This is a genomic window from Alishewanella agri BL06 (assembly GCF_000272005.1).
Classification (GTDB): domain Bacteria; phylum Pseudomonadota; class Gammaproteobacteria; order Enterobacterales; family Alteromonadaceae; genus Alishewanella; species Alishewanella agri.
This window is the reverse complement of sequence record NZ_AKKU01000011.1, coordinates 57,672-114,190: the sequence shown is the minus strand read 5'-3', so window position 1 is coordinate 114,190 and position 56,519 is coordinate 57,672. Positions and strand designations below refer to the sequence as shown.

Sequence of the window (56,519 nt, the reverse complement as noted above, 5' to 3'; positions counted from 1 at the left end):
CTACGTACATCGAGCGATCACTGGCGCTGATAATGTCATCAAGATCGTCTGGCAGCGATTCGAAAATGGCACAACCGACACTGGCTGAAACTGTCCGCTCGGTATTACCGAGGTTAAAGGTAACACAGCTCATTGCCTGTTTTAGCTCAGTATGTTTTTTGTAAACCTCGGCAATATGTTTAAAACTGGCGATTGCGATAAATTCATCACCGCCCAGTCGGCCGTAGACATCATGTTGTCGCATATTTTTAGTCAAACAGGCCGCAATTTGTTGTAGAGCCATATCACCAACATTATGGCCGTAGTTATCATTAATCGATTTGAAATCATCTGCATCTATATAAAAAGCGGCATACAGCATCTGGTCGTCCGGGTCAGACGCAGCAAGCGTTGCCAGTTTCGAGTTCAAACCTCTTCTATTGGCAATACCACATAAAGGGTCCAGATTAGCCGCTTGTTCAGCAATGTCTTTTTCCTGAGTAATCCGACTCACCCGTTGTGCCAACGCCAGCGCCAGAATAATAGATTCAATTGCCAGAGCGAGCACAAAGCCATAGCGCTGTATAAAGGGGCTATAGTTGAGCAACACCACACGAAACAACAGACTGAACAGCACTATCGATAACGCAATACAAATTAAACCTGCCTCACGGGTTCCCCGATAAGCTTGCACCAAGGATACGATAAACACCATCGTTACAATCAGCAAAGTACCGTAGCCCATAATGGCGCCAAGCCAAAACAGCGGCAGACTTTCCGCAAAGAGTGCCCGCAGAATTGCGCAGCCACACACCACCAACGAAAAGCCAATAACAGCGTAATTTAAGTAGGGGAAATCTTGTTTGATATATAAAAAATTGGAAAAAAACCAGCTGGCACTCAGCACAGTGAAGCCAATACTCAAGATATAAGCGAATTTGTGCAGCTCGGCGATATCTTCACTGAAGAAGATGAACAGCTGGCCTTCCTGCAGTACTAAAAAAGCGGTCAGACAGGCAATATAAAAACCATATAACTTTAAGGCCGGCGCTTTAATTCTCCAGCCGACTACAAAAGACAGTAACATCAACGTAAAGCCTAAGCCATAAAAGCCGCCCATAATCAGACTATGCTGTTGGCTAGCCGTGAGAAAGTCTTGCTGATACTGCCATTTAAAGCGGGGAGTGTATGCGTGTTCAGCTTCGAGTTTTAGGGTCGCCTTGAAAAGCCCCTGTGGCAAAGCATAGGCGATTTGTCCTGCGGTAATAGTCAAACCGACTTCACTGCCAAGGTCCAGCTCATGGCTGATTAAACCGGGTCTTTGAAAAGTCAGCACGCCATCTTTTGCTAAATCACATTGCAATAAGAAAGCGTTTTGTCCTTTATAAAGCGGCACCAGAGTATTTTTGCCTGATTGCAGTTGCCAGTGCTCAATGCCGGTTGCCAGATTTCGGGTCAACTGACAACCGGCATCGGCAAATACCTTCGCAGAAAAGGTACCGGCGAGGAGTAACAATAACGTAATCTGCAGTATCCTTTGCAACAACTGTTTATCCTTACAATACGCGCTAAAAGATTCTGGCTTTAGCTTAACAGATTTTGTTTCTTATTTAGCCACTAAACAGTAAAATCTTAATTAATTTATTAGCATTGATACCCGGTAACATCTTTTAAAAGCCCAATATGACTGAACTGCCTTACTTGCAAGGTTATCCGGATAACATTCGCCAACAGGTGCAACACTTGCTGGCGACAGGCAAACTGGCGGCAATGCTGGCCGCTCGCTACCCGCAAAATAGCCATAATATTCAAACCGATAAAGCACTTTACGATTACACCCAACAATTAAAGCGGCAATATATGAAAAGCAGCGAGCCGATTAGCAAGGCGGTGTTTGATCCGAAAATTCATATTATTAATAATGCGTTAGGCACCCACACCCAAATCAGCCGGGTGCAGGGTGGTAAATTAAAAAGTAAGAACGAAATCCGTATTGCCAGTCAGTTAAAGCAACTGCCGTTACCATTGCTGCGAATGGTGGTGGTGCATGAATTGGCGCATTTGCGGGAAAAGGACCATAACAAAGCCTTTTATCAGCTTTGTCAGTATATGGAGCCGGCTTATCATCAGCTGGAATTTGATTTACGACTCTATCTGACCTGGCAGGACAGCCAGCTCGTTTGCAAATAAAAAAGGGCGCCGGGGAAAACCACCCCCGAGCACCCCTACCAGGGAAAGGTTAGAAGCTCACGGTATAACGTAGCGTCCATAAACGGCCGATCCAGTCATGCACGGAACTGGCGTAACCATTAGTGGGTGAGGACGCATAAGGTGGCGCTTTGTCAGTCAGGTTACGCACCGCCAGGCTAATGCTTTGGTTCTCGGTAAGGTCATAACCCAGGCTAGCGCTTAATGTGGTCCAGGATTTCACTGTTTCGTTACCACCAAAGCGGAAATCACCGTCGCCCAGCGAGCTGACATAGTGTGCCGACAGGCTGGCTTTCCAGTCACCTGAGCGCCAATCGGTACCGAGATCTGCGACTAAATCCGGACGGGCGATTTCGTTAGCACCGGATAAGCGGCCCAGCAAATCTTCTTTTGGCGAGTCAGGCGTTAACTGCCGCTCATAACTGAAGGTTTTGGTACCAGTGGCGTAAAACTTAAAGCTGCCGTAGTCAGTATCCAGGCGGTAATTCAGGTTAACGTCAATACCGTCTGTCTCCTGACTGCCGATGTTGTAGAAACCGGTGCGCAGGAAGACCAGCTCGTTATTCACCACCACACAGCCGAAGCTGTCGCCAAGCGCGGCTTCAGTATTGGTGACTGGGACATCACCATTTAAACAGCCACGTAAAGTAGTGATTGAGTCATAGTCAACAATGTCAGTATGCCGGTAACGCCAGTAATCGGCAGTCAGTTGAAGGTCATCGGTCAGGTTCCACGACATCCCCAGGTTTAGCGCGCGTGACTTCTCGGCATCCAGCGCTTTGTTGCCAACCCGCTCTTCGTCATAGCCAATCTCAACGGGTTGGTTACCACAGAAACTCTGGAACGGTTGACCTGGTAAGCAACTAATATAGTTAAAGCCCAGTGATTTACCGGCACCAATTTGCGATAACGATGGGGCACGGAAGCCGGTACTGGCTGAGGCGCGGAAAATCAGGTTATCTGTGGCACGATAGCGTAGCGACAATTTGGGGTTAACATCACCACCAAAGTCGCTGTAGCGGTCATAACGCAGGGCAACGACGGCATCCAGTTGCTCAAGTAGCGGCAGGTGCAGTTCCGAATACAAGGCAAACTGATTTCTGCTGGCAGCTGCATCGCTGGCACCCAGGGCATAAATTTCATCGGCGACAGCCAGGGCATCGGGGCGATCGCTGATTTCTTCCCGCCGATATTCGCCACCGAGCACAGATTGTACCGCACCAGCGGGCAAACTAAACAGCTCACCGTTCAGGCTGAAATCCAGCGCCGCTACCGTTGACTCGCCACGCCGTGGTGCCACAGCACGCATTCCTTCAATGACGCTTTGTGCTGTATCGGCACCGAGGTTAAAGGGGTTAAAGCTGCCATTATCCAACGCCTGACGTACTGCCGCGCGAGAGAAGTAACCGCTGACATGGCGAATTTCACTATCAGATTTGCCATAACTAAGCGCAGTTTCATAACCCCAGTCAGCCAACTCGCCGCGAAGACCCGCTAATACCCGATAGGCCTGGCTGTCGAATTCCTGACTGCGTCGCTCTGGGAAGCGCGTTCTTAGGCGGATAGAGTTATCCGGGTTGCCGTCCAGGGCATTAATGGTCCTGGCCCACTGCGGAACAAAGCTGGCATTACCGGCGACAGTAACATCGACGCCGGCAGGCGCATCATAGGTAAAGCCGGTATTGCGTTGGTACATGGCTTCAGCAAAGAATTCGCGGTTATCTCCCAAATCATAATAATGATTTACAGAGGTGCCGAAATTACGGGTTTCCGGCTGGATAGCCCGTTGAATGACATAATCATAAACACAGCGGGTGCCAGCGTTACTTTTGTCATCACCACACCATGGCTCGGCATAGTCAAGGCCATCAATGGTTACCCGGGTATTGGATTTAAAAGTCACTTCGACATCGCGATCTTTATTAAATAATGCATTGCGGTCAAAGTAATCAATAACTACTGTTGTATTACTGTTTTCAGTACGAAAGCCACCAACATAGGTCAGATTTTTGCGGTTAAAATCGTGGCTGGAAGTATCATCGCCGTACATCGCAGATAACTCATGACCTTCAAAGTCTTTACGCAGAATAAAGTTAATTACCCCGGCAATTGCATCGGAGCCATAAACCGATGAGGCACCGTCAGTCAGGATCTCAACCCGTTCAATGGCTGACATTGGAATGGCATTCACATTGACGAAGGTATCGGCGCCATTGGCAAACGAATCGACGGCGACCCGGCGGCCATTAACCAGCACCAGAGTGGAGCTGCTGCCCAGACCGCGTAAACTGACACCGGCAGAGCCGGCCGGAGTGCCATCATTGCCTGAGACACTGCCAATTTCATTAAAGGTGCCGGCACTGGCTTGCGGCAAATCGCGCAAGAAGGTGCTGATACTGTCATAACCGCGGCTTAGCAACTCATCGCGGTTAAAGACTTGTAGCGGATTGGCACCTTCCATATCCACGCCTTTTAAGCGCGAACCGGTCACTTCGATTTTTTCGATCTGACTGCTGTCGTCAGTAGGCTCCTGTTGCGCCAGCGCAAGGCCACTTAACGCCAGACTACAACTTAAACTGATTTTGGTTAAACGACTGATGATTTCTCGTTTCATACACATTCCTCTGGATCATAAAAATGTTGCCTGTAATGGCAATCTGATTAAAAAAGAGAAGCGGCGTCGAAACAGAAAATCCAATTGCTTAGGGTGTTACCGCGCAGCACCTGACGCGCAAAACAATGCGACAGGCGACCGTGTGGCAGTCACTGCTAAGTTTGATGTGAGGAGTCTCTGCCTGACGCAGAGCTGGGGCTAATTATTAAACCACTCAGACAGGTAATAAGGGGCGACATAATAGCCATGGCGATTGCATGCGCACTTTTGCATAGTCGGCCTCCTTATCTGATTTGAACACTGGGGGTGAGAAACATCTGCCGCTATAATTTGCTGATTGGTCGCAAGCTGTCAAGTAAATTTTGCAGCTCCAGTGTTGAAACTTTATCTTTGGTGAACAATTGCTGTGCAATCCGGCTATTGCTAAAATTCGCGCCAATACCGCGTTGTTGCGGTGCTGCCATAACCGGCAAGAGTTTAATCGGGGTTCAGATGCGTCGATTTATGTTGTTCTGTGGTGTCATTCTGGCACTGCCTGTCTTAGCCAGACCTGCCGGCACCGTTTTTAACAGTGACTTTGAACAAAGCGGCCTTAGCCAGTGGCGCACCCTGGGTGATTGCCAGCTTACCAGCGAGCAACCACGCAGTGGGCAGGGCGCCTTACGTTGCACCAGTGGTAGTCATACACTATTTAGCCGTGATGCCTTGGGCGAGCAAGGTTTGCTGGAGCTTTGGGTGTTGCCGGAGTCAGAACTTACCAGTTACCGTATCCAGGTGCTGGTGTCAGATCGCAGCACACTGGATAGTGCCTGGCAGCCGGTCGCGGTGATTGAACATCAAAGTGGCAGCAGTGGCTACAAAGCGCACCGGGTATCGGTTGACGATCCGGGGCGTAAGTTTTTACGCCTCGATATTGAAGCGCAGCATGGCTTCGTGCAGCTGGACGATCTGCAAATAGAACGTATTTTGCTGGCCACCGCGCTGACGAAAAATGAACAGCGCATTATTAGCGGCATTCTGGATAAACTGCGTCGCGATCAAAATATCGAATTACAGGCAGAGTCTTTTCGCAGCTTAGGCAGCAACTACGCGGCACAGCTTGAAGTACAGCGTCAATATCTGGAATATGCTAATGCGCTGCATTCCGGCATTTCACTGGTGTTGGCCAGCTCTGAACGCAATAAGATGTCGAACCCTATGGCTTATGCCAGCTTTCGCAACATTATTAGTGATACCAAAAGGGTGACATCAAAAATCCAGCAAGCCCGCTTAAACTCGATGATTAAACCTTTCGGTGATCTGGTAACTGCCAGCTTAAATGTGGTCAGTGCCGGCACTTATTCGGCTTTTGCTGAACCGTTCAAATCTTTTCTGGCTGCCAGCTTTGATCGCTCCAATTATCAGAATGCCGGTTTAAGCCGTGCCGACCGCAAATTCGCCGAAGAGCAGGGCCTAAAAATTTATCAGGACGCAGAGCGTTTTTTAACCGAGCTGGAGCGCGAACTGCAGCAAGTCAGTCAACTGGACAATGAACTGAGCAATATTCAGCGTACTATTGAAAGCTTTAGGCGTGATTTGGAAAAACACCTGCGGGATACCTTACTGCATGCCAATATCGCCAGCTCGAAGGAGAATATCAGCCGGGTACTCAGTAAAGATGAAAAAGTCCGGCAAAGTATGAGTGCGGCGGTTTCAGGCAATATCAGCCTGAAAGCCGGTTCTTATCTGAATGATGGCAATAATACCGAGCTGATCCGCTTTGTACTGAAAACCTCAGAATTGCTTGATTCAATGCAGAGTTATAAAGACGGTTTTAACCAGATCACCTCGCAAATGCTCACTTATTACGAGCGATTTGACCGTTCAGTGGCACCAGAACAAAACCCCTTTACCGACAAAGCTGACCGCGAAGCATGGGAAAATCATGCCAAAAAAGCCCGTGAATATCTTAAGCAATCACGCGAGTCGTTTAACAAAGCTTACCTGTAAGCGATAGTCAGGCAAAGCTGCAGCCAACGACTATACTAAAACTGGCGCCAGTCTTGGCGTCAGGTCATTTTCTCTGCTGCGAGGAAAATGCGATGAGCTCATACTTTGCCGAAAGTGAATGGGGCAGGGTCCGCGCTCAGGCCAAGTTACAGTGGGACAGGATCAGCTATGCTGAGCTCGAGCAAGTCCGGGGCAATCCCGATTATCTCGCTGAATTAGTGCAAGAGCGTTATCAACTGGATGAAGACGATGCCCGCGAATGGGTTCAGGAGTTTTTTGACAGTATCTGAAGCCAAAACAAGCCCGGTAGCCATATTGACTACCGGGCATTCCCGTTTTTAAGGTGGCCCTCTGCGCTGCTTCCGTTATAATAAGCGCACTTTTTTGTCAGTTCGAGGGCCTTATGTTTAAAGCATCTGTTGCGATGTTGCTGTTAGCGGGCGGTTTGGTGTGCAGTCAGGTAGTGCAGGCTGCCGAGCCCCTGACGTTGGAACGTACTATGAAAACCATGGGGTTTGCGTTTAAACAGGCCTCAGAAGCTGCCAATCCGGCAGCAGCTTTACCACATTTAGAAAAACTGCACCGTTTAACGCATGACGCGAAGCGTGCACCTATGCCAACGGATAAAGCTGACGTGTTTCAGGAAGGTCTGGATAAAGTGCTGGCAGAGCTAACCCTGGCGAAACAAGCCGCCGTAGCAGACGATGCGGTAAAACTGCAGCAGCATTTAGCGGCTGTCGAGCAACTGAAAAAACGTTACCATAAAGAGCGGCGCTTTAGTTTCTGGCAGTTGATTTTCGGTAAAGTGTAAACGCATAGTTGTTGTTCAGCGCACGCTCAGCCGCCGCCTCCTAAGCTTAGCTCACTATGCAGCGAAGGAGCTTTAGTGATGAAAGCGAAACAAACTAAGCAACCCCATGCCGAGCGTTACTATTATCAGCCGCATACGGTGGATTTAAGCAAGCAGGAGCGGCGGGCGTTAAGTCTGGTATGGTCTGAGCCGGATGAGCCGGAAGTCACAGCCGTTGATGGCGATACCGAGCATTGCGCGGTGTTGGGGTATAACTAGGTTATAACCGGGTTATAACAAAGATGGCTGCCCGGCGCAGAAGCCGCCGGGCAAGGCTGGTTTAGATATTACGCCAAGCCGACATAGACGTTCTGCACGTCGTCATCATTGTCGATAGCGTCCAAAAAGGCTTCGACTTCGGCGCGGGCTGCGTCATCAAGACTGACCGGGTTGTTGGCGCGGTAAACCAGTTTCGCCGAATGTACTTCATAGCCAAAATCTGGCAGCGCCTTGGCAACAGCGTCTAAATCGGTACTTTCGGTTAAGAAAATCACTTCACCGTCTTCGCCTTGCTCAAAATCCTGAGCACCCGCTTCAATCGCTGCCAGCTCCAGATCGGCGTCGGCGGAAGTGGGTACAGCTTCAATCTGTCCCAGATGTTTAAAATCCCAGGATACCGAACCTGAACTACCTAACTGGCCTTTACGGAACAGGATCCGCATACTTTGGGCACTGCGGTTTTTGTTATCCGTTAAGCACTCGACAATCACCGGTACCTGATGTGGCGCGAAGCCCTCATAAACCACGGTTTCGTAGTTAACCGGGCCATCCAGCAAGCCGGCACCCTTTTTAATCGCCCGCTCCAGGGTATCTTTCGGCATCGAGGCTTTTTTCGCAGCCTCAACTGCGGCCCGTAATTTGGCGTTCATGCTGGGATCTGCACCATTGCGCGCGGCAACCATAATTTCTTTGGCAAGTTTGGTAAAGATCCGGCCTCTGGCATTGGCCGCATCCATTTTATGCTTGGTTTTCCACTGGGCACCCATAATGCATTCCTGTTAAGCTAAAGAGAAAATTTCGGTCGGCTAGTCTAGCGAATTGCAGCTACCGGCCGCAACCGCTGCCCGGATTTTTTTAATCCGTTAGCGCGCGCTTTGCGTAACTTCGGCCTGTACTGGTGCTTAAGACGTGGAACCTGCAATGAATTTACAACATATCCGGGCAGTGGCTTTTGATTTAGATGGCACCCTGGTCGACTCCAGGCTGGATTTTCGGGCGATCTGTCGTGATATTGGCTGGCCTGAGGGCACGCCCTTACTGGAGCGGCTTTCTCAGCTTGGCGACTGTGCCGAAGCGCAGCGGGCGGCAGACATTATTTATCAGCATGAGATGCGCGGTGCTGAGCAGGCGAGTTGGATGCCCGGCGCCGCCGACTGCTTGCAGCAGTTGCAGGCTCAGCAGATACCGCTGGCCATTTTAACCCGCAATATGCGCGCTGCCACCCGCCTGACGCTGCAGCGACTGCAAATACCGATTTCGCTGGTGTTAACCCGCGAGGATTGCGCCGCCAAACCCGATCCTGCCGGTTTATATAGTATCTCGTCCAGCCTGAATATTAGTTGCCAGCAGCTATTATATGTCGGGGACTATGTGTTTGATTTGCAGACTGCAGCGAATGCTGGTGCCTGGTCCTGCTTGTATCTTAATGAAACAAATCAGCATTTTAAGCCGCTGGCAAACTACCATATCGGGCATTTTGCGGAGTTAGCCCGGGCCTTTGCCTGAGCGATATTTGTGCAACGGTTGTCAGGTACCCCCTTTTGGCACTATAGTGGTTGTATAAGAACAACCTATAATAAAGGTGCAAGGTGCTGACGCGTTTAAGGAACAATTTTTATCTGGCAATGATTAGCCTGGTCGGCCTGATTATCACGCTATTTGTTACGCCTTATGGCATTTATCGCTTATTAAGTGGCAATTTGGTGGTGGGCATTGCCGATCTGCTGATTGTGCTGTCTTCTGTTATTGCCGTGATCTATGCCTGGCGTACCGGTGACACGGTGCGGCCCGGACAGTTTATGGCGGTTACTTTCTGTGTTGGCGTATTGATCGTCTGTTTTAGTCTTAAAACCAATGGCGTATTCTGGATTTATCCCATTCTGGTTTTTATCTTCTTTCTGGTATCGCCGCTGACGGCAGTGGTCTTGTCGATGCTGATGTTGGGCATCTTAATTGTTACCGACCTAGTGGTACCGGGCATGATTTTCCAAAGCCACTATCAATTACTGGCATTTGCGGTTACGGCCTTTATTTCCAGCTTTTTCGCCTATGTATTTGCTTATCGGACACAACTGCAACGCAGCGAGCTAAAACAACTGGCCAGCATCGACAGCCTGACCGGTGCTGGCAATCGCCATACGTTAAATGCGGAGTTAGAGTTGGCGATGCAGCTCAAACAGCGGTTGCAGACTAATTTTGGCGTTATTTTGTTTGATTTAGACCATTTTAAGCAGATTAATGACAACTATGGTCACCGTACCGGCGATGAAATTCTGGTGCAACTGGTGCCGCTGATCAGCAGTGTGTTGCGACAAAGTGACCGGGTATTTCGCTATGGTGGTGAAGAGTTTCTCGTGCTGCTACGTGATATCAATGCGGCCGATTTGCCGCAATTAGCGGAGAAAATCCGGCTGAATGTTGAACGCCGTTTACTCTTACCTGATGCTAAGCCCGTTACCTTGTCAGCCGGAGTTGCCATGCTGCAGCCTGATGAAGACTGGGAGCAGTGGCTACACCGCGCCGATATGGCCTTGTATCAGGCTAAAAACAATGGTCGCAACCAGGTGGTTGCCGCCTGAAAGGAAACCAACAGGCCCACCATGCAATAGCAGGCCTTATCGCTAAATGCCTACAGCGGGCAACCCGCTTGTGGTTTTAATATCGGCATCAGCAAGGGGGCCATACCGTTCAGTACCTGTAATGGCAGTGCTGAGGTAAAGAAATAATCCTCCGCCGCATTACCCGGCAAATAAACCGAAATCACCCCAAAATGCCGATCACCAAGATAAAATGCGAAGGTCGCAGTACGGTTTAACGCCCTGGACGTCACTGTTTGCCCGCGGCTATTTACCGTACTGATCCTGTTGTCTCCGGTACCGGTCTTACCACCTATCAGTGCAATATCCGGCGCCAGCGGTTGGCTAAAATTCGCCTGCAAGCGCCGGCCGGTGCCCTGTTGTACCACTCCTGCCAGACTTTCCCGTAATACTTGAGCAACTTCCGGTAGCATGACCCGCTCTTGCTGCAGTTCGGTGCGGGCAACTTGCACCTCGTACGGCGTATCAGCGGCAAAATGTAAGCCTTCAATCCGGAACATCGGCAGGCGGCGGCCGTCGTTTTGAATAATACCCATCAATTCCGCCAGTGCCGCAGGGCGGTCGCCAGAACTACCCAGTGCAGTTGCCAAGGATGGCACTAAATATTCAAACGGATAACCCAGCCGCTGCCAGCGCTGGTGAATGTCCCAAAAGGCTTCAATTTCCAGCATAGTGCGAATACGGTTATCCCTGGCACTGCGCGACTGAGTGCGGAACAGCCATTGGTAGGCTTGCTGGCGTACGTCAGCGGTTAAATTGATTGCTTCAGCCAGGGTTGGGTTGGGTTGTTGCTGTAAATAGCCGAGCAACCACAGTTCCAGAGGATGGCTGCGTGCCAAATAGGCTTGATCCGGCAAACTGAATTCACTTGGAGCATATTTGCGGTACAGTTGCCGCCACTGCGCCGGCGTTTGCGGGTTATCAGCAAAGCGCTGCTGCATAAAGCGGATAAATTCGGCTTCGCCAACCTCAGGGTAAATAAACCGATACCCGGCACTTAACCGATCGGGCGTCTGGCGCAAGCCATTTAAAAACACCTCCAGCCGCTGTTCAGCCGTTAAACGATGATATTTGCGCCAGAACCGCTGCAGGAAACTTACGCCTTCTTTATCAGCAAAGCGGCGCAAATACTGGTCGCGGCGTGGGTCATTGTCGTTTTTTAACAGCTGATAGCTACTGCTCTCACCATGATAAATATTGTAGTTAACAATTTCCTGGGTCAGACGGACAAACGGCAGGTTAATAGACTCATACAGCGCCTGGCGCATAGTCGGTACCATCCGATCTTCTTCACGGCGGAAGTTACTAAAAGTATGCAGGCCGCCGCCGGTAAAAAAGCTGTGGCGGGGATCGGCTGAGAATTCACGGTCCATAGCCGCGTTTAACATCGTCAGTAAACTGACCCCGGGGTTCGCAATCAGATAGTTAATAGCCCACTGTGACAAATTATCCTGTGGTGCAATTTCCAGCAATGCCAAGGCTGAAGCCGGTTGCTCCGCATAAGTTTGGTGCAGTTCAGCGACTAACTCCAGATAGGTTCCCAGCATCCGTAGTTTTGCCGTCGAGCCCAACTCCAGCTTACTGCCTTCATTTAAATCAAAAGGTTGCTCGGCATGGTTGTCGGTTTGTACGCGCAGCTTATTACCGGTAGGCGCACTTTCATACAGTGTAAAGCTGTACTTTACACCGCGAATTTGGTCTTCGCGCAGCAAACGCGGGCCAATAATACCGGCTTTTTCGGCCGCAGAAAGTTGCTCCAGTTGTTGCAAATAGTTTTTGATTTGTTGCTGTAGCGGCAGATCCAAGGTAGTTTGCACTGTTAAATCCAGCCGATCAGTCTGATACAGCGTCCGCTCCAGTAAGGCTGCGACCCGGTTGCGAACCAGCAAGGCGGTTTTATCCAGCTGCGGCCGGCTAACGCTGGCTGGCGTTTGAAAGGCTAATCTGACTGCGCTGGCCTGTTCCAGCCAGGCCTGACTGATAATATTAGCCTGACGTAGCAAGCGTAAATGGCTATCAACCAACTGCTCCAGCTCGTCACGTCCCTGCAGTAGATAATAACTGGGGCGGCGCTGAGCAATAATCAGCGCCATCACCTGGCGCAAAGCTGTACCATGGGCGGCGGTGTTAGGGTTAATGTCTTGCAGCAGCCGGTTGACCCGCTGTGGATCTGCACCGAACCAGGCATGCAGGCCGTCAGCCATGCCATGGACTTCGCCAGCTTGGGGGGTGGCCGCCAGTGGTACGGTATTAATATAGTCCAGCGCGATTTGTTTGCGCCTTTCCATCGTTTCCCGTGCCGGTTGATAAGCGCGCACACTGGCAGAGACCATCTGTTGTAGCTTATCCAACACATCGGCGGTAAAGCCTTGCTCAGAGTGCCGGTACTTTTCAATTTGGGTAGCCAGGGTGCTACCACCGGCGGCGGCCGCCTCACGCCCAACCGCTTTTTGGGTTTGGGCTAAAACAGCGGCGCCAAGGCGCGACCAGTCCACTGCGGGGTTAGCATAGGCAGTTGGTTGAAACAAATCGCGGTTTTCGACATAGAGCAAAGCCCGCAGCAGTAAGGGCGCAACCTGCTCAAATTGCGAAAACTGAAACTCAGGTTTTTGAAAACTAAATAACGGTTGCTGCCGGCAATCAAAAACCTGGAGTCCCCATTGGTTTTTTTCGGCATAGGGCGGATAAAAGCCCAGCTCGGCATAACGTTGTAAGGCGGGTGAGAACCGGCTTTGCCGGGTAATCGAAAACCCCTGTTCATTTAACGTTGTCAGCCAGGTAGGCAACTGACTATAACCTGCCCGCAAATCAAAAGGCCCACCTTGCGGATAAACCGGCGCCGCCTCTTGCGGTGCCGGCCCGGCCTCAGTGCTGAATGTCAGTTGCTGCGCCAGATAGTGCCATACCCTGGCTTGCAACACACTGCTGCGCATTTCCTGATAGATTAAACCTGCCAGCAGTACCAGCAGCAGTAACCACAACAGCCATTTTAACGGCCGCCAGTTAACAGGTTGTCTCGGCCCCCGGCCTGGCGCTTGCGCTGCGCCGTTTTGTGGTTCACGAGTGTTCTCGAAACGCCGCCGGCTTAATACCGGTGGGGCATCCAGTGGTGCGTCGCCAAGGCGTGGTTCAACCCTTTGTTGATCTGACATAGTAAAACTTACTGCACTTCCTGTGAATTTAGCTGTTTAGCGCGGGCTAGGCGCTGCGGATCGGCTGTCACTTGCCAGCCTTGTAAATTATCAATAATCAGTTGACTGAGTGCTTTGATATGCTCGGGGCGATCATTTAGCGCGCTGATATATTCATAGCGCTTACCACCGGCATGTTCAAAGTATTCCTTATTTTCTTCGCCAATTTCTTCGATGGTCTCCAGACAATCGGCGGAGAACCCCGGGCAAAATACCTGTACCGAACTGACACCCTGGCCCGGAAGTGCTTTTAGCGTTTCGTCGGTGTAGGGTTTAAGCCACTCTTCACGGCCAAAACGCGATTGAAAGGTGGTAAGGTACTGCTCGGGTGCTAAACCCAGGCCTTCAGCAATCAGCCGCGAGGTTTTATAGCATTCGCAGTGATAGGGATCGCCATTCAGTAAATAGCGCTTCGGGATGCCATGATAAGAAAATAGCAACTTATCGGCCTGACCATGCTGCTGCCAGTGTGCCTTAATCCGCTCAACACAAGCCGCGATATAACCCGGATTATCATGATAATGACTGACAAAACGTAAGTCAGGCAGCCAGCGGCGCTGCATAAAATCCCGCGCCAGTTCATCAAAGGTTGAACCAGAAGTCGAGGCAGAATACTGCGGATACAGTGGCAGCACAATCAGCTTGCGTACCCCTTGTTGCATCATACGTTCCAGCACTGACTGAAAACTGGGGTTACCGTAGCGCATAGCAAAGTCGACCACCACATCGGTGTAGCCCTGAGCCGCCAGTTCGGCAGCCACCGCTTTAGTTTGACTTACCGTATGAAACAGTAGTGGCGAGCCTTGCTCGGTAAATACCGTTTGATAGGCTTTAGCCGAGCGGCGTGGCCGGATATTCAGAATAACGCCATTTAAAATAAACCACCACAGCAGCCGTGGCACTTCGACAACCCGGGGATCGGATAGAAACTGCTTTAAATAGCGTTTTAATGCTTTTGGGCTAGCCTCATCCGGCGTTCCCAGGTTAGTTAACAGTACGCCAATCTTATCGGCGCGACCATGACTGAAATCTTTGCTATTAATATATCCCATACAGCGCTGTGCTCCTGATTATACTAAAGCCGGCATTACGGCGAAGGAGCCCCGTTAGATCGCCCGGCTTTATAGTGATCTTAGCAGTTTCAGCTGCGTAAACCTATGACTGGAACAGAATATTTAGCATCACTGGTCAGACCGCACTCCGGTACCGGTACGAGGTCTAACCTTTTAAGGTGTAACTGACATCAGGGAGAACTAAATGCGTAGAATCCTCGTTTTTCTGTTGGCGGTGCTACTGGCTGCCAGCGCCGGCTCTATGATCCAAAGCCTGGTGAATCTGCAGGCGATTGTTGCTCTAACCGGCCCTATTGCTACTGCCGAGCAGTTGAGCACCCTCTGGTTTGATTTACGCCATTTTATGCCGGTACTAGCGGCGATTTTCCTGCCGATTATGCTACTAAGCTTAGTGCTAAGCCGTATTGTTTTGAAACGCGCAACGCTGGGTAAGGTGCCGGCCGTATTTGTTATTACGGCACTGAGTACCTGGGCAGCGTTACTGATAATTAATCAGCTGGCGCCAATGCCAACCTTAATCGCGTTAAATCGTACTCTGGCCGGTACTTTGTTATTGCTTAGTTGCTGTGCGCTGGGTGCCGTCTTTTATCATTATTTTAGTCGTAGCAGGAGCGTCGCATGAGCCTGAGCCGAACCCTATTATTTACGCTAGCGTTAAGTTTGCCGCTGGTTGCGCTGGCTGCGTCATCGCTGCCTTCCTCATTGCCGCCTTCCGGGCCTAAAGTTCAGATCCTGACTGAGGGTTTAGAATATCCCTGGTCACTCAGTTTTTTGCCTTCCGGCGGCTTTTTACTGACCGAGCGCAGCGGGCAGTTGGTGACATTAGGCAGTGATGGTCAGGTGTTGCAAAAACTCGATGTCAATTTACCGGAATTTTATGCCGCTGCGCAGGGTGGTTTGCTGGAAGTGTTACTGGCCGATAATTTCGCACAAAGTGGTCGTTTATTTTTAAGCTATGTCTGCGGCACGGCTAATGCCAACAGTGTTTGTCTGGCCAGTGCCAGCTGGCAGGATAATCAGCTGACTGATGTCAAAAAAATTTTTCGGGCAACTCCGGATCGGCGCGGTGCCGCGCACTATGGCGGTCGGATGGTGCAGCTACCGGATCAAAGCCTGGTGCTAACCTTAGGCGATGGCTTTGATTATCGTGAGCAAGCCCAGAATAAAGCCAATCACTTGGGGAAAATCGTACGTTTACAGCAAGACGGCAGCGTGCCAGCCGATAACCCCCTTGTTGGGCAAGCTGCAGTAGCCGCCGAGATTTTTACGCTCGGGCATCGAAATGTGCAGGGGATTGTCTATGATGTAGCAACCGGCAGCTTGTGGAGCCACGAACATGGCCCCAAAGGTGGCGATGAACTGAACCTGCTACAAGCCGGTGTTAATTACGGCTGGCCGGTGGCGACCACAGGTATTGATTATACCGGTGCCCGGATTTCTCCCTTTACCCGCTTTACTGGCATGGCTGAGCCAGTGTACCAGTGGTCACCTTCGATTGCCCCTGCCGGGATGACGCTGTATCGCGGTGAGGCTTTCCCGCAGTATCAGGGCAATATCTTTATTACGGCTTTAGCCGGCAAAGCCTTGCACCGGTTGGTACTGGACGGCGATAAGGTGGTAGAAGAGGAAAAGCTGCTCACTGAACTCGACAGCCGTTTGCGTGATGTGCGTACCGGCCCGGACGGCCTGATCTATATCCTGACCGACGGCCCGGCCGGCAAGTTACTGCGCCTAACCCCGCAGTAACTTATCCACAGCACTCCGGTACCGGTCTGACCAGTTTATCCACAGGTCTCCCTTTTTTCTGGGAAAATCAGGGTATGACCAGTTAGTGCTGATGGCCGCCTTCACCATGGGCGTGGCCGTGAGCGATTTCTTCTGCAGTCGCCTCACGTACGTTCAGCACTTCGAGTGCGAAGGTTAGGGTTTTGCCGGCCAGTGGGTGATTGGTATCAACATCCGCCTTAAACATGCCTACTTTTACGATAGTCACTTGACGCTCGCCCTGATCAGTGTTCACCCAGGCCACCATGCCTGGCTTCCATTTTTTAGCTCCCTGCAAATGTTTGACCTGCACGCTCTGAATTGCATCGTCACGACGCTCACCATAGGCATCAACTGGTGCCAGCGTAATTTCGAACGTATCGCCGGCAGTTTTACCTTCCAGCGCCGCTTCTAATTTTGGCAACATCTGATTATGACCATGCAGATAGAGCAGGGGCGCGGCTTTCCGCGAGCTTTCCAGCTCGCCAGAGGCATCGCTTAGGGTGTAGTGGAATTGCACAACGGCATTGTTGGTAATTTGCATAATGATAAGTCTGTTAGCTGATAAAAGTGGCGCCATTATATGATATCTACCCGCAGATAACAGCTATAGCAGTGATTCAGGCAGCAAAGTAAACTGGTATGACCGGTACCGGAGACCTGTGGATAAGGTGGTCAGACCGGTACCGGAGACGTGTGGATAAATTAGGTGGCGGCTTTCATGGTGCTGACAAAGTTGCGCAGCTTAGTGAGCAGTAACTCAGGCTCGTGCTGATGCTGCTCAATCAGCTTGACGATAGCCGAACCGCTAATGGCGCCGGCCGCACCATTTTTAATCGCATCTTTTACCTGCTCGGGCGCGGAGATCCCAAAACCCAGCAGCGGTGGCGCCGGATTATAAGCACGAATGCGCGCGATCAGCTCCGAGGTTGGCATTGCGGCCTTGGTTTCGGCACCGGTCACGCCGGCGCGACTTAAAAGATAAGTATAGCCGCGGCCATAAGAGGCGATAGCGCGTAAGTCATCATCATCGACATTTGGTGGCACGATATAAATCGGCGCGATGTTTTGTGCCATCGCGGCCTGGCGGAACAGCTTACTCTCATGCAGCGGCACGTCGGCAATCAGTACCGAGTCGACGCCGGCAGCCGCCGCTTGCTCGTAAAACTTAGTAATGCCTTTAGCCATTACCAGGTTTGAATACAGTAATAAACCAATAGGTACTGCCGGGGCATAGGCGCGGATTTTTTCAATCAGCTCAAAGCTGACTGCCGGCGTGACGCCAGCGGCCAGCGCCCGGATATTGGCATTTTGAATTGTTGGGCCGTCAGCAATAGGATCAGAAAACGGAATACCCAGCTCCAGCGCATCGGCGCCGCCATCGACCAGGGCTTTTAAAATTTCAAACGACAGCTCAGGGTTCGGATCACCAAGGGTCACGAAGGGCACAAAGGCACCGCGGCCTTCGTTATTAAGCCGCTGAAACATCTGTTGATAACGCTGCATCTTATACTCCTCCCTGCTGCGCCGCTAACACGCTATGCACGTGGGCCAAATCTTTATCACCACGGCCGGATAAATTCACCAGTAACACCATTGGCTCTGTGGCTTCAGCAGCAATTTTTAACGCCTGGGCTACCGCGTGCGAGCTTTCCAGCGCCGGAATAATGCCTTCGGCTTTGGCCAGATGTTGGAACGCCGCCAAAGCTTCATCATCATTAATCGCCACGTACTGCGCTCGACCACTTTGCTGCAGATAGGTATGTTGTGGCCCGACCGCCGGGTAGTCTAAACCGGCCGAAATCGAGTACGACTCTTCAATCTGACCATCACTGGTTTGCATAATGGCAGTATAGGCACCGTGCAAAATACCATAGCTGCCGGTACTTAACGCCGCGCCATGCTGATGGGTATTAATACCCAGTCCACCGGGTTCGACGCCAATCAGTTTCACACCAGCTTCAGCAATAAAGTCAGCGAAAATGCCAATCGCATTAGAGCCACCACCGACACAGGCAATCACCGCATCCGGTAATTTGCCCTCGGCTTTTAAGATCTGTTGCTTGGCTTCTTCACCAATCATCCGTTGAAAGTCACGCACAATAGTGGGGAACGGGTGCGGGCCAGCTGCGGTACCCAGCATATAGTGCGTGGTTTCATAGGTAGCTGACCAGTCGCGCATCGCTTCGTTAACGGCATCCTTTAGCGTACCAGAGCCAGCCGTCACCGGAATCACGGTCGCGCCCATCAGTTTCATCCGAAACACGTTCGGCTGCTGGCGTTCAATATCTTTAGCGCCCATATAGATGCGGCATTTTAAGCCCAACAGCGCACAGGCCAGCGCCGTGGCCACGCCGTGCTGGCCGGCACCGGTTTCAGCGATCACTTCTTTTTTACCCATGCGTTTGGTGAGCAGCGCCTGACCTAATACCTGATTGGTCTTGTGCGCACCGCCGTGTAGCAGGTCTTCGCGCTTTAAGTAAATTTTAACCAGCGGGTTAGGGGATAAGTTACGGGTTAGCGTCAGCGGCGTTGGCCGGCCGGCATATTCGGTTAGTAATTGCTGAAACTCGGCTAAAAAGGCCGGATCCTGCTGTGCTTCGACAAAGGCCGCTTCCAGTTGCTTTAACGCCGGTACCAGCAATTGTGGCACGAACATGCCGCCATATTCGCCGAAATAGGGGTTTAGTTTTAACTCACTCATCAGTTTTGCTCACCCTTAGTATTGGTTTTGCTCTGAAAATCGAAATGACGGATGGCGCTAAAGGCCGCCGCCAGCTTAGTGTGATCTTTAATACCCGGCGCACTCTCTAATCCAGAGTTTAAATCCAGCCCCGCCACCGGTAAGGCCAGCGCCTGCGCCACGTTATCCGGCTTAAGGCCGCCGGCTAACATAATAGGTTGTGCGCTGTTAAGCGCTGACAGTAGCGACCAGTCAAAACGCAAGCCACTGCCGCCATGCTGGCTGGCATGAAAACTATCCAGCAAGATCCGATCGGCCTGTGGGCTAAACGCCGGTAGCTGCTGTTGCACGCGATAGGCTTGCCAAATCTGACAATCTGCCGGTAATAGCGGCCGCAGGGCAGCAAGGTAAGCCTCATCTTCCTCGCCATGTAGCTGCACGGCCGCCAGCTTCAGTGCCTTAGCCAGCTCAGCCACTTCAGCTAGTGGGCTATTGACAAAAACGCCAACAAAGCGAAGTTTAGCGGCCTGTACCAGCTGTTGCGCCTGCTCCGGTGTCACATAGCGCGGTGACGCCTTGGCAAAAATTAAGCCGCCATAGTAAGCGCCGGCGTTGGCCACCGCCTTAACATCTTCAATCCGGGTTAAACCACAGACTTTATGCTCGCCGATAATCAGCCGCTGACAGGCAGCTGCCAGATCGGCTTCAGCCATCAGTGAGCTGCCGACTAAAAAGGCATCAGCGATCTGCAGCAGCTCTCGTACCTGCTGATTACGATAAATGCCGGACTCCGATACCACAGTGCGATCAGCTGGGATCAGCTGCCGCAGCCGGAAGCTGGTGTTTAAGTCCGTACTCAGATCGCGCAGGTTGCGGTTATTGATCCCAATTAATTTGGCGCCAAGCTCCACCGCCTGTAAGGTTTCTTCTTCGTTACTGACTTCGGTTAATACCGTCATATTCAGCTCGGCGGCAATGGCCGCTAACAACTGGTACTGCTGGGGTGATAAAATCGACAGCATTAACAGTACCGCATCGGCACCGGCAGCCCGCCCGGCATAGATCTGGTAGGGATCAATGATAAAGTCTTTATGCAGCAGCGGCTTGTCAGATAAGGCGCGCATCTGCTCCAGATACTGATAGCTGCCCTGAAAAAACTCGCTGTCGGTCAGCACCGAGATACAGTCGGCATATTGGTTGTACACCTGACTAATAGCGCTAAGATCAAAATCCGGCCGAATTAAGCCTTTCGACGGTGAGGCCTTTTTACACTCCAGAATAAAACGGGCGCCAGGCTGCTGCAAAGCGGCCAGAAAATCGCGGCTGGTCGGGCTGACACTGGCGATAAAGTGCTCCAACGGCCTCTCGTTAGCCATAGCCGAGACTTCAGTTAACTTATGGCTGACGATTTTCGCCAGTACCCCGGTAATGGTTTTATTGTGTAATACCAGTTCAGCCACGGCTTAACTCCTGCATTTTTTCCAAGGTCGCCATCGCCTTACCACTGGCCAGTTGTTCCAGTACCGCTCGGGTATTCACTTTTAAATCCTGGCCTAAACCGGCAATTTTTAGCATCGCCGCCACATTTACGGCTACTGCCTGATTATGCGCCTCTTCGCCACGGCCTTGCAAAATGGCCAGCGTCGCTGCCGCATTTTGCTCCGGCTCGCCACCTGCTAAGGCACTAAGAGGAGTAATATTGAGGCCAAAATCTTCCGGCGTAAGCGTAAATTCGCGCAGTGCACCGTCTTTTAGCTCACAGACATAAGTATTGCCATGCAGCGCGACTTCGTCACAGCCGCTACCGTGCACCACCCAGGCGCGCTCAGTACCCAGTTGCTGTAAGGCCTCGGCCATCACCCGGCACAGTGCCGGATCGTAGACGCCAAGTAGCTGAAAAGCAGGTCGCGCCGGGTTAATTAAAGGCCCGAGCAAATTAAAAATAGTTCTGCTTTTCAACGCATTGCGTACCGGCATCGCATGCTTAATGCCGCTGTGATACAAGGGCGCAAATAAGAAGGTACATTGCGACTCGGCCAGCATGCTGGCTGCCTGTTGTGGGCTTTGCTGAATATTCAGCCCCAGCCGTTCCAGCAAGTCAGCAGAGCCCGAACGTGATGACACACTGCGGTTGCCATGTTTTACCACCGGCAATCCCATACTGGCCGCAACGATGGCGGCAGTGCTGGAGATATTAATGGTATTGCTGCCATCACCGCCGGTACCACAGCAGTCGATGCTCGGTTTGGTCGTAGCCGGGAATGGCGCGGCGGCTTGCAGTAGTGCACTGGCTGCACCGGTTATTTCGGCGCTGCTTTCACCGCGTACTTTCAAGGCTGCTAACATAGCGGTTAAATGCAGTGGATCGACCTGACCGGTTACCACAGCACTAAAGAATTGCTCGGCTTGCTCGCGGCTAAGTGCTTTACCCGTCAGCGCTTGTTGCACCAGCGGTAAAACCCCTGCCTCTGTGTTGTTAAGATCTGTCATGCTCTTAACTCCTTAATAAATATTCGATACTTTGCTTAAGCAGCGGCTTGCCAAGCGTAGTTAAAATCGACTCGGGGTGAAATTGAAAACCCAGCATCCGCTCAGTCTCGTTAATCACCGCCATCGGAATATGTCGCTCATTGGCAATTTGTGTAAGCTGCTCTGGCAGTGTCGTCGCCATTAGCGAGTGATAACGCGCCACCGGGAAAGGCCGTGGTAAACCGTTAAACACCGGATGTTCGGCCAGACTAATCGCCGAGGTTTTACCGTGTACGGTTTCACCGGCACGGCCGACCACACCGCCATAATGTTCAACGATAGCCTGATGCCCGAGGCAAATCCCCAGCACCGGATACACCCCGGCGCAGCGCTTTAATAACGCCGGCATTGAGCCAGCATCGGCTGGCGCGCCCGGGCCGGGTGATAACACCAGCAGTACCGGGCCGCTTTCCTGCTGCATTTTTTCAAAAATATAATCGGCCGGGACAGTATTGCGATACAGCTTTAAGCTTACGCCCAGCTGCGCAAATTCATCCACCAGGTTGTAGGTAAAAGAATCGATATTATCCAGCAGATACACTGTGCAATTAAGGTTCTGGCTCATTTTAATACCCCGCCGCCTGAATAGCGTTAATTACTGCTTGCGCTTTGTTGCGTGTCTCTTCTGCTTCGAGCTTCGCTACTGAGTCAAACACCACCCCGGCACCGGCCTGAATATAAGCCATACCATCTGCGACATAAGCTGAGCGGATCACGATGCAGCTGTCAAAATCGCCATTACCGGCCAGATAACCGACGGCACCGCCGTAAGAGCCGCGTTTTTTCCCCTCAACACCGCGAATAAGCTCAGCCGCCTTCACCTTAGGCGCACCTACCAGGGTGCCCATATTCATACAGGCCTGATACGCATGCAGCGCATCGAGCTCTGGTTTTAGCTGGCCGACCACCCGGGATACCAGGTGCATCACATAGGAATAACGGTCGACTTTTAGTAACTCTTTGACGTAACGGCTGCCGGGCGTGCTGATGCGTGCTACATCATTGCGGGCTAAATCCACCAGCATTAAATGCTCGGCTTTTTCTTTCTCATCTTGCCTAAGCTCAAGCTCAATGCGGCTATCCAGATCGCGGTCAATACTGCCATCGGCGGCAAAACCGCGGCGGCGGGTGCCGGCGATGGGGTAAATCTCCACTTCGCGGCTGGCGGCATTAAACTTCAGCGCCGACTCCGGTGAGGCGCCAAACAGGCAAAACTTAGGGTCTTGCAGATAAAACATATAGGGGCTGGGGTTCAGCTGTTTTAACTTGGCGTAAGCCTGCAGCGGCTTAGGGCAGGGCAGCGAGAAACAGCGCGACGGTACCACCTGAAAGATATCGCCGGCGACAATATGTTGCTTTAGCGTTTCGACCTGGGCTTCAAAATCGGCATCGCTAATATCAACCGCAATCTCTTTGCTGCTGGCGGCTTGCCCCACAGCCAATGGCTGGCTATGTAGTAGCTGTTGTTTTAACTGCTCCAGCCGTTTACCAATGGCAAAGCAGTTGGCAGGAGCCGCTTCGCCGCAAAATACATTGCCCACTAAGCGGCTTTGCTGCGCTTTATGGTCAATGACCAGTGCAGTTTCGGCCAGATAAAACAGATAATCCGGGCACTGATTTTCTTTTACCGGCACCTCGGGCAACTGCTCGATATTGGCCACCATATCATAGCCAATCACGCCGCCTAAAAAGATAGCAAAGGGTTCATCACCCTGGCTGCGCAATTGCTGCTGTATTAAACGTAGCGCACTAAATGGATTAGGTTGGGTTAAACGGCTGACTTCATCTAACAGCGGATCGGGTAGTGCAAACTCGGCGACTAACACTGCTTCAGTGGTCTGACCGGTACCGGAGTGCTGTGGATAACTGCTGGTCAGACCGGTACCGGAGACGTGTGGATAAGTGAGGGTGGCGATGGGGCTAAGCAGGTCGGCTAAAAAGGGCAGCAGGGTAAGGCCGTTGCTGCTTAGCGCCGTAATACTCACCTGTTGACCGTTACACTCAATACGCAGTGCGGCGTCGATCAGCATCAGGCTGTTGACACTGTTTTTGCTGTCAATCTCGGCTGATTCCAGCAGCAGTGAGCAGCGGTCGGCCTGACACAGGCTGGCATAAGCCGCTAAGGCATCGCTTTGATAGGGCACAGGTAGCGCAATACTGGCTACTTCGCCCGCGGTGTCTGTGATATGGCTGAAAATCATCTTAATAATTTTCCTTAATTTTTAGTTGGTTAACCTGTTGCTATTAGTTTATTGCCGGTTAACCCCAAAACTACGCCCAAAAAAAAGCCCGTTTCGGGGGAAACGGGCCTGGGTTTCTAAAGCGAATACAACGCCTACACACGCCCGTTGGGAATGTGCCACCACCAGTTAATCAGTGAAAACGTTGTTAGAAATTGCATTGGCTTTAACTACCTTATTCTTGAACGCCTACATAAAACCGCGAATCGGGCTTGGCGTCAAGCCCTGTTCACTAAAAATCATCAATAAAAACGTATAAAAGTCTGGACGGCTCTATTGGTTGGCAGCTTGTTGTTGCTGCAACTGCTCAATTTTCTGCCAAAGCTCCTCGCTTTCTGCCGTCAGATCAGCAAATAAACGCATATCGCCATTGCGCTGGGCATGCATCGCTTGCTCCAATTTTTGATCGTACGCTTTGCGCAATTTCTTTACCGGATCGGGTTTTAGCCAGCCAAACATCTGCAGAGTCCTTTTTAATCTTCGTACACTCCATTACGGCATTACACCGCTGCCAGTTCTCTATCATCTACTTTTATATTCGAAGCGGTTATTTCGTAGTAGTAACTTGCCAAACCCGACGCTTCCGGCATAAGCTGAATCTAAAATTAAATTGTGCTGATTTTGTTAAGGTATTGTGCCTACTGAACAGCCGATACTGCTTTTACAGAGCATAATCAGGGAAGACAAGGAATAACGAATGCGGCTTTTTTTGATACTTATACTATCACTTAGCTGGCAGGTGACAGCCAACACCAATACTGCTGGCTTTAGCTATCAGCAACAACCGGTGCCAGCCTGGGTTGAGTTACCGATGACGCAACAGGCTGAACCAGATCGCAGCGAGCCGGTCAGTTATCTGCTGGTAGATGAACAGATAAACTGGTTGAATGCCGAGCCGGTAGCCTATTCTCATATCGCGATGCAAGCCAATACGCGTAAAGGGGTTGAGCAAGCGTCGCAGTATCAGGTCAGCTTCGCACCGGAATATCAGCAGCTTACTTTTCATAGTATCCGGTTAACCCGCAATGGGGATACCAAAGAGCAATTAGGTATCGCTGATATTCGTCTGGTGCAGCGTGAACAGCAGCAGGAGCGGCAGATCTATACCGGTTACGTTACCGCTATGGTGCTGCTTAGCGACATGCAGCCCGGTGACAGACTTGATATTCAATACTCTATTACTGGTACCAACCCAATCTATGGTGGTAAGCGCTCGGTTTACTTTCCGCTGACCTGGTCTGTCGCCGTGCAACAGTTACAACTCCGGGTCTTGTCCAGGCAAGAAAAACTGGCGTATTACAGTAATCAAGCGGGTGTTGCGCCGCAACAACGCAAAATCGGTGATCACTACGAATACCGGTGGCAGCAAAATGCGATTGCCGCAGTAAAAGCAGAAGACAATTATCCGCAGTGGTTTATGCCCTACAGTTTTATTGAATTTAATGAGTTTGGCCATTGGCAGGACGTCGTCGCCTGGGCTATTCCGCTCTATCAGTTTAACGAACCACTGCACGGCGACCTACAGTTATTAGTGAAAAGCTGGCTGGCGGAAAGTCGTTCGCTGGAAGATTATGCCGCGAAAGTTGTCCGCTATGTACAGAACGACATCCGTTACTTTGGGATGGAAATTGGTCTGAACAGCCATCAACCTTACTCACCCAATACCGTGTTTGCCCGCAAATATGGCGATTGCAAAGATAAAACCACCTTAATGATTGCGTTGCTGGCCGCCGGTGGCATCGAAGCCTATCCGGCACTGGTTTCCAATGCTACGAGGGGCCATATTCAGCGGCGCTTGCCAGGCCCTATTGTGTTTGATCATGTTATTACCTATCTGCCTTTAAACGGTAAAGACTACTGGCTGGACGGCACCCGTAGTCAGCAATATGGCAGCCTCGAGCAAAAAGGCCGTCAGTATTTTCAACAGGCATTGTTGATCAAAAACGGCGTAACAGAGCTTACGTCAATACCGATGCCAAGCAACACCGATGGTATTATCGAAACGGAAGAGCGCTTTCAGCTTGCTGCGGTTGGTGCGCCGGTTACTCTCTCAATATCACTGAATTATCAGCAATACGAAGCAGAGTCTTTTCGGGGGATGCTGGACCAGCATGGCCTGACTGAATATGCGAATCATTTGGAACGGGTTTATCAACAGCAATATCCGGGCGCAGACTTAATGGCGGATCCTGTGATTTCTGACGATAAACAGAATAACCAGGTGCAGGTGGTTGCCAGCTTTAGCATCGACAACTTTTGGGATGAAACTGAACCGAGACAGGAGCTGTTGCTATTTGGCGACTACCTCGAGCGCTTTATGCAGTTACCCAAAAATACGCGGCGTAAAATGCCACTCTATATCGAACCTAATGTCCGGGTACAGCATCGGATCCATTTCGATCTGGCAAGCCCGATCGATTGGCAGTTGGGCGATTTACAGGTAAAGATCGATCACCCGGGTTTTGTCTATCAGCGCCAAGTCGACACCAGTGCGACCAGCATTACGGTGGTGCACCACTACCAAAGCAAAAGTGACCACATCACGCCCGAACAAGCCCTGGATTTTGTCAGTGCAGTTAAAAAAGTACGCGATGCGATGTACTTTACAGTGGTAATAGATAAAACCGATCCGGTACCTGAGGTAGAGCTGGATTTAAAGCAGCGACTGCGGGAGATGTTAAAAGCGACGGAAACGCCCTGAAGCGGTTTGGCTTTAACGGTATCTATGCGACAATAGTCCTCTGAATAGGGGACTGCATGAAAATCGATTTACATAGCCACACTAACCACTCAGACGGCCTGCTGCCGGTTGCCGAGCTGTTAGCGCGGGCGATCAGCTGTAATCTGGATGTGCTGGCCATTACCGACCATGATACGGTGAGTGCCTTGCCACAAGCTGCGGCCTGGCTGACAGAAACTCAGGCATCGTTAACGCTGATTAACGGCGTGGAAATTTCTACCGCCTGGCATGAGTTTGAAATCCATATTGTTGGCTTAAATATCAACCCCGATTGCCCACAATTTTTAGCGCGTTTGGCATCACAGCAGCAGCGACGGTTGGAGCGGGCGCAGGAAATGGCTCGCCGGCTGGAAAAAGCGCAAATTCCGGGCGCATTAGAGGCAGTGTTGGCAGAGGTTGGCGACGGCGCCATTACCAGAAGTCATTTTGCACGCTTTCTGGTGAAAACTGGCCGAGCCGATTCGATAAATGCGGTATTCAAAAAGTACCTGGCACGCGGTAAAACCGGCTATGTACCCAATAATTGGGTCGATTTGGCCAGTGCTGTGCAATGGATCCATGATGCCGGCGGCCAGGCTGTGCTGGCGCATCCATTAAAATACAACCTGAACGGGCGCTATTTAAAACGGCTGGTCACCGATTTTGCTGCGGCTGGCGGCGATGCGATGGAAATTATCTCCCCGCAGCAAACGCCGGTACAGCGCCGCGACCTGTGGACACTTTGCCTGCAACATCAGCTAACTGCCTCTGTCGGCTCGGATTTTCATCAGCCAACAACTTGGAATGAGCTGGGAAAGCATCTATATTTACCAGACGATGTCACGCCGGTTTGGGCGAACTGGGGCTTAGTCCCGAAAAGACTAACTCAGGAGCCTGAAGCCACAGCGGTCTTATCCGCTGCACCAACTACTAGCATGGATACGCCAAGATGAGCCAGTTTTTTCATATTCACCCGGAAAATCCGCAGCAGCGCTTGCTTAAACAAGCGGTGCAAATTATCCAAAAGGGCGGTGTGGTGATTTTCCCCACTGATAGCGGTTATGCGCTGGGCTGTCATGTCGGCGATAAAAACGCCATGGACCGCATTATGCAAATCCGTCAGGTTAGCGGCGAACACCATTTTACGCTGATGTGTCGGGATTTGTCGGAGTTGTCGGTTTACGCAAAAGTTGAAAACACCGCCTTTCGACTGATTAAAAATAACACGCCAGGCGCCTACACCTTTATTTTGCGCGGTACCAAAGAAGTGCCTCGTCGGCTGTTAAATGAAAAGAAGAAGACCATCGGCCTGCGCATTCCGGAAAATAAAATCGCGCTGGCGCTGTTGGAAGAGCTGGCCGAGCCTTTATTGACCACCAGTTTGATTTTACCCGGTCAGGAATTTGCCGAGAGTGATCCGGATGAGATGCGGCATCAGTTAGAGCGGCAGGTTGATCTGATTTTGCATGGCGGTATTATCGGTGAAGATCCGACTACAGTGGTTGATCTCTCTGAAGATACGCCGGAGATTATTCGTCAGGGCCGTGGCGATAGCCGGCCGTTTGAATAAGTAACGAGTTAAGATGGCTGAGCCGCTACCGCCGTTAACGATACAGCAGCCGTTACCGCTGGCCTTTGTCCGCGGTGAGGCGGTGCTGGAACGGCCGGAAGACTTGTATATTCCGCCGGATGCGCTTGAAGTTCTGCTCGATACCTTTGAAGGCCCACTGGATTTCCTGCTGTATTTAATTCGCAAACACAAGTTTGATTTGGTCGATTTACCGGTAAACGAAATTACCCTGCAATATATGGAATATATTGAGCTGATGCAGGAGCTGAATTTCGAGCTGGCGGCCGAATATCTGGTAATGGCCGCTATGCTGGCAGAAATTAAATCACGCTTGTTGCTGCCGAAAATCACCAGTCTGGAAGACGATGAGCACGACCCTCGCGCCGAACTGGTGCGCCGCTTACAGGAATATGAAATCTTTAAACAGGCAGCGACCGATCTGGATGCCTTACCGCGCGATGAGCGCGACTATTTTACTGCCCAGGCCAGCCTGGCTGATAATTTCAGCCCGTTATTGATTTTACCGGATGTGGATTTTACTGAGCTGATCAGCGCCTTAAATGACATAGTCAAGCGCAGCAAGGCGCTGGCGCATCATCATATTCAGCGTGAACATCTGTCGACCCGCGAGCGGATGAGCCGTATTCTGGATTTATTGCAGCAGCGGCAGGGTTATCTGGAGTTTGCTGAGTGCTTTGACTTAACTGAAGGCCGGGAAGGCGTGGTGGTGACCTTTTTAGCGATCCTGGAGCTAACCAAAGAAAAGCTGGTAGAGCTGATCCAGGTGGCGCCTTATGCACAAATTCATGTCAAACTGGCGCTAAGTGAGGCATAATGGCGCAGAAAATTAACGATATTCAATTACTGCAACTTGTCGAAGCCGCGATCTTTGCTGCCGAAAAGCCCCTTAGCCGCGCCGAATTGCAAGCCTCCGTGCTGGAGGGCTTTAACGTCAGCGCGAAACGGCTGCTACAATGTCTGAAACAACTGCAGGACGATTACAGTGCCCGTGGCATCCAGTTGATGGAAACGGCCAGTGGCTACCGGTTTCAAACCCGCCCTGAATTAAGTGAACCGCTGGCCAGACTCTGGCCCGAGCGTTCACCGCGTTATTCGCGTGCGGTGCTGGAAACGCTCGCCTTAATTGCTTATCGCCAGCCCATTACCCGCGGTGAAATTGAGCAAATTCGCGGCGTATCGGTTAGTAGCCAGATTATGCGCACCCTGACCGAACGCGGCTGGGTCAAGGTGGTCGGCCACAAAGAAGTACCGGGTCGGCCCGGGCTTTATGCCACTACTGAGGCCTTTTTAGATTACTTTGGCTTACGCCATTTAGACCAATTACCGCCATTAGCCGAGTTTGCAGCCTTGCAACCGGCAGAAGCGGAATTATTAACCACCGTCGGGATGACAGGAGAGCTCCACTAATGAGTGAAAAATTACAGAAAGTTTTGGCCCGTGCCGGCATCGGTTCGCGCCGCGAAATGGAAGACTATATCAGCCGTGGCCGCGTGACCGTGGATGGTAAACCGGCTAGCCTGGGCGACCGGGTTACCCCGAACCAAGCGATCCGCGTTGATGGTCATCCGGTACAGGTGGCGAGCGAAGAGCAGCAAGTCTGTCGGGTACTGGCTTATCATAAGCCCGAGGGCGAGATTTGTTCGCGTACCGATCCGGAAGGACGGCCCACGGTGTTCTCGCGCTTACCCAATATCAAGGGCGCACGTTGGATCGCCATCGGCCGGTTGGATATCAATACCTCAGGTTTGCTGCTGTTCACCACTGACGGCGAGCTGGCTAACCGCCTGATGCACCCTAAATTTGAAGTAGAACGCGAATACGCGGTGCGGGTTTTCGGTGAGATTAACGATGCCATGATCCAGCGTCTGCGCACCGGGGTGGAACTGGAAGACGGTAAAGCTAACTTTAAACGTATTAAAGCGCTGCCGGGCGAGGGGATTAACCGCTGGTTCCATGTCGTTCTTACCGAAGGCCGTAACCGTGAGGTACGCCGGATGTGGGAATCTCAGGGCGCGGTCGTTAGCCGGCTGATCCGGGTGCGCTATGGTGATCTGTTGTTGCCTAAGCACTTACCTGCCGGGGGTTATACCGAATATCCGCTGGCTGAAGTCAACTATCTGCGTAACCTGGTCGGGTTAAAAGACGAAGTGGCATCGCTGGTAAAACCGGAAGATCGCACCGAGCGGCGTCGCCGCCTGGCCAGCATGAAGCGTGCCGTGCGTAAGCATCAAATTGCCGAAAAAACGCCCGCTAAAAAAACTGAACCCGGCGCAAAACCCAACCGGGCCGAGCCGGCCAAGAAACCGACTGCGACTAAAGGTCAAGCGGGTAGAGGCAACAGCACACAGCGGCAGCCAACCGGCAAAACTCCAACCCGTGAAGGCAGAGGCTAATTATCCACAGCACTCCGGTACCGGTCTGACCACTTTATCCACAGGTCTCCGGTACCGGACCGACCAGTTACCTGCCTTAACGCACCTTGCTTTTGCGGATCAGCCGGTACAGCAACTCAGGTGATAGCCGGGCGATGCAAGCCGCCAGCTTTTCTTTAAAGCCGCCGATAACAATATAACTGTTACCTTTGCGCAATGCTTTCAGTGTTGCTGTAGCAAACTCATCGGCAGTCATGGCTTTTGCCTGGGCATCGTCCATTTTACCGAGCGCTTCGCCACTGCCGGTTAGTGCATTCATTGATACCGCGGTTTTCACAAAGCCGGGGAAAACCACCGCCACGCGAATACCCTGGTTATACAGCTCGGCCCGCACGCTATTGGCCCATAAGTGCAGTGCTGCCTTAGCAGCAGAGTAGCTGCCGCGGTATTGGGTACCGACTAAACCGGCGACACTGGAGATAAACACCAGCTGGCCGGTGCCTTGTTTTAACATCACCGACAACACCCGCCGACTCAGCGCCACCTGCGCAAAGTAATCAATTTCCATAATTTTGCGATCAGTGTCGCTACTGGTATCCATTACTAGCGCGCGCTGGCTGATCCCGGCGTTATTGATCAGCCAGTCCAGCCGGCCGTAGTGATGAATAATCTTATCAAGCGCTTGCTGCTGTGCAGGCTCATCGCAGATATCCAGTGGTACAGTTAAATGCCGCTCTGGATGCGGCAAGCTTTGCTGCACGCGCTCAAGCTCTGTTTTACGGCGGGCGCTCAGCACCACCTTGGCGCCGGCTGCGGAAAATTGCTTTGCCAAAGCTTCACCGATGCCCCCTGACGCACCGGTGATCCAGATCACCTTGTCTTGTAGCGATATTGTCATTGTTATAGCCATCTTAAGATACAGATGGCCGATGTTAGGGGATTTGCGGTGTGACTGTCAAAGTGAAGTCACCATGACTGGTCAGACCGGTACCGGAGACGTGTGGATAAGTTAGTTGCCGACACGGAATTTTCGGCTAAAGTGGCGTTTAAACAGCATAATGGCGCTAATGCCCATTACCGGGGCGATAATCCAGCTTACCAACTGCCATTGACCAGTCAGCACTTCGGCCAGTAAGCGGCGGCCACCGGCGGCAAAAAAAGCCGTGTATAGCGCGATACCGGTACCAATCATCGAGGTAAAGTGCTCAATAATCCATTGCCGCGGCTGTAACTGATTTTGATGGATATAACGCAAAATCCCAAGCACTGTCATAGCCCCCACACCGCTAAAGATGATTGATAACAAATCACCGGCAGCAAAACCGACTATTGCCAGCGCAACACTGCCGACCAGCAACGTCCACACCGGTCCCTGATAAGACCATACCCGTAGCTGTGCCAGCTCAGCTTTTACTTTCAGCACACCATAGGCATGGCGCACTGTCACCCAGGTCAATAAGCTGAGTTGTAATAAAAAGAAGGAAAACACACGCCGCTCTGAAATAAATCTCTCCAGCTGTGCCACTGTCCAGTTCGGATTCTGACCATAAACCATGGTGGGGCTATATAACACCATCAGGCACATCAGTACCCCGGAGCCCGCAATTAATAGCATCATCTGGTAGTAAAGCTTACCGGCCGTATTGTGCAGCATACTGCCTTTGGCACTGACGACCGGCACCCAAAACAGCATCAGGCAAATAGCGCCCAATAAAATGTGCAGAAAAAGTAGAGTTGTATGTAAGTAGTTCATTTAACGCCTCCTTAGGCTGAAAACAAATTCAGCTTACGCCTGCAGCTGTTCGATCGCAGGTGCCGGAAGTCAGGATTTTCGAACATGACTTTTGGCCTATTGCACTCGTTAAGACAAGCGTCATAATAAGCCGATGAAATACCATTTTCCGCTGGCAACTCTGGCCGGCATCCTGACCTGGCTACTGGTATCCGGTATCACTTTGATGCTGCTGTTACGGCTGCCTGCACCGCAGCCTCTGCTGCCAGCAGGCCTGCTGTTGTTAGTCTATGGCATCAGCTTTATCTTACTGACGCAGGAGCAGCACCCGCTGGGTCTTGGTGGCCGCTATGGTCGCTGGTTACTACCGTTGCCACTGCTCTGTGCCTTTGCCTTACAGTGGTTATTACCGACCGCTATTTTCGATTATCTGGCCATCCTGACCATTATCTGGGTCTGTTTGCTACCACATTTGATGTCGCAGCGTTTGGCTTTGCTACTGACTCTGGGCATAGTGGTGCTGTGGTTTGGCTTACAGGCCTATCTGGAACAGCGCAGCCTGTGGATCACCGCAGCCCTGTACGGCAGCTTTCATTTATTTGCGGTACTGATGCAGGCAGCAATCAAAGCTGAGACTGAGGCGCGCGCTGAATTAACAGAAAAGCATCGCCAACTGCTGGCGGCACAACAGCTATTGCAGCTAGCGTCACGCGCGGAGGAGCGTAATCGGATCGCCCGCGATCTGCACGACTTATTGGGGCATCATTTGACCGCGCTGACAATACAGCTACAGATTGCCAGTTATCAGTGCGATGGCGAGGCCAAACTTCAGGTTGAGAAAAGTCTGCAACTGGCCAGATTGCTACTCTCTGATGTGCGCGAAGCGGTATCCGCCATGCGCGACAGTTCCGAGCTGGATTTACAGCAGTTATTTACCCCCTTGTTGCAGCATTTGCCGGAAAGCTTGCAGGTTGAACTGGATATTGCCCCCAAGCTAAAAGCCAGTTCTCTAAGCCAGGCTCAGCATCTACAGTATCTGGTGCAGGAAGCGATTAGTAATACTTTGAAGCATGCCAATGCCAGCCGCTTGTGGATCCATGCCAGGGAGGCAGAACAGGGCATCGCTCTGGAAATTAAAGACAATGGTCAGCTAAAGGCAAGCTGGCAGCCCGGTAATGGTCTGATTGGCATGCGCGAGCGCGTTGCCGAATGTGGTGGTAAACTACATCTTGTCGTTGATGCCGGTGGCCTGGCTTTACAGATCTGGTTACCTCAGGCAGGAGTGGCCAATGTTTAAGGTGCTATTAGTCGATGACCAAAAACTGATCCGCGATGGCATTCGTAGCTTGCTGGCGATATCCGGCAAGGTCGAAGTAGTCGGTGAAGCCTGTGATGGCAGTGAAGTGGTGGCGCTGTGGCAAAGCTGCCGGCCGCAAGTGATCCTGATGGATCTGTCAATGCCGAAAATGGACGGTATCGCCGCCATTAAAGCCTTGAAAGCAGCCGGCAGCGACACGCCGGTGCTGGTATTGACCACCTTTGACGACCATGAGTTAGTGCTGCAAAGCCTGCAAGCTGGGGCCCGTGGCTTTTTATTAAAGGATGTGTCGCTTGATACGCTCATCAAAGCCATTGAGAGCCTGGCGGCCGGGGGCAGCTGTTTTCAGCCCACTATAACCGAGCGCTTGTTGCAGCAACTACCTGGCAGTAGCGATACCCAGTACCGCAAGCCGGTGTTGCCCGAGCCGCTAACTGATAAAGAGTTAGAGATTTTGCGGCTGATGGCGGCTGGCTACAGTAATAAAGAAATTGCCAGCGCGCTGTTTAAATCTGAAGGCACAGTAAAAAACCAGTGCTCGACCATTTTAAGTAAGCTGGGGGTGCGGGATCGCACCCGCGCCGTATTACTCGCTCTGGAGCTGGGCCTTATCACCCCTTAAACTTATCCACACGTCTCCCTTTTTTTGGGAAGAGCAGGGTCTGACCAGTTTATCCACATGTCTCCGGTACCGGTCTGACCAGTTTTGCCCACACGTCTCCCTTCTCTTTGGTAAGAGCAGGGTCTGACCAGCTAGCTGCGATAGCCGTTGGGGTTTTGTTTCTGCCAGCGCCAGGTATCACGGACCATATCGTCCAGCGTTTTCTCTGTTTTCCAACCCAGTAAAGTCAGGGCTTTATTTGGCTCAGCATAACAGACCGCAATATCACCGGGGCGACGCGGCGCAATCTGATACGGCACCGCTACCTGATTCACTTCGCTAAAGGCGTTAACCATATCCAGCACGCTGTAGCCAACGCCGGTACCGAGGTTAATCGCCTCTATACCTTTGCTCTGTTCCAGATATTGCAGCGCCTTTAAATGACCATTGGCTAAATCCACGACATGAATATAATCGCGTACGCCGGTACCATCTTTGGTTGGGTAATCATTACCAAACACACTGAGTTGTTGGCGTTTGCCCACCGCGACCTGAGAAATAAACGGCATTAAATTGTTCGGGATGCCATTAGGATCTTCGCCGATGTGGCCACTGTCATCGGCGCCGACCGGGTTAAAGTAGCGCAGCAGCGCAATAGACCAGTCCGGTTCGGCTTTTACTAAGTCTTCCAGAATTAGCTCGATCATCAGCTTACTCTGGCCGTAAGGATTCGTAGCCGAGCGTGGCGAAGTCTCCTTAATAGGCACTTCTTTAGCATCACCATAAACCGTCGCCGAAGAGCTAAACACCAGCTTTTTGACGTGGAAATGCCGCATCACCCGGCACAGGGTCACGGTGCCAGCGACGTTATTGTCGTAATAATGCAAGGGCAGTTCGGTCGATTCACCCACCGCCTTTAAACCCGCGAAATGAACCACCGCGCTGATTTTATATTGGCTGAATACTGCTGTAAGTGCGGCCTGATCGCGGATATCGCCATTGATACTGAGTAGTGATTTACCTGCCAGTTTTTCGACACGTGTTAGCGACTCTGCCGAGCTGTTACTAAAATTATCAAAGCTAATCACGTTATAACCAGCGCGCAGCAAACACAACGCGGTGTGGCTACCGATATAACCGGCACCGCCGGTTAGCAAAATATAAGAGCTCATAGGCAATCCTTTGGCTAAAAAACAAAACAGTTAAGGCAAGACTTTTTTATAGGGTTTAACAGTCGCCTTAACATAAACGCCTGCTGCCCAATACGGGTCAGCCGCGGCCCAGGCTTCTGCATCTGCTAACGATGGGAATTCGGCCACCACTAAAGAGCCTGTAAAGCCGGCTGCGCCCGGATTGTCTGAATCAACGGCGGGCAGCGGGCCGGCCATTAGCAGCCGACCTTCCGTTTTTAATTGCTCCAGGCGGGCTAAATGCGCCGGCCGGGCTTGTAACCGTTTTTCCAGACTATTGGCCGCATCTTCGGCATAAATCATATAGAACATGTTAAAACTCGCTACGCTAGAAATTCTGGCTGCACCTTAGCAGATTTGTGCTTTAAAACCAATTCAGGCCGGCAGGTCGGGCTAGGATTTCCCGGCACAGGCTGTTAGCATGAAGGCGCTTTTTCTAACAATAACTAAAAAAATCCATTCAGGGAGTCCACCCACGCATGAAACGTGAACAATTCAGTTCCAGCCTTGGCTTTATTCTGGCCGCGGCCGGCTCCGCCGTTGGTATCGGTAATCTGGTCGCCTTTCCGGTAATGGCCAGTAAAAATGGCGGCGCCGCCTTCCTTATCATGTACGCGATTTTCGTGTTCTTTATTTGTTTACCCGTGATGCTGGCCGAAATGAGCCTGGGGCGTCACACGCGACAAAATCCACTTGGCGCTTACACCCAAATTGGTCAAAACCGCGCCTGGCGCACTGTGGGTTGGTTGTCGGTAATTACCCCTTTTATGATTGGGGTATTTTATCTGGTGATCACGGTGTGGATTGCCGGTTATCTTGGTAAAGCAGTGTTAGGCCAGCTCGACCAACTGGCTGATCCTGAAGGTTTTAATGTCTTTATTAACAGCAATGAACTCTTTGTGTACATGGCGCTGGTGGTCGGCTTAACCTTTTTAATTCTGCAGGGTGGTGTCAAAAAGGGTATCGAAAAGGCGACTACGGTATTAATGCCGACACTGTTTATCATGCTAATTGCACTGGTAATTTACGTGCTGACACTAGATAACGCCATGTTAGGCGTCAAGTTTTTCCTTATCCCGGATTTTACTAAGCTTACCGGTGAAGTCCTAAATGGTGCCTTGGCGCAGGCATTCTTCTCGTTATCACTGGCAATGGGTATCCTGATCACCTATGGCTCTTATATCCAAAAGCATGACAATATCGTCTCAGCCGGTAAAACCGTGGCAGGTTTATCGTTGTTAGTTGCCGCTTGTTCCGGCTTGCTGATCCTGCCTGCAGTATTTTCGTTTAATCCTGACATTCAAATCGCCGAGTTATCCGAGTCCAGTATCGGCATGATTTTTATGTTTTTGCCAAAAATTTTCCTGGCTTTACAGGCGGATATCGGCTATTTCGGTGCTTCTTTTGTCGCCGCGTTCTTTTTCTTACTGGTGTTTTTTGCTGCGATGACCTCACTGGTATCCATTATCGAAGTGCCAGTGGCCAGTGTGATGGACGGTAAAGGTTTAAGCCGCCGCAAGGCGCTTTACACGCTAGGTGCGGTAATGGTGGCATTGGCGGTAGTATCTGCCTTGTCATTTGGTCGCATAGATTGGCTAAGCAATATTCTGAACTATGGCGGTAACAACAAGTCCTTCTTCGATCTGGTTTACGATATGTTCTACGAAACCATTCTGCCGTTAAACGGTTTCTTGCTGTGTTTGTTTGTCGTTTACCGCTGGAAAGCGCACAACCTGGATAAAGAAATCGCCGATGGCAACCCGGGCTTTGCCGGTTCAGTGCTGCAAAAATACGTTAACTTCTCATTGGGTACTTTTATCCCACTGATCCTGTTAATTATTTTTGTAAACACCGTCTCAACCATCTATTTCGGTAAAAACTTACTGTTCTAACTGGTCCAACCTCACTCCGGTACCGGTTTGACCTCAGAGGTCTGGCCGGTACCGGAGTGCTGTGGATAACTCAGGCTTGGGTAGCGATAAGGCTTGTTCTGCGACTACCGAGGGTGTCGGGGATTTTCCCGAGCTGGCAAGCGGCCTGGCTAACCTGAATGCCTTGCGCCTGACAACGCTCGGTGAGCAAGGGTAAAAACTTCTCGGCCTGGCGCAGCGCTGCGGGCTGATCAGTATAAAATTGCAGTTGCAGATCCTGGCCCGCCAGTTTAGCGACAGCCAACAGCTGGCCATACTGGCCCAAATCAAACTTCATCGTCAGTTGCCAAAGTTTTTGTTTCTCTGCGCCTGGCTTTTTCTCTGCTTCACGTTGCTCGAGTAAAATTTCACTAAACCGGCTTTCTTGGTGCTGCTGCAGCGCAAGCGGAATAAACCACTGCTGGTTTAGCTGCGGCAAATCAGCATTTTGCAGCTGCGATAACTGCAGCAAACTACTGTGGCTGCCCAGTGCCCGCAGCAATTGGCTGGCTTGCTGGTTATCTAACTGGCCAATTTGCTGCGCCAGCTGCTGGATTTTGCCGCCGGCTTTGCTGTTGTCGCTTAACGGTTGACGTAATAAATGTCCTAACAATAATTGAATCGCTACGGCCAGCGTGCCGGCGCCAGTGCTCAGATTAGGCTGAGCCTGCAGTGGCTGAAATTGCAACACGGCTTGCAGCTGTTGCTGGATTTCCGACACACTAAGTACCTGATTACCGCCCGGTTGAGCTTGCCGGACTTGCTGCAGTAATGCCACGACAGCCGCGGGCATTTCCGGCAAGGCAGCCAGTCGGGCCGGACTGCTGCTAAGTAGCGGCAGTAACTGACGCCAGCCCTGCTCAGCCACGTGGTTTGTGGCTTTATCTGCGCCAGATGTCGCTGTTGCCGCGCCCTGGTTGCTCTGCCAGGGTAGCGGTTTCAGAAAATCTTTATTATTAAGCTGTAGTACTTGTTCTGCGGCTACCGGCTGCACTGATAAAAGTATGCCCTTTGGCTCAAATGTGCTACCGGCAGCTGTGCTTGTGGTAGAAGCAGGCTGCAGCTGTAAGTTGACTGGTTGAGTATTGCTGCTGAGCGTTGCAGGAAGTTTCAACGGCTCACCGGCCAGTTGTGCCGGCACCTCCCCCCGGCTTAATTGTTGCTGCAGCATCGCCAGTTGTTTTGGCTCCTGCAACAACCGGGCTTGGGTTGCAGTAAGTGGTATCTCCGTTGCTATCCCGGTCAGAACCTTAACCTGTATCGTCAAGCGCTCAGCATTAAGCTGCTGAAAATTCAATAATAGTGGCAAACCGGGCGGCAGCGGAGGCACTTGCTGCAGCGGCAAGCGCAATACACCTTGCGGCGTTTGCACAACTAAATCGGCAGCTTGGTTAGCCTTAACTTGTAACCGTGCGTAATAGTCTACCCCCGGTTGCAAACGGACATTATTCTGTTCGATATTAGCGCCAGAGAGTTGTAAGACTTTGTCTAAATTCAGCGTTTTCATGCTATTACCGTTAGCCTCGGCTGTTTGAGATTGTTTCATCAACGGCAGCCTGGTGGCAAGCAAACTCTGAATGACGGCAGGCTCTTTTAATGATGACAGCGGAATACTTTGAGTTGTCCGCGGTGTAGCGGTTTGAACCGATAAGGTGCCATGACTGCTTAACTGCAGAGTTATCGGGGCGTTCGTCGTCAGAAAGCGCCGTAACTCTGGTGTCAATATCGGCTTACCATCAAGCAGTGGGCTTTCACCACGGTTAAGTTGCTGCGTAAGTTGTATTAATTGCTGCGGCTGCAACAAGATAGTGCGCTGTGGCGCCGTCAACGGCAGCGTGATGGCGGCGCCAGTCTGGCTGACGAGGATGCGGATCTCCTGGCCTGGCTCAAATGCCAGTGTCGCTGTTAAAGCTTTGCCGAGGGGCAACTCAGGTAATTGCAGTAATGATAAACGAAGCTCAGTAGTCCCAGACCGCAGCACTAAGAGTGCTGTGCCATCCTGTACCTCAAGTTGTGCCGGGTACGGCGTATTTAACACTAAAGCTGCGCCACTCTGAGTAGGCAATGCTTGGCCAGCTCTTAGCAGTGGGAGTAAAGGGTCCATTAACTGAGCTGCCCGTTGCAAGCCCGCCTGGGCCTTTGACAGGCAGCGGGAGAAGAATCTGACTGGTCAGACCGGTACCGGAGTGCTGTGGATAAAATCAGCTGGTCAGACCGGTACCGGAGACGTGTGGATAAAGTAGTTGGGGTGGTACCGAACCGCAGCAGAGAGTGTGGTGGATAAGTTGCGGAAAAGATGCTGATCTGGATCATGGCTTAGTACCGGTTCTGATTCGTATTCGTCGCCTGTTATGCTAATATGCGCGCAAATTTTTGCAGAGTCGGTAGTTAAGGCCAGTGGATCTTACGCAATCAACCCAATCGCACGCGCAGAGCGCATTGCTCGCTGCCAGCAACCTCAGCTGCGTTAAGCAGGACAGGGTGCTATTTGAGCAGTTATCTTTGCAGCTACATCCCGGTCAGTTACTGCAAATCAAAGGCAAAAACGGCGCCGGCAAAAGCAGCTTATTGCGTATTTTAGCCGGTTTGGCACGGGCCGACGAAGGCGAGCTGTATTATCAGGGGCAAGCTATCGCGCAAAGCCGGGTCGATTATGCGACTAACCTATGTTTTATCGGCCATCAGAGTGGTATTCATGAGCAGCTGACCGCGCTGGAAAACTTACGTTTCTGGCGCGCCGCCTGTGATCTAACACCGGCCGATGATCTGGCCCTGCTGGCGAGCCTGGGCTTAGCCGGTTTAGAAGATATCCCATGCCGGATGCTCTCTGCCGGTCAGCAGCGCCGGGTGTCATTAGCCAGGTTATGGACCACTAAAGCCCAAATCTGGATCCTCGACGAACCCTTTACCGCTTTGGATCAAAGCGCTATCGCCACCTTGCAGCAGCATTTTGTTACTCACCTCGAGCAGGGCGGAGCCATTATTCTCACTACTCATCAGCCACTTAGCCTGCAATATGCACAGCTGTTCGCACTGGAGATCCACTACCGATGGTAAGTTTTGTGGTGTTCTTACAGCGCGAGCTAACCTTGTTAGCGCGGCAAAAGTCAGATTGGCTGAATCCGGTATTATTTTTTATCATCGTATTAACACTTTTTCCGCTGGGCGTTGGCCCAGAGCCGAATATGCTGCGTATAATGGCGCCAGGTATTGTCTGGATCGCCGCCTTACTCAGCGTACTGTTGGCGGCTGAGCGGTTGTTTAAAGATGACTACCGTAACGGCGTGATCGAGCAACTGGTCGCATCGCAACAGGCATTAATGCCCTTTGTATTAGCGAAAATCAGCGGCAACTGGCTTAGTACCGGCCTGCCACTGGTGTTGTTATCGCCGTTGGTAGCCTTGCTGTTTAATATGGAAAGTGCCTCCTTAACCGCTATGGCACTGACGCTACTGTTGGGTACGCCGGTACTGAGTTTGCTTAGTGTGCTTGGCGCGGCCATTACGGTTTCGGCCGATAAAGGGGGCATTTTGCTGGCCCTGTTGATTTTACCGCTGTATATTCCGCTGCTGATTTTTGCCAGTGCAGCGATTGAGGCCGCCAGTATCGGGCTTGGCTATCAGGGGCAATTGGCAATTTTACTGGCAATAATGTTGTTTGCGCTGGCGCTGGTGCCGATGGCCGTGTGCAGTGCCCTGAAAATTAATGTGAGCTGATATGTTTAAGTGGTTACATCCGCTGGCCAAGCCAGAAACCCTTTATCATTTTTGCGGCAAACTCTCGCCCTGGTTAATGGCCAGTGCGCTTTTCACGCTGCTGCTGGGCAACATCTGGGGCCTGGGTTTTACACCAACCGATTATCAGCAAGGCGACAGCTACCGTATTATTCATATCCATGTGCCTTCGGCCATTATGTCGATGGGCGCCTATCTGGCGATGGCGATTGCTGCCTTTACCGCCCTGGTGTGGCAAATTAAAACCGCGCAATGGGCTGTATTGGCGATTGCCCCAATTGGTGCGGTATACACAGCTATTGCCCTCTTAACCGGCATGGCCTGGGGTAAGCCAATGTGGGGCGCCTGGTGGGTGTGGGATGCCCGCTTAACCTCTGAGCTGATTTTATTGTTCCTGTATTTCGGTGTCATGGCACTGCACGGTGCCTTTTCAGACCGGCAAACCGGTGCCAAGGTTGCTTCCTTGCTGGCAGTGATTGGCTCGATTAATTTACCCATCATCCACTTTTCAGTGGAATGGTGGAACACCCTGCACCAGGGTGCGACTATTACCAAATTCGCCAAACCGTCAATCGATCCCAGTATGTTATGGCCGTTGTTGATTAGTTTGCTGGCGTTTAAGTTACTTATGCTGTGGTTAACCTGCGTGCGGCTACGCACCGCTATTTTGGAAAATGAACAGCACCGGCCCTGGGTAAAACAACTGGTAGGTAAAGTATGATGCACAGTCTGAGTCATTTTTTTCTGCTTTTTACCGCCAGCCCCGAGCTGCCACAGAAACTTTTTGGCCTTTTTCCGTTCTACTTCGCCAGCTTTAGTGACTTTTTAGCCATGGCGACCACCGGCATCAGCTATGCGTTTTTTGTTTGGTTATCCTTTGGCTTAACCTATTTATTGCTGGTGGGGTTAATCGTCTGGAGTTACTACCAACATAAACAATTTAAGCAGCAATTAGCCGCCCGGCTGGCACGCGAACAACGAGTTAAGCAGTATCAGGAGCAACAGACCTAATGCAATCAAGACGTCAGAAACGCCTGTTTTCCATTCTTCTAGTCATCGGCCTGATTGCCGGTGCTATCGGTGCCATGCTATTTGCCCTTAGCCAAAATATTAATTTGTTTTATACCCCGGGCCAGCTGGTGCAGGGCCTGGGCGAAGGCAAAATTAAACCCGATGTTGGTCAGCGTTTACGCTTAGGCGGTATGGTCGTGCCAGGCTCGGTGAAGCGTGATGCAACCAGCTTAAAAGTCAGTTTTGATTTAACCGATGACAGTGGCGAAATTGCCACCGTCGAATTTGAAGGTATTCTGCCGGATCTGTTTCGTGAAGGGCAGGGTATCGTCGCGCAGGGCTCGTTAAAAAGCGCGACAGTGTTGGCGGCAACCGAAGTGTTGGCTAAACACGATGAAGAATATATGCCGCCGGAAGTCGCCGAAGCGATGAAAGGTATCCGCCACGTCCCGCCCAGCCAGCTAAAGCAGTCTGAGCGCAGCAGCGCGAATTACGGAGGCTAAGCATGATTCCTGAATTAGGGCAGCTGACGCTGACGTTTGCCTTTGCGCTGTCGTTACTGCTGGGTGTAGTGCCATTAGTTGGCAGTTTTACCGCTAACGAGCGGGCACTGCTGGTCGCTAAGCCTTTAGCCGTGGGTAATTTTGTCTTTACGCTGCTCGCGTTTATCGCGCTGTGCTGGGCGTTTTATCACGATGACTTTACCGTGGTAAACGTTGCTACCAACTCCAGCTCTATCTTACCCTGGTACTACAAACTCACTGCTACCTGGGGCTCACATGAGGGCTCTATGCTTATGTGGGTGATGATTCTGGCAGCCTGGACCGCGCTGGTGGCACAATTTTCCAAGGGCCTGCCTTTGCTGATGCAAGGCCGGATCCTCGGCATTATGGGTCTGATTAACGTTGGCTTTATCGCCTTTTCGCTGTTTATGTCGAATCCGTTTGAGCGCAGCCTGCCGTTTTATCCGGTAGAGGGTAATGATCTTAACCCACTGCTGCAGGACTTTGGCATGATCATTCACCCGCCGCTGCTGTATATGGGCTACGTGGGTTTTGCGGTGTCTTTTGCCTTCGCCATTGCGGCATTAATTGGTGGCAAATTTGACAGCACCTGGGCGCGTTGGGCCAGACCCTGGACCTTAGCAGCCTGGATGTTCCTGACGCTGGGCATTATGCTCGGCAGCTGGTGGGCCTATAAAGAGTTGGGCTGGGGCGGCTGGTGGTTTTGGGACCCGGTCGAAAACGCTTCCTTTATGCCCTGGCTGGTGGGTACAGCGCTGATCCACAGTCTGGCGGTTACTGAAAAACGCGGTACCTTTAAATCCTGGACCGTATTGCTGGCGCTGGGCGCCTTTTCTCTTAGCTTACTTGGTGCCTTTTTAGTGCGCTCCGGCGTGCTGGTATCGGTGCATTCGTTTGCCGCCGATCCGGAGCGCGGTGTCTTTCTGCTGATTTTCCTGCTGATTGTCATTGGTGGTTCCTTATTACTCTATGCCAGCCGCATGCATTCGGTGCGCAGTCAGGCACGTTATGAGCTGTTCTCCCGCGAAGTGATGCTGTGGGGTAATAATGTGTTTTTACTGACGGCAACCCTTGTTGTCCTGCTGGGTACACTGTTTCCACTGGTACATAAAGAGCTCGGTTTAGGTTCGATTTCTATTGGTGAGCCGTTCTTTAACCAGATGTTTTATTACCTGAATATTCCTTTTGCGTTGTTACTGGGTTTAGGCCCCTGGGTGCGCTGGAAGCAGCAAAAGGCGGCGCCGTTGTTAAAACCCCTCAGCATGGTGGCGGTATTTAGCCTGATCCTGGCCCTGGGTACTCTGGCGGCCACCCAAAGTGTAACAGCGAATCTGGCATTACTGGGGTTATTACTCGGTGCCTGGGTTGGCTTGTCGGCCTTGTTGGAAATTTACCAGCGGCTGCAGCAATTTGGTTCACTGTCTAAAGGTATCGCCAAACTACAGGCCTCGCACTATGGCATGACGCTGGCCCATATCGGTTTTGCGGTGCTGGTGGTCGGTGTAGCGATGACGCTGACCTACAGTGAAGAGCGCGATGTACGGATGGAAATAGGCGATCGGGTGGTGCTGGCCGGTTATGAGTTTGAGCTGCAGGATGTTTACAAGCTGAACGGCCCGAACTATGGCGGCGAGGCGGCAGAGCTGGATGTGCGTACTGTTGATGGCCGCTATGTCACGCATTTACATGCCGAGAAGCGCGAATATAAAATCCAGCGCATGGTAATGACCGAGGCCGCAGTACATGCCCGCTTAAGCCGCGATTTATATGTCTCGCTGGGCGAGGCCTTACCTGGCAACGCCTGGGCGATTCGGGTTTATGTGAAGCCTTTTGTGCGCTGGATCTGGTTAGGCGGCTTGCTGATGTCACTGGGTGCACTGATCGCGCTGCTGGATAAACGCTATCGTCGCCCAACCACCGCGGTGGAGGTGCGACATGCGTAAAGGCTTGTTCTATATTCCGCTAGTGCTGTTTTTAGGCTTGTCGCTGTTTTTATTAAGCGGCCTGTTTTCCGATCCGCGCGAGCGCGATTCCGCCATTATCGGTAAACCACTACCTGCCTTTAGCCTGCCGGATTTAATGAACCCACAGCAGCAGTGGACGCCGGAAAGTTTAAAAGGCGAGACCTTCTTGCTGAATGTCTGGGGTATCTGGTGCCCAACCTGTAATGCCGAGCTGGGGTATATGAGCCAGCTGCGCAACGAGCAGGGTGTGCGAATTATTGGTCTGTACTATGTGTTACCCGAAGACCCGATGTTTGGCGAAGTATTTGATTTAGCGACCCTACAAAAGGATGTGCAAAGCCGACTACAAAGTTTTGGCGATCCTTATCAGTTTAACATTCTGGATCGCAACCGCCGGTTGTCGATGGATTTAGGCGTAAGTGGCGCGCCGGAGCATTTTATTGTTGATGCCGATGGCATAGTGCGGGCCCATCATATCGGTGATATTAACCCCCAGGTTTGGCGCAGCAAACTGGCGCCAATTTATCAACAGTGGGCGGCTAAACCATGAAGCCTTTAATTGCATTGCTATTGCTGGTCAGTTTTAGTGTGTTGGCCGATGGCAACAAAGAGCTGCTGACCTTTGAAAGTGAAGAGCAGCGCCGGCTCTACGCCCAGTTAACTGCGGAGCTACGCTGCCCGCAGTGTCAAAATCAGAATATCGCCGACTCTAATGCGGTGGTCGCCGTGGATATGCGCGAAAAAACCCACGAATTGGTGCAGCAGGGCTACAGCCGGCAACAAGTACTGGATTATATGATTGACCGTTATGGCAACTTCGTCCATTACCAGCCGCCATTAAACCGCATAACAATCTGGCTCTGGTTATTGCCAGCCCTGGTGCTGCTGGCGCTTTTCCTGTTCCAGCTTAAACGCCGCGCTGGTCAGACCGCACTCCGGTACCGGTCTGACCAGTCAGCAGAGCCTGCACCGTCAGCAGCTAAGGCGGAGCTAGAGCAGCAGCTGGATAACATTATCGATCGCTATCGGAGTAATAAACCATGATCTGGCATCTTGTCGCCGGCGCACTCGCCATGTTGGCGCTAAGTGCCATCTTTATCTGCTGGCCACGCCGTGCCAGTGCGCAAAATAATCAAACGCCGGCTCAGCTATTTGAAGAACGTCTGCAGTTGTTGGTATTAGCCCGTGATGCCGGTGAGCTGGCAGAACAGGACTTTGCCAGTGCGGCTTCAGAACTGAAACAACAGTTTCTGGAGCAGGAGCAGCAAGCCGTGCGTTATCAGCAACCCCGGCATAAGGCATTATTTCATTTAAGTTTAGTGTTAGTGGCCGCTGTAATCGTGGCGTTAACCTATAGTCAGAATGGCCATTATCGCCAGTTGACTGATTGGGAGTATGCCCAGCAAAATCTGCCGGCTTTTGGTCAACGCGCCTTATTAGGTGAAGGTGCGCCAATGGAAGAGCGCGACATGCAGTTATTCTCATTGGCGCTACGCACTAAACTGGCGAATGAGGGCGATGATGCTGTGGCCTGGATGCTGCTGGGGCGGGTTTGGATGACGCTGGGGATGCTGGAAGAGGCAATTGAGTCGTTCGAGCGGGCGTTAAAGCTGATGCCAGAGCGCACACCTTTACTGATCAGCTACAGCCAGGCCTTGATTATGCTTGGTGGTGACTTAAACCTGGCGAAGGCCGGGCAAAGTGTGGCGCAGGTATTAATGCGCGAGCCGGAAAATATCGATGCGGTTTCGCTGATGGCGTTAATTGCCTATGAACGCGGTGATAATGAGCAGGCCATAGCAGCCTGGCAACTGCTGGCAGAGCGCCTTGACGCGGATGATCCGCGGCTGGAGGTGGTAAATGAGCGGCTGGCCGAATTAACTGCCCGCTTAGCACCAACGCCAGCTGACGCAATGGACGGGCGGCAGATCCAGCTTGAACTTGAAGTGGCTGCAGAGCTGGCGGCGGCACACCCGGATGCGATGATCCTGGTATTCGCCCGCGCAGTTGGTGGCCCCCCGATCCCGCTGGCGGCGAAACGGATCCCGATGCAAGCCGGTAAATTGACGGTACAATTAACCACGGCGGATGCGATGCAGCAGGGCTGGGATCTGAATCAGGCAGACCAAATTGAAGTGGTGGCACGCATGACTGTTTCCGGCACGGTAGAGCGCTCGGACGCCGATGTGGAAGTGAACTCGGCGGCACTGCGTTTTGACCAACCTGCAATTCGACTTGCCTTAACATTGGAAGATTAGAATGAGCGCTTTGAATACATTTCGTCTTATTAGCAGAGCCGCTACGCTGGTACTATCGCTGGCATTTCTGGCTGGTTGTGCCAGCTCTGAGCAAGCGAAACAGCAGGCTGCAGAGTCTAATGCTGTGCCGCCGCCAGTTTATGATGATCCGCGCGATCCCTGGGAGCGGGTCAACCGGCCACTGTGGGATTTTAACTACGATGTGCTGGATGCCTACGTACTGCGCCCGGTAACCGTCGGCTATATGACGGTGGTACCCAAGCCTGTGCGCAAAGGTTTGATTAATGTCGTCGACAACCTGGGCGAGCCAGCCAGCTTTTTAAATAGTATTTTGCAGGCAAAACCAGAAAAAGCTGCGGTGAGTGCCGGCCGGTTTCTGGTCAACAGCACCGTGGGTATAGTCGGCTTGTTTGATGTAGCCAGTAAAATGGGGATGGAGCCGGCAGACGAAGACTTTAACCAGACGCTTGCGGTGTGGGGCGTTGGCGATGGTCCTTATTTGATGGTGCCTGCCCGCGGCCCTACCACCATTCGTGGCACGGCAGGTGGTATTGTCGATAACCTGTATTTCCCGCTAGGGTTACTGAATACGCCGCTAACCCTGACCCGCGCTGCCATTATGGCGCTGGATGCCCGCGAGCAGCTGATGCAAGTCGAAAATATGTTGAACGATTCACTGGACCCGTACTCCTTTGTTAAAGAAGGCTACTTCCAACGGCAACAATTTAAAATTTACGACGGCAATCCACCGCCACCGGAAGAAACCCTGGACGATGACACCCTCGATTTCCTCGACGAAATCGAATAACTTATCCACATATCCACACGTCTCCGGTACCGGACCGACCAGTTTATCCACACGTCTCCGGTACCGGTCTGACCTCTGACCGGTACCGGAGACGAAAAAAAGAGGGACAAAATGATTAAAGTTCTAAGCGTGTTTGGCACCCGGCCTGAAGCTATCAAAATGGCACCGCTGGTTAATCAGCTGAAGCAGGATGCCGCTTTCGACAGCCGGGTTTGTGTTACCGGTCAGCACCGGGAAATGTTAGATCAGGTCCTAAAGTTATTTGATATCAAACCCGAATACGATCTGGCAATTATGAAGCCCGGTCAGGATCTGTATGATGTTACAACCAGTATCCTACTGAATATCAAACCGGTTTTACGTGAGTTCCAGCCTGATATCGTGTTAGTACATGGCGATACCAGTACGACCTTTGCAGCTGCGCTCGCCTGCTATTACGAAAAAATTGCCGTCGGCCATGTCGAAGCCGGTTTACGTACCGGTAATATTTACAGCCCCTGGCCGGAAGAAGCGAATCGCAAGCTAACTGGCGCCTTAACCCGCTGGCATTTCGCACCCACTCAAACCTCCGCTGATAATTTATTGGCTGAACGGGTTCCGGCAGAGCAGATCGTTATTACCGGTAATACGGTGATTGATGCACTACTGCAGGTAGTTGCGAAAATCGAAAATAACAGCGCATTGAACCAGCAATTTGCAACGCAATTTCCCTACGGCCAGCACGATCGGCGGATGATTTTAGTTACCGGTCATCGCCGTGAAAGCTTTGGTGGTGGTTTTGAGCAGATCTGCGCCGCTTTGTCAGAAATTGCTAAAACCTATCCGGATTGCGATATCGTCTACCCGGTGCATCTGAACCCGAACGTAAAAGAGCCGGTTTATCGCTTGTTGAGCGATGTTTCTAACGTGCACCTGATCCCGCCGCAAGATTATCTGCCTTTCGTTTATCTGATGAATCGCAGCTATTTGGTGTTAACGGATTCTGGTGGTATTCAGGAAGAAGCCCCGTCATTGGGTAAACCGGTATTAGTGATGCGGGATACTACTGAGCGGCCGGAAGCGGTTGCTGCGGGCACCGTGAAGCTGGTCGGCACCGATAAGGCAAAAATTGTCAGCGAAGTAACTAAATTACTGACCGACAAAGCCTATTACGAAAGCATGAGCTTTGCCCATAACCCCTATGGCGATGGTAAAGCCTGTTCCCGTATCCTCGATACCCTGCGCCAACTAAGCTTAAGCTAACCCTCAAAGTTATCCACACGTCTCCGGTACCGGTCTGACATCTGAGCTCCGACCGGTACCGGAGACGTGTGGATAAGTTTTGGCCATCTGGATGGAAATATCTTATTCCAAAACAACATTATCGTTTTTAAACTGTTCTGGTAAGCTGTTGTAATCAGTTTGATTATCTGGAGTTACCATGGCAGCCCAGCGCCTTAGCCATTTAAAAGCCCTCGAAAACGAGTCGATTCAAATTTTTCGTGAAGTGGTGGCCGAGTTTGAAAACCCGGTAATGCTGTATTCAGTCGGTAAAGATTCCTCAGTGTTGCTGCACCTGGCCCGTAAAGCGTTTTACCCCGGCAAAATTCCGTTTCCTTTGTTGCATGTCGATACCACCTGGAAATTCAAAGAGATGATTGCCTTTCGCGATCGGATGGCAAAAGAGCACGGCTTTGAACTATTGGTGCATATCAACCCGGATGGTCTGGCAATGAACGTCGGGCCTTTTAGCCATGGCAGCGCCAAACATACCGATATTATGAAAACCCAGAGCTTAAAACAGGCGCTGGATAAATATAAGTTCGATGCGGCCTTTGGTGGCGCGCGGCGTGATGAAGAAAAATCCCGTGCCAAGGAGCGGGTCTATTCGTTCCGCGACCGTAACCACCGCTGGGACCCAAAGAATCAGCGTCCGGAGCTGTGGAATATCTACAACGGCCGGGTGGATAAAGGCGAGAGTATCCGGGTGTTTCCGTTGTCGAACTGGACTGAGCTGGATATCTGGCAATACATTTATCTGGAAAATATCGACATCCCAGAGCTGTACTTTGCCAAAGCGCGGCCGGTGGTCGAGCGCGATGGTACCTTGATTATGGTCGATGATGAGCGGATGCCGCTAAAAGACGGTGAAGTGCCACAAATGAAGCAAGTCCGTTTCAGAACGCTGGGCTGTTATCCGTTAACCGGTGCGGTGGAATCGAGAGCAGCGACCTTGCCGGAGATTATTCAGGAAATGTTGCTGACGAAAACCTCAGAGCGGCAGGGGCGGGTTATCGACCACGATAGCAGTGGCTCGATGGAAAAGAAGAAAATGGAGGGGTATTTCTGATGAGCCACGTTTCAGCGTTAATTGAACAGGATATCCTGGCCTACTTAAAGCAGCATGAAAACAAGCAGTTGCTGCGCTTTATTACCTGCGGCAGTGTCGATGATGGTAAAAGCACGCTGATTGGCCGCTTGCTGCATGACAGCAAAATGATTTTTGAGGACCAGCTGGCGGCGATTACCGAGGATAGTAAAAAAGTCGGCACCCAGGGCAATAAAGTCGATTTGGCGTTGCTGGTCGATGGCTTGCAATCTGAGCGCGAGCAGGGCATTACCATTGATGTGGCGTACCGCTATTTCTCCACCGACAAGCGCAAGTTTATTATTGCTGATACGCCGGGCCATGAGCAGTACACCCGCAATATGGCTACCGGTGCTTCGACCTGTGATTTGGCGATTATTCTGATTGATGCACGCAAGGGCGTACAAACGCAGACCCGGCGTCACAGCTTTATTTGCTCCTTGCTGGGCATTAAGCATGTCATCGTGGCGATTAATAAAATGGATTTGGTCGATTACTCGCAAAGCCGCTATAAGGAAATTCAGGAAGACTACCTGAAACTGGCCGGTGCTTTGGATATCCCGGATATCCGCTTTGTGCCCATTTCGGCGCTCGAGGGCGATAACGTGGTCAATCCCAGCGAGAAACTGAGCTGGTTCCGTGGTTCAACGCTGATGCAGTATTTAGAGAATATCGACATCAGCCCGGTTGCCAATGAAGATTTTCGTTTCCCGGTACAGCTGGTCAGCCGGCCGAACTCGGATTTTCGTGGCTTTCAGGGCACTATCGCCTCGGGCAGTGTCGCGATAGGCGATGCGGTGCGGGTGTTGCCATCTGGCACGGTTTCCACCGTAAAAGAGATTGTTACCTTTGACGGCAACCTTGACGCCGCTTATGCCGGCCAGGCGGTCACGCTGACACTCAACGATGAAGTGGATATCAGCCGCGGTAATATGTTGGTGAAAAAAGATGCCTTGCCACATGTGTCATCGCGCTTACGGGCCAGGCTGATTTGGATGCATGAGAACGCCATGAAGCCAGAGCGGCAGTACTACATTAAGTTTGCCTGCAAAACCACCTCCGGCGAGATTGAAAAGCTGCATCACCGTATTGATGTGAATACGTTGGCTGAGAAAAATGCGGAAGTGCTGGCGATGAACGAAATTGGTCTGGTGGATGTAAAACTGACCGAGCCGATGGCATTTGATGCGTACAGCAAAAATAAGCAAACCGGTGCCTTCATTATTATCGACCGCTTAAGCAACCTGACGCTGGGGGCGGGGATGATTGAGGCGCCGTTAGTAGCCGAGGTTGCTCCGGAAGAAGAGATTACTGGCTTAAGTGAGTTCGAGAAAGAGCTTATATTATTGCTGCGTAAGCACTTCCCTCAGCTGAGTAAACACTAAGATGCTAAGCAGTGCACTGCTGATGGTGTTACTGCTGGGGCTGTTGCTGGTCGCGTTAATACGCTTTCAGCAACATGCTACCGAGGTGTTCGGTGCCGCCATTTTAGTCATGCTGGCCAGCGGCTTTATTGGTACTAACGAGCTGCTACGCAATGCCGCTAACCCCGGCCTGGCAACGCTGGTGCTGTTGGTGCTGATATCCTACGCCCTGGAAAAAACCAGCCTGCTACGCCGCTTATCGGGTTATCTGTTTACCGATTCAGTCCAAGGCTCAGTGCTGCGCACTGTTGGTTTCTCAGCCTTGGCATCGTCAGTGTTAAATAACACGGCGGTGGTAGCCGCTATGCTCAACGCGGTGTTATCAAATAAAAAGGTGTCGCCGTCTAAACTCCTGATCCCATTATCTTATGCCGCTATTATGGGCGGCACCTTAACCCTGATCGGCACCTCAACTAACCTGATTGTGCATTCGATGCTTACCGAAAAAGGTGAGCCGGGTTTTGCCTTTTTTGACTTTACGCTAATTGGCCTTGGCGTAGTGATCGCCGGTGGTGTGGTGCTGTTAGTCTGCAGTCGCTGTTTGCCGGATGCGGCGCTAAACCGGGAAAAAATTACCGAGTATCTGTTAGAGGCCAAGCTCAGTAATGATTCGCCTTTGATAGGAAAAACGGTCGAAGAAGCCGGATTACGTAATCTTGATGAGCTGTTTTTAGCTGAGATCGTGCGTGGTAGCCAGTTAGTCCGCCCGGTCGCCCGCTATCATCTGCTAGAAGCCGGCGATAAGCTTATCTTCAGCGGTAATGTGCAAAAAGTGCAAAGCTTAAAGCAATTTCCGGGACTGCAGTTATTCGCCGAGGAGAATGGCCTGGCAACACAACAACTGACTGAAGTGATTATCAAAGAAGACTCAGCTCTGATCGGCCAGAGCTTAAAAGATACCGGCTTTCGGGCACGCTTTGATGCAGCCGTTGTTGCGCTGCGCCGTGAAGGGGGCAGGGTAAGTGGCAAGCTCGGCGACGTTGAGCTCAAAGCCGGTGATTTTTTGCTGCTGGCAACCGGCCCGGATTTCGCTGGGCGACAAAACCTCAGTAAAAACTTCTATGTGTTATCAGGAATAAAGCCGGATCACATGTTAAGCGGCTGGCGGGAGAAGCTGACCTGGTGGGGCTTTGCGGCGATGATCGCCGTCAGTGTGCTAACCGATATTTCGCTATTAGGTGCCAGTATCTTTTTACTTGCGGTGCTGCTGTTCAGCGGTTGCTTATCGGTAAATGAAATTAAACGCCGCTTTCCGGTAGAAATCTGGTTGATTGTCTGTGGCGCGCTGAGTATTGCCACTGCAATGAACACGACGGGGCTTTCGGCGCTTATCAGTCAGTTTGCCAGCGAGGCGCTGGCTGGGCAGTCGCCATTGTTAACCTTTATCGGCATTATGCTGCTCACTTACGCCCTAACCGAAGTCATCACCAATAATGCAGCCGCCGCTCTGATGTTCCCCATTGCCTTTAGCTTGGCCGAAGGCCTGGGAATCAATACCATGCCAATGGTAATGGGGGTTGCCTTTGCTGCATCCGCCAGCTTTATTACGCCGTATGGCTATCAAACTAACCTGATGGTGTTTAACGCCGGCAACTATCAGCTGAAACACTTCGTAAAAGTCGGTGCGCCTGTCGCCGCCACCTACTTGCTGGTCAGCATTCTGCTAATCCCACTGGTTTTCCCCTTCTAACTTATCCACACGTCTCCGGTACCGGTCTGACCACTTTATCCACATGTCTCCGGTACCGGCTAGACCTCGTACCACTCATGGCTCGATTTGCAATCAGCTAATTCATCATCTATTTTAAAATTTATTTAACATAAGGTTAATATAATGGCTCGCAAACCGCGTTGTTTCGTAAGTGGAATGCCCTATCATATTGTTAATCGGGGGCATAATCGTATGCCTTGCTTCGGCTGTGAGGCCGACAAAGCAATGTTTTTCAGTATCTTATGTAATAAATTACAAGAGTTTTCGGTGAAACTTCATGCCTTTGTGCTGATGTCTAATCATTATCATTTGCTGGTTACGCCGGAGGATGGGGCGGAAGTACCACATTTTATGCAGTGCCTGGGGCGGAAGTTTGCTGGCTATTTCAATACAACTAAAGCACGCAGCGGCACGGTATGGGATGGTAAATATTTCGCCAGTGTCATCGAAAGTGACTACTATCTACTCGCCTGTTATCGCTACATCGAACTCAATCCAGTGCGCGCTGGCCTGGTTAGTTCGCCCGGTGGATATCATTGGTCAAGCTTTCACAGTAATGCTTGTGGTATGAAGTCGAATATTCTTGAGCCTCACCGCACCTATCAGGCATTGGGTGATACCACTTTTAACCGATTGAAAGCTTATCGTGAGTTGTTCACTCAACCGATCAGCGAGCAAGAACTCAGTGCTATTCGAAGTGCATTATCGAAAAATCGAGTCAGCCCGATTGTTTCGAAACTCGTCGGACCGGTACCGGAGACATGTGGATAAGTTCTTCTTCAAGAGTGTTTGCTTAATTCTTGCGATGATTTAAAGTAACTGCATAAAAAACGACGTCAAGGATCGAGCATGCTTTTACCCGTTATTATGGCCGGTGGCACTGGTAGCCGCTTATGGCCTTTATCCCGTGAGTTAATGCCAAAGCAGTTTCTTAAACTGTGTGGCGACACTACCATGTTGCAAGCCACGGTACAGCGTTTACAGGGCTTAGAGTTTGAAACACCTCTAGTCATCTGTAACGAAGAGCACCGTTTCATTGCCGCCGAACAGTTGCGACAGATTGACAGGCTAAACCATAACATTATTCTTGAGCCTGTGGGGCGTAATACCGCACCAGCTATTGCCCTAGCTGCACTTACCGCTATTAGACAAGGGCAAGATCCGCTATTGCTTGTTCTTGCGGCAGACCACGTAATTCAAGACAGTGAAACCTTTCATCAGGCGATAGCAAAGGCGACTACCCTGGCGCAGGCCGATCAGCTGGTTACGTTTGGCATAGTCCCAACAGCGGCTGAAACGGGCTATGGCTATATTCGTCGCGGGGTAGCAACTTCCCCGACAGATCAAGCTTTTAGCGTGGCAGAATTTGTTGAGAAACCCGGTTTAACAACAGCTCAGCAGTATTTAGAGAGTGGCGAGTATTACTGGAATAGCGGAATGTTTATGTTTAAAGCCAGTGTTTACTTGGCTGAGCTTAAACAATTCCGACCAGAAATCTTAGCTGCATGCGAGGCGGCTATCTCTAATGTTGAGCCAGATCTTGATTTTATCCGGGTAGATAAAGAAGCCTTTTCAGCGTGCGTCGCAGACTCAATCGACTACGCTGTCATGGAAAAAACAACTAAGGCAGTGGTAGTGCCAATGGCTGCTGGCTGGAGCGACGTTGGCTCCTGGTCTTCGCTCTGGGAGATCAGTAGCAAAGACCAAGCGCACAATGTTCATCTGGGGCAGGTGTTTCAGCATAATTCTCAACACAATTATGTCTATGCCGAAACCGGTATTGTAGCAACAGTGGGGCTGCAGAACACCGTTGTCATCCAAACAAAAGATGCTGTATTAGTTGCAGCCAAAGATAAGGTGCAAGATGTAAAAAACATCGTGCAACAACTTAAAGCCGCAGGCCGTAGTGAGCATTATATCCACCGTGAGGTATACAGACCCTGGGGCAAATACGATAGTATTGACAATGGCAGCCGCTATCAGGTTAAACATATTAGCGTGAAGCCAGGCGAAAAATTGTCTATTCAAATGCATCATCACCGGGCTGAACACTGGATAGTAGTGCACGGCACAGCGAGAGTCACTATTAATGAGCATGAGCAGTTGCTCACTGAAAACCAGTCGGTGTACATACCTATCGGCGCAGTGCATTCGCTGGAAAACCCAGGGAAAATACCGCTTGAACTTATTGAAGTTCAATCCGGCGCCTACTTAGGCGAAGACGATATCGTCCGTTTCTCCGATCGCTACGGCCGCAGCTAACTTATCCACACGTCTCCGGTACCGGTCAGAGGTCATACCGGTACCGGAGTGCTGTGGATAACTGAGGGGTTATGAGTAGAAAACTAAGTGATATTATACATTGCAGTGGTATCGCCTTTGGCACCAGCGGCGCGCGGGGGCTGGTAAAAGACTTTTCGCCAACAGTGTGTTCTGCCTTTACTCAAAGCTTTTTACAGACAATGGCGAGGCGTTACTCATTCTCTGCAGTGGCTATCGGTATCGACAACCGCCCAAGTAGCCCGGTTATGGCGCAACATTGTGCAGCTATGGCTCAGGCGATGGGTTTAGCTGTTCATTATTACGGTGTGTTACCGACACCGGCATTAGCATTGCAGGCGGCTAAAGAGCAGATACCTGCGATTATGATTACCGGTAGTCATATTCCATTCGACCGTAATGGTATTAAATTCTATCGGCCCGATGGCGAAATCAGTAAAGCGGATGAGCAAAGTATTCTCAGCTGTGCTGACACGCTGCTGCATACCATGCCAAGCACACTTACTGCCGATGGCAAAGCGGCGCATGCCTATTTGCAACGATATCGGGAAATCTGCCCGGTAAACTGCCTCAAAGGTAAACATATCGGCATTTACGAACACTCCAGTGCCGGGCGCGACCTGTATCATCAACTACTTACTGAGCTTGGTGCTAAGGTTACCCGGCTGGAGCGTACCGATCACTTTGTCCCCATCGATACCGAAGCAGTCTCAGAAGCTGACCAACAAAAAGCCCGGAAATGGGCAACAACTTATCGGTTTGATGCTATTTTTTCAACTGACGGCGATGGTGACCGGCCACTTATTGCTGATGAAAACGGTAATTGGCTGCGTGGGGATACGGTTGGCTTGCTCACCGCCAAAGCGCTGAAAATACAGGCTTTGGCCGTACCGATAAATGCCAATAGTGCCATCGATTTGTGCGGTAATTTTACTGAGGTACAGCGCACCCGGATAGGCTCGCCTTATGTTATTGAGGGCATGCAGCTATTACAGCGTCAATATGCCAGCGTAGCGGGCTTCGAGGCAAATGGGGGATTTTTACTGGCGTCTGACATCAAAGTAAACAGCCACGAGCTATCGGCATTAC

At 51.3% G+C, this 56,519-nt stretch carries 53 protein-coding genes (2 of these 53 cut by a window edge); 35 read left to right on the top strand and 18 right to left on the bottom strand.

Annotation, left to right across the window (positions count from 1 at the left end; all coding sequences use genetic code 11):
- Positions 1-1,522, bottom strand: partial view of a sensor domain-containing diguanylate cyclase gene (locus AGRI_RS05050; protein ID WP_156808357.1) — the 5' portion only. Its footprint begins 26 nt before the window's first position; 1,522 of the gene's 1,548 nt are visible here — the first part of the coding sequence; its start codon is at positions 1,520-1,522; its stop codon lies off the left edge, out of view.
- Positions 1,523-1,662: 140 nt separating this feature from the next.
- Between AGRI_RS05050 and AGRI_RS05045 the strand changes: the two genes are divergently transcribed.
- Positions 1,663-2,169, top strand: coding sequence for a M48 metallopeptidase family protein (locus tag AGRI_RS05045; RefSeq protein ID WP_008983921.1), 507 nt, complete (start codon positions 1,663-1,665; stop codon positions 2,167-2,169).
- A gap of 49 nt (positions 2,170-2,218) precedes the next feature.
- On the opposite strand, the gene AGRI_RS05040 is transcribed toward AGRI_RS05045, so the two are convergent.
- On the bottom strand, positions 2,219-4,801 hold the full coding sequence (locus AGRI_RS05040; protein ID WP_008983920.1) for a TonB-dependent receptor: 2,583 nt from the start codon (positions 4,799-4,801) through the stop codon (positions 2,219-2,221).
- Between the two features lie 492 nt (positions 4,802-5,293).
- Between AGRI_RS05040 and bdpA the strand changes: the two genes are divergently transcribed.
- The 4 genes from bdpA to AGRI_RS05020 all read left to right on the top strand — a co-directional run bounded on the left by bdpA (position 5,294) and on the right by AGRI_RS05020 (position 7,859).
- The gene (gene bdpA, locus AGRI_RS05035; protein ID WP_040291479.1) at positions 5,294-6,790 is read left to right on the top strand and encodes a BAR domain-like protein A BdpA; all 1,497 of its coding nucleotides are present in this window, start codon (positions 5,294-5,296) and stop codon (positions 6,788-6,790) included.
- Between the two features lie 92 nt (positions 6,791-6,882).
- Positions 6,883-7,080 carry a hypothetical protein gene (locus AGRI_RS05030; RefSeq protein WP_008983918.1) on the top strand — a complete coding sequence of 66 codons (198 nt, stop codon included), beginning with the start codon at positions 6,883-6,885 and terminating at the stop codon, positions 7,078-7,080.
- 113 nt (positions 7,081-7,193) lie between these two features.
- On the top strand, positions 7,194-7,601 hold the full coding sequence (locus AGRI_RS05025) for a cytochrome b562 (RefSeq protein WP_040291477.1): 408 nt from the start codon (positions 7,194-7,196) through the stop codon (positions 7,599-7,601).
- A gap of 78 nt (positions 7,602-7,679) precedes the next feature.
- On the top strand, positions 7,680-7,859 hold the full coding sequence (locus tag AGRI_RS05020) for a hypothetical protein (RefSeq protein WP_040291475.1): 180 nt from the start codon (positions 7,680-7,682) through the stop codon (positions 7,857-7,859).
- A 68-nt stretch (positions 7,860-7,927) separates the two neighbouring features.
- Here AGRI_RS05020 and AGRI_RS05015 read toward each other — a convergent pair whose 3' ends face one another.
- Positions 7,928-8,626 (bottom strand): YebC/PmpR family DNA-binding transcriptional regulator, encoded by a 699-nt coding sequence (locus tag AGRI_RS05015; protein ID WP_008983916.1) that lies wholly within the window; start codon positions 8,624-8,626, stop codon positions 7,928-7,930.
- Between the two features lie 154 nt (positions 8,627-8,780).
- On the opposite strand from AGRI_RS05015, the gene AGRI_RS05010 reads away from it, so the two are divergent.
- Both AGRI_RS05010 and AGRI_RS05005 read left to right on the top strand, forming a co-directional pair.
- On the top strand, positions 8,781-9,365 hold the full coding sequence (locus AGRI_RS05010) for an HAD family hydrolase (RefSeq protein ID WP_008983915.1): 585 nt from the start codon (positions 8,781-8,783) through the stop codon (positions 9,363-9,365).
- Between the two features lie 83 nt (positions 9,366-9,448).
- Positions 9,449-10,438 (top strand): GGDEF domain-containing protein, encoded by a 990-nt coding sequence (locus tag AGRI_RS05005; protein WP_040291473.1) that lies wholly within the window; start codon positions 9,449-9,451, stop codon positions 10,436-10,438.
- Between the two features lie 50 nt (positions 10,439-10,488).
- Here the strand turns inward: AGRI_RS05005 and AGRI_RS05000 are convergent, their stop codons facing one another.
- Positions 10,489-13,608 (bottom strand): transglycosylase domain-containing protein, encoded by a 3,120-nt coding sequence (locus AGRI_RS05000; RefSeq protein ID WP_008983913.1) that lies wholly within the window; start codon positions 13,606-13,608, stop codon positions 10,489-10,491.
- Positions 13,609-13,616: 8 nt separating this feature from the next.
- Positions 13,617-14,699 (bottom strand): ferrochelatase, encoded by a 1,083-nt coding sequence (hemH, locus tag AGRI_RS04995; protein WP_008983912.1) that lies wholly within the window; start codon positions 14,697-14,699, stop codon positions 13,617-13,619.
- A 205-nt stretch (positions 14,700-14,904) separates the two neighbouring features.
- Between hemH and AGRI_RS04990 the strand changes: the two genes are divergently transcribed.
- Both AGRI_RS04990 and AGRI_RS04985 read left to right on the top strand, forming a co-directional pair.
- Positions 14,905-15,342: a hypothetical protein gene (locus AGRI_RS04990; protein WP_008983911.1), complete on the top strand. Its 438-nt coding sequence runs from the start codon at positions 14,905-14,907 to the stop codon at positions 15,340-15,342.
- Positions 15,339-16,466: a PQQ-dependent sugar dehydrogenase gene (locus AGRI_RS04985; RefSeq protein WP_008983910.1), complete on the top strand. Its 1,128-nt coding sequence runs from the start codon at positions 15,339-15,341 to the stop codon at positions 16,464-16,466. The genes AGRI_RS04990 and AGRI_RS04985 overlap by 4 nt, the downstream gene beginning before the upstream one ends.
- Before the next feature lie 82 nt (positions 16,467-16,548).
- Here AGRI_RS04985 and AGRI_RS04980 read toward each other — a convergent pair whose 3' ends face one another.
- The 8 genes from AGRI_RS04980 to AGRI_RS04945 all read right to left on the bottom strand — a co-directional run bounded on the left by AGRI_RS04980 (position 16,549) and on the right by AGRI_RS04945 (position 24,395).
- Positions 16,549-17,028 carry an FKBP-type peptidyl-prolyl cis-trans isomerase gene (locus AGRI_RS04980; RefSeq protein WP_202800786.1) on the bottom strand — a complete coding sequence of 160 codons (480 nt, stop codon included), beginning with the start codon at positions 17,026-17,028 and terminating at the stop codon, positions 16,549-16,551.
- A gap of 161 nt (positions 17,029-17,189) precedes the next feature.
- A complete protein-coding gene (trpA, locus tag AGRI_RS04975; protein WP_008983908.1) occupies positions 17,190-17,990 on the bottom strand; it encodes a tryptophan synthase subunit alpha in 801 nt (266 codons plus the stop codon).
- A gap of 1 nt (position 17,991) precedes the next feature.
- Positions 17,992-19,188 carry a tryptophan synthase subunit beta gene (gene trpB, locus AGRI_RS04970; RefSeq protein ID WP_008983907.1) on the bottom strand — a complete coding sequence of 399 codons (1,197 nt, stop codon included), beginning with the start codon at positions 19,186-19,188 and terminating at the stop codon, positions 17,992-17,994.
- Entirely contained in the window at positions 19,188-20,627 is a 1,440-nt protein-coding gene (trpCF, locus tag AGRI_RS04965) for a bifunctional indole-3-glycerol-phosphate synthase TrpC/phosphoribosylanthranilate isomerase TrpF (RefSeq protein WP_008983906.1), read from the bottom strand. The genes trpB and trpCF overlap by 1 nt, the downstream gene beginning before the upstream one ends.
- Positions 20,620-21,657 (bottom strand): anthranilate phosphoribosyltransferase, encoded by a 1,038-nt coding sequence (gene trpD, locus AGRI_RS04960; protein ID WP_008983905.1) that lies wholly within the window; start codon positions 21,655-21,657, stop codon positions 20,620-20,622. The genes trpCF and trpD overlap by 8 nt, the downstream gene beginning before the upstream one ends.
- A gap of 4 nt (positions 21,658-21,661) precedes the next feature.
- Positions 21,662-22,261, bottom strand: coding sequence for an aminodeoxychorismate/anthranilate synthase component II (locus AGRI_RS04955; RefSeq protein ID WP_040291470.1), 600 nt, complete (start codon positions 22,259-22,261; stop codon positions 21,662-21,664).
- 1 nt (position 22,262) lies between these two features.
- Complete coding sequence (locus AGRI_RS04950; protein ID WP_008983903.1) at positions 22,263-23,897, bottom strand: anthranilate synthase component 1; 1,635 nt, start codon at positions 23,895-23,897, stop codon at positions 22,263-22,265.
- Positions 23,898-24,209: 312 nt separating this feature from the next.
- On the bottom strand, positions 24,210-24,395 hold the full coding sequence (locus AGRI_RS04945; protein WP_008983902.1) for a DUF6435 family protein: 186 nt from the start codon (positions 24,393-24,395) through the stop codon (positions 24,210-24,212).
- A gap of 238 nt (positions 24,396-24,633) precedes the next feature.
- Between AGRI_RS04945 and AGRI_RS04940 the strand changes: the two genes are divergently transcribed.
- From AGRI_RS04940 to rluB, 6 genes are read left to right on the top strand one after another with little or no spacing between them, the layout of a single operon-like run.
- Positions 24,634-26,637 carry a DUF3857 domain-containing transglutaminase family protein gene (locus AGRI_RS04940; RefSeq protein WP_008983901.1) on the top strand — a complete coding sequence of 668 codons (2,004 nt, stop codon included), beginning with the start codon at positions 24,634-24,636 and terminating at the stop codon, positions 26,635-26,637.
- Between the two features lie 56 nt (positions 26,638-26,693).
- Positions 26,694-27,608 carry an RNase RNM gene (gene rnm / locus AGRI_RS04935; RefSeq protein WP_008983900.1) on the top strand — a complete coding sequence of 305 codons (915 nt, stop codon included), beginning with the start codon at positions 26,694-26,696 and terminating at the stop codon, positions 27,606-27,608.
- The gene (locus AGRI_RS04930; protein WP_008983899.1) at positions 27,605-28,225 is read left to right on the top strand and encodes an L-threonylcarbamoyladenylate synthase; all 621 of its coding nucleotides are present in this window, start codon (positions 27,605-27,607) and stop codon (positions 28,223-28,225) included. Before rnm ends, AGRI_RS04930 begins: the two co-directional genes overlap by 4 nt.
- Positions 28,226-28,238: 13 nt before the next feature.
- Positions 28,239-29,060 (top strand): segregation and condensation protein A, encoded by an 822-nt coding sequence (locus AGRI_RS04925; protein WP_008983898.1) that lies wholly within the window; start codon positions 28,239-28,241, stop codon positions 29,058-29,060.
- A complete protein-coding gene (gene scpB, locus AGRI_RS04920) occupies positions 29,060-29,653 on the top strand; it encodes an SMC-Scp complex subunit ScpB (RefSeq protein ID WP_008983897.1) in 594 nt (197 codons plus the stop codon). Before AGRI_RS04925 ends, scpB begins: the two co-directional genes overlap by 1 nt.
- A complete protein-coding gene (gene rluB / locus AGRI_RS04915) occupies positions 29,653-30,639 on the top strand; it encodes a 23S rRNA pseudouridine(2605) synthase RluB (protein ID WP_008983896.1) in 987 nt (328 codons plus the stop codon). The genes scpB and rluB overlap by 1 nt, the downstream gene beginning before the upstream one ends.
- A 76-nt stretch (positions 30,640-30,715) precedes the next feature.
- On the opposite strand, the gene AGRI_RS04910 is transcribed toward rluB, so the two are convergent.
- Positions 30,716-31,516, bottom strand: coding sequence for an SDR family NAD(P)-dependent oxidoreductase (locus tag AGRI_RS04910; protein ID WP_008983895.1), 801 nt, complete (start codon positions 31,514-31,516; stop codon positions 30,716-30,718).
- Positions 31,517-31,627: 111 nt separating this feature from the next.
- A complete protein-coding gene (locus tag AGRI_RS04905; protein WP_008983894.1) occupies positions 31,628-32,371 on the bottom strand; it encodes a hypothetical protein in 744 nt (247 codons plus the stop codon).
- Between the two features lie 133 nt (positions 32,372-32,504).
- On the opposite strand from AGRI_RS04905, the gene AGRI_RS04900 reads away from it, so the two are divergent.
- Together AGRI_RS04900 and AGRI_RS04895 are read left to right on the top strand one after the other, a co-directional pair.
- Entirely contained in the window at positions 32,505-33,647 is a 1,143-nt protein-coding gene (locus tag AGRI_RS04900) for a sensor histidine kinase (protein ID WP_008983893.1), read from the top strand.
- The gene (locus tag AGRI_RS04895; protein WP_008951756.1) at positions 33,640-34,290 is read left to right on the top strand and encodes a response regulator; all 651 of its coding nucleotides are present in this window, start codon (positions 33,640-33,642) and stop codon (positions 34,288-34,290) included. The genes AGRI_RS04900 and AGRI_RS04895 overlap by 8 nt, the downstream gene beginning before the upstream one ends.
- Positions 34,291-34,421: 131 nt before the next feature.
- Here the strand turns inward: AGRI_RS04895 and galE are convergent, their stop codons facing one another.
- Together galE and AGRI_RS04885 are read right to left on the bottom strand one after the other, a co-directional pair.
- The gene (galE, locus tag AGRI_RS04890; protein ID WP_008983892.1) at positions 34,422-35,441 is read right to left on the bottom strand and encodes a UDP-glucose 4-epimerase GalE; all 1,020 of its coding nucleotides are present in this window, start codon (positions 35,439-35,441) and stop codon (positions 34,422-34,424) included.
- Between the two features lie 30 nt (positions 35,442-35,471).
- Positions 35,472-35,771 (bottom strand): YciI family protein, encoded by a 300-nt coding sequence (locus AGRI_RS04885; RefSeq protein WP_008983891.1) that lies wholly within the window; start codon positions 35,769-35,771, stop codon positions 35,472-35,474.
- A 167-nt stretch (positions 35,772-35,938) separates the two neighbouring features.
- On the opposite strand from AGRI_RS04885, the gene AGRI_RS04880 reads away from it, so the two are divergent.
- Complete coding sequence (locus AGRI_RS04880; protein WP_008983890.1) at positions 35,939-37,351, top strand: sodium-dependent transporter; 1,413 nt, start codon at positions 35,939-35,941, stop codon at positions 37,349-37,351.
- 70 nt (positions 37,352-37,421) lie between these two features.
- Here the strand turns inward: AGRI_RS04880 and fliK are convergent, their stop codons facing one another.
- On the bottom strand, positions 37,422-39,473 hold the full coding sequence (gene fliK / locus AGRI_RS04875; RefSeq protein WP_008983889.1) for a flagellar hook-length control protein FliK: 2,052 nt from the start codon (positions 39,471-39,473) through the stop codon (positions 37,422-37,424).
- Between the two features lie 293 nt (positions 39,474-39,766).
- Here fliK and ccmA point away from each other — a divergent pair, with 293 nt between their 5' ends.
- From ccmA to AGRI_RS04790, 17 genes are all read left to right on the top strand, one after another.
- On the top strand, positions 39,767-40,426 hold the full coding sequence (gene ccmA / locus AGRI_RS04870; protein ID WP_040291467.1) for a cytochrome c biogenesis heme-transporting ATPase CcmA: 660 nt from the start codon (positions 39,767-39,769) through the stop codon (positions 40,424-40,426).
- Positions 40,420-41,085 carry a heme exporter protein CcmB gene (gene ccmB, locus AGRI_RS04865; protein ID WP_008983887.1) on the top strand — a complete coding sequence of 222 codons (666 nt, stop codon included), beginning with the start codon at positions 40,420-40,422 and terminating at the stop codon, positions 41,083-41,085. Before ccmA ends, ccmB begins: the two co-directional genes overlap by 7 nt.
- A gap of 1 nt (position 41,086) precedes the next feature.
- A complete protein-coding gene (locus AGRI_RS04860; protein WP_008983886.1) occupies positions 41,087-41,824 on the top strand; it encodes a heme ABC transporter permease in 738 nt (245 codons plus the stop codon).
- Positions 41,821-42,114 carry a heme exporter protein CcmD gene (gene ccmD, locus AGRI_RS04855; protein WP_040291465.1) on the top strand — a complete coding sequence of 98 codons (294 nt, stop codon included), beginning with the start codon at positions 41,821-41,823 and terminating at the stop codon, positions 42,112-42,114. The genes AGRI_RS04860 and ccmD overlap by 4 nt, the downstream gene beginning before the upstream one ends.
- Positions 42,114-42,617 carry a cytochrome c maturation protein CcmE gene (gene ccmE / locus AGRI_RS04850; protein ID WP_008983884.1) on the top strand — a complete coding sequence of 168 codons (504 nt, stop codon included), beginning with the start codon at positions 42,114-42,116 and terminating at the stop codon, positions 42,615-42,617. Before ccmD ends, ccmE begins: the two co-directional genes overlap by 1 nt.
- A 2-nt stretch (positions 42,618-42,619) precedes the next feature.
- Positions 42,620-44,581, top strand: coding sequence for a heme lyase CcmF/NrfE family subunit (locus AGRI_RS04845; RefSeq protein ID WP_008983883.1), 1,962 nt, complete (start codon positions 42,620-42,622; stop codon positions 44,579-44,581).
- Complete coding sequence (locus tag AGRI_RS04840) at positions 44,574-45,152, top strand: redoxin family protein (RefSeq protein WP_008983882.1); 579 nt, start codon at positions 44,574-44,576, stop codon at positions 45,150-45,152. The genes AGRI_RS04845 and AGRI_RS04840 overlap by 8 nt, the downstream gene beginning before the upstream one ends.
- On the top strand, positions 45,149-45,646 hold the full coding sequence (locus tag AGRI_RS04835; protein ID WP_008983881.1) for a cytochrome c-type biogenesis protein: 498 nt from the start codon (positions 45,149-45,151) through the stop codon (positions 45,644-45,646). The genes AGRI_RS04840 and AGRI_RS04835 overlap by 4 nt, the downstream gene beginning before the upstream one ends.
- On the top strand, positions 45,643-46,860 hold the full coding sequence (gene ccmI / locus AGRI_RS04830; protein ID WP_008983880.1) for a c-type cytochrome biogenesis protein CcmI: 1,218 nt from the start codon (positions 45,643-45,645) through the stop codon (positions 46,858-46,860). Before AGRI_RS04835 ends, ccmI begins: the two co-directional genes overlap by 4 nt.
- A 1-nt stretch (position 46,861) precedes the next feature.
- A complete protein-coding gene (locus AGRI_RS04825; protein WP_008983879.1) occupies positions 46,862-47,668 on the top strand; it encodes an MlaA family lipoprotein in 807 nt (268 codons plus the stop codon).
- A 111-nt stretch (positions 47,669-47,779) separates the two neighbouring features.
- Positions 47,780-48,910, top strand: a complete 1,131-nt coding sequence (gene wecB / locus AGRI_RS04820) for a non-hydrolyzing UDP-N-acetylglucosamine 2-epimerase (protein WP_008983878.1) — start codon at positions 47,780-47,782, stop codon at positions 48,908-48,910.
- A gap of 178 nt (positions 48,911-49,088) precedes the next feature.
- Positions 49,089-49,997 (top strand): sulfate adenylyltransferase subunit CysD, encoded by a 909-nt coding sequence (cysD, locus tag AGRI_RS04815; RefSeq protein ID WP_008983877.1) that lies wholly within the window; start codon positions 49,089-49,091, stop codon positions 49,995-49,997.
- Positions 49,997-51,400 (top strand): sulfate adenylyltransferase subunit CysN, encoded by a 1,404-nt coding sequence (gene cysN, locus AGRI_RS04810; RefSeq protein ID WP_008983876.1) that lies wholly within the window; start codon positions 49,997-49,999, stop codon positions 51,398-51,400. The genes cysD and cysN overlap by 1 nt, the downstream gene beginning before the upstream one ends.
- A 1-nt stretch (position 51,401) precedes the next feature.
- Entirely contained in the window at positions 51,402-53,129 is a 1,728-nt protein-coding gene (locus AGRI_RS04805; RefSeq protein ID WP_008983875.1) for an SLC13 family permease, read from the top strand.
- Positions 53,130-53,273: 144 nt separating this feature from the next.
- Positions 53,274-53,921, top strand: a complete 648-nt coding sequence (locus AGRI_RS04800) for a transposase (RefSeq protein WP_050979280.1) — start codon at positions 53,274-53,276, stop codon at positions 53,919-53,921.
- A gap of 78 nt (positions 53,922-53,999) precedes the next feature.
- Positions 54,000-55,412: a mannose-1-phosphate guanylyltransferase/mannose-6-phosphate isomerase gene (locus AGRI_RS04795; RefSeq protein WP_008983873.1), complete on the top strand. Its 1,413-nt coding sequence runs from the start codon at positions 54,000-54,002 to the stop codon at positions 55,410-55,412.
- Positions 55,413-55,483: 71 nt separating this feature from the next.
- On the top strand, positions 55,484-56,519 hold the 5' portion of the coding sequence (locus AGRI_RS04790) for a phosphomannomutase (protein ID WP_008983872.1). Its footprint extends 380 nt past the window's final position; 1,036 of the gene's 1,416 nt are visible here — the first part of the coding sequence; the start codon lies at positions 55,484-55,486; its stop codon lies beyond the right edge, outside the window.

What these genes read in the sequence shown, in the direction of transcription:
- galE (WP_008983892.1), bottom strand. Translation starts at nt 35,441, where the DNA reads ATGAGCTCTTATATTTTGCTAACCGGCGGTGCCGGTTATATCGGTAGC.
- AGRI_RS04950 (WP_008983903.1), bottom strand. Translation starts at nt 23,897, where the DNA reads ATGATTTTCAGCCATATCACAGACACCGCGGGCGAAGTAGCCAGTATT.
- AGRI_RS04860 (WP_008983886.1), top strand. Translation starts at nt 41,087, where the DNA reads ATGTTTAAGTGGTTACATCCGCTGGCCAAGCCAGAAACCCTTTATCAT.
- AGRI_RS04990 (WP_008983911.1), top strand. Translation starts at nt 14,905, where the DNA reads ATGCGTAGAATCCTCGTTTTTCTGTTGGCGGTGCTACTGGCTGCCAGC.
- AGRI_RS04980 (WP_202800786.1), bottom strand. Translation starts at nt 17,028, where the DNA reads ATGCAAATTACCAACAATGCCGTTGTGCAATTCCACTACACCCTAAGC.
- bdpA (WP_040291479.1), top strand. Translation starts at nt 5,294, where the DNA reads ATGCGTCGATTTATGTTGTTCTGTGGTGTCATTCTGGCACTGCCTGTC.
- scpB (WP_008983897.1), top strand. Translation starts at nt 29,060, where the DNA reads ATGGCGCAGAAAATTAACGATATTCAATTACTGCAACTTGTCGAAGCC.
- AGRI_RS05045 (WP_008983921.1), top strand. Translation starts at nt 1,663, where the DNA reads ATGACTGAACTGCCTTACTTGCAAGGTTATCCGGATAACATTCGCCAA.
- hemH (WP_008983912.1), bottom strand. Translation starts at nt 14,699, where the DNA reads ATGGGATATATTAATAGCAAAGATTTCAGTCATGGTCGCGCCGATAAG.
- AGRI_RS04840 (WP_008983882.1), top strand. Translation starts at nt 44,574, where the DNA reads ATGCGTAAAGGCTTGTTCTATATTCCGCTAGTGCTGTTTTTAGGCTTG.
- rluB (WP_008983896.1), top strand. Translation starts at nt 29,653, where the DNA reads ATGAGTGAAAAATTACAGAAAGTTTTGGCCCGTGCCGGCATCGGTTCG.
- cysD (WP_008983877.1), top strand. Translation starts at nt 49,089, where the DNA reads ATGGCAGCCCAGCGCCTTAGCCATTTAAAAGCCCTCGAAAACGAGTCG.
- AGRI_RS05020 (WP_040291475.1), top strand. Translation starts at nt 7,680, where the DNA reads ATGAAAGCGAAACAAACTAAGCAACCCCATGCCGAGCGTTACTATTAT.
- wecB (WP_008983878.1), top strand. Translation starts at nt 47,780, where the DNA reads ATGATTAAAGTTCTAAGCGTGTTTGGCACCCGGCCTGAAGCTATCAAA.
- AGRI_RS04845 (WP_008983883.1), top strand. Translation starts at nt 42,620, where the DNA reads ATGATTCCTGAATTAGGGCAGCTGACGCTGACGTTTGCCTTTGCGCTG.
- AGRI_RS04895 (WP_008951756.1), top strand. Translation starts at nt 33,640, where the DNA reads ATGTTTAAGGTGCTATTAGTCGATGACCAAAAACTGATCCGCGATGGC.
- AGRI_RS05015 (WP_008983916.1), bottom strand. Translation starts at nt 8,626, where the DNA reads ATGGGTGCCCAGTGGAAAACCAAGCATAAAATGGATGCGGCCAATGCC.
- AGRI_RS04805 (WP_008983875.1), top strand. Translation starts at nt 51,402, where the DNA reads ATGCTAAGCAGTGCACTGCTGATGGTGTTACTGCTGGGGCTGTTGCTG.
- AGRI_RS04800 (WP_050979280.1), top strand. Translation starts at nt 53,274, where the DNA reads ATGGCTCGCAAACCGCGTTGTTTCGTAAGTGGAATGCCCTATCATATT.
- AGRI_RS04910 (WP_008983895.1), bottom strand. Translation starts at nt 31,516, where the DNA reads ATGACAATATCGCTACAAGACAAGGTGATCTGGATCACCGGTGCGTCA.
- AGRI_RS04900 (WP_008983893.1), top strand. Translation starts at nt 32,505, where the DNA reads ATGAAATACCATTTTCCGCTGGCAACTCTGGCCGGCATCCTGACCTGG.
- AGRI_RS05040 (WP_008983920.1), bottom strand. Translation starts at nt 4,801, where the DNA reads ATGAAACGAGAAATCATCAGTCGTTTAACCAAAATCAGTTTAAGTTGT.
- AGRI_RS04945 (WP_008983902.1), bottom strand. Translation starts at nt 24,395, where the DNA reads ATGTTTGGCTGGCTAAAACCCGATCCGGTAAAGAAATTGCGCAAAGCG.
- ccmB (WP_008983887.1), top strand. Translation starts at nt 40,420, where the DNA reads ATGGTAAGTTTTGTGGTGTTCTTACAGCGCGAGCTAACCTTGTTAGCG.
- trpD (WP_008983905.1), bottom strand. Translation starts at nt 21,657, where the DNA reads ATGACAGATCTTAACAACACAGAGGCAGGGGTTTTACCGCTGGTGCAA.
- AGRI_RS04930 (WP_008983899.1), top strand. Translation starts at nt 27,605, where the DNA reads ATGAGCCAGTTTTTTCATATTCACCCGGAAAATCCGCAGCAGCGCTTG.
- AGRI_RS04905 (WP_008983894.1), bottom strand. Translation starts at nt 32,371, where the DNA reads ATGAACTACTTACATACAACTCTACTTTTTCTGCACATTTTATTGGGC.
- AGRI_RS04985 (WP_008983910.1), top strand. Translation starts at nt 15,339, where the DNA reads ATGAGCCTGAGCCGAACCCTATTATTTACGCTAGCGTTAAGTTTGCCG.
- AGRI_RS04925 (WP_008983898.1), top strand. Translation starts at nt 28,239, where the DNA reads ATGGCTGAGCCGCTACCGCCGTTAACGATACAGCAGCCGTTACCGCTG.
- AGRI_RS04885 (WP_008983891.1), bottom strand. Translation starts at nt 35,771, where the DNA reads ATGTTCTATATGATTTATGCCGAAGATGCGGCCAATAGTCTGGAAAAA.
- AGRI_RS04835 (WP_008983881.1), top strand. Translation starts at nt 45,149, where the DNA reads ATGAAGCCTTTAATTGCATTGCTATTGCTGGTCAGTTTTAGTGTGTTG.
- trpA (WP_008983908.1), bottom strand. Translation starts at nt 17,990, where the DNA reads ATGCAGCGTTATCAACAGATGTTTCAGCGGCTTAATAACGAAGGCCGC.
- cysN (WP_008983876.1), top strand. Translation starts at nt 49,997, where the DNA reads ATGAGCCACGTTTCAGCGTTAATTGAACAGGATATCCTGGCCTACTTA.
- AGRI_RS05030 (WP_008983918.1), top strand. Translation starts at nt 6,883, where the DNA reads ATGAGCTCATACTTTGCCGAAAGTGAATGGGGCAGGGTCCGCGCTCAG.
- AGRI_RS04825 (WP_008983879.1), top strand. Translation starts at nt 46,862, where the DNA reads ATGAGCGCTTTGAATACATTTCGTCTTATTAGCAGAGCCGCTACGCTG.
- AGRI_RS05000 (WP_008983913.1), bottom strand. Translation starts at nt 13,608, where the DNA reads ATGTCAGATCAACAAAGGGTTGAACCACGCCTTGGCGACGCACCACTG.
- AGRI_RS05025 (WP_040291477.1), top strand. Translation starts at nt 7,194, where the DNA reads ATGTTTAAAGCATCTGTTGCGATGTTGCTGTTAGCGGGCGGTTTGGTG.
- fliK (WP_008983889.1), bottom strand. Translation starts at nt 39,473, where the DNA reads ATGGACCCTTTACTCCCACTGCTAAGAGCTGGCCAAGCATTGCCTACT.
- AGRI_RS05010 (WP_008983915.1), top strand. Translation starts at nt 8,781, where the DNA reads ATGAATTTACAACATATCCGGGCAGTGGCTTTTGATTTAGATGGCACC.
- AGRI_RS04955 (WP_040291470.1), bottom strand. Translation starts at nt 22,261, where the DNA reads ATGAGCCAGAACCTTAATTGCACAGTGTATCTGCTGGATAATATCGAT.
- ccmI (WP_008983880.1), top strand. Translation starts at nt 45,643, where the DNA reads ATGATCTGGCATCTTGTCGCCGGCGCACTCGCCATGTTGGCGCTAAGT.
- AGRI_RS04940 (WP_008983901.1), top strand. Translation starts at nt 24,634, where the DNA reads ATGCGGCTTTTTTTGATACTTATACTATCACTTAGCTGGCAGGTGACA.
- ccmD (WP_040291465.1), top strand. Translation starts at nt 41,821, where the DNA reads ATGATGCACAGTCTGAGTCATTTTTTTCTGCTTTTTACCGCCAGCCCC.
- AGRI_RS04880 (WP_008983890.1), top strand. Translation starts at nt 35,939, where the DNA reads ATGAAACGTGAACAATTCAGTTCCAGCCTTGGCTTTATTCTGGCCGCG.
- ccmE (WP_008983884.1), top strand. Translation starts at nt 42,114, where the DNA reads ATGCAATCAAGACGTCAGAAACGCCTGTTTTCCATTCTTCTAGTCATC.
- trpB (WP_008983907.1), bottom strand. Translation starts at nt 19,188, where the DNA reads ATGAGTGAGTTAAAACTAAACCCCTATTTCGGCGAATATGGCGGCATG.
- rnm (WP_008983900.1), top strand. Translation starts at nt 26,694, where the DNA reads ATGAAAATCGATTTACATAGCCACACTAACCACTCAGACGGCCTGCTG.
- AGRI_RS04795 (WP_008983873.1), top strand. Translation starts at nt 54,000, where the DNA reads ATGCTTTTACCCGTTATTATGGCCGGTGGCACTGGTAGCCGCTTATGG.